The organism is Lactobacillus sp. PSON (assembly GCF_052615405.1).
On the sequence record NZ_JBQXFW010000002.1, the window covers coordinates 115,343 to 173,013 of the forward strand.

The 57,671-nt window shown below is 32.3% G+C and carries 61 protein-coding genes (2 of these 61 running past the window's edge); 16 read left to right on the top strand and 45 right to left on the bottom strand.

Annotated elements, in window-relative coordinates; genetic code table 11:
* From ACTHPI_RS01035 to argF, 4 genes are all read right to left on the bottom strand, one after another.
* Window positions 1-699: the start of a basic amino acid/polyamine antiporter gene (locus tag ACTHPI_RS01035; protein WP_445352324.1), read on the bottom strand. It extends 762 nt beyond the left edge of the window; 699 of the gene's 1,461 nt are visible here — the first part of the coding sequence; its start codon is at window positions 697-699; its stop codon lies off the left edge, out of view.
* 107 nt (window positions 700-806) lie between these two features.
* Window positions 807-2,033, bottom strand: coding sequence for an arginine deiminase (gene arcA, locus ACTHPI_RS01040; protein WP_445352325.1), 1,227 nt, complete (start codon window positions 2,031-2,033; stop codon window positions 807-809).
* 37 nt (window positions 2,034-2,070) lie between these two features.
* Window positions 2,071-3,000: a carbamate kinase gene (gene arcC / locus ACTHPI_RS01045; RefSeq protein WP_445352326.1), complete on the bottom strand. Its 930-nt coding sequence runs from the start codon at window positions 2,998-3,000 to the stop codon at window positions 2,071-2,073.
* An 11-nt stretch (window positions 3,001-3,011) separates the two neighbouring features.
* Window positions 3,012-4,019, bottom strand: a complete 1,008-nt coding sequence (gene argF / locus ACTHPI_RS01050; RefSeq protein WP_445352327.1) for an ornithine carbamoyltransferase — start codon at window positions 4,017-4,019, stop codon at window positions 3,012-3,014.
* A 354-nt stretch (window positions 4,020-4,373) separates the two neighbouring features.
* Between argF and ACTHPI_RS01055 the strand changes: the two genes are divergently transcribed.
* Both ACTHPI_RS01055 and ACTHPI_RS01060 read left to right on the top strand, forming a co-directional pair.
* Window positions 4,374-4,883 carry a response regulator gene (locus ACTHPI_RS01055; protein WP_445352328.1) on the top strand — a complete coding sequence of 170 codons (510 nt, stop codon included), beginning with the start codon at window positions 4,374-4,376 and terminating at the stop codon, window positions 4,881-4,883.
* A gap of 5 nt (window positions 4,884-4,888) precedes the next feature.
* Window positions 4,889-5,218: a DNA-binding domain-containing protein gene (locus ACTHPI_RS01060; protein ID WP_445352329.1), complete on the top strand. Its 330-nt coding sequence runs from the start codon at window positions 4,889-4,891 to the stop codon at window positions 5,216-5,218.
* A gap of 80 nt (window positions 5,219-5,298) precedes the next feature.
* Here the strand turns inward: ACTHPI_RS01060 and ACTHPI_RS01065 are convergent, their stop codons facing one another.
* Together ACTHPI_RS01065 and ACTHPI_RS01070 are read right to left on the bottom strand one after the other, a co-directional pair.
* Window positions 5,299-5,922: a TetR/AcrR family transcriptional regulator gene (locus tag ACTHPI_RS01065; protein WP_144355873.1), complete on the bottom strand. Its 624-nt coding sequence runs from the start codon at window positions 5,920-5,922 to the stop codon at window positions 5,299-5,301.
* A gap of 127 nt (window positions 5,923-6,049) precedes the next feature.
* Window positions 6,050-6,292 (bottom strand): hypothetical protein, encoded by a 243-nt coding sequence (locus ACTHPI_RS01070; protein WP_445352330.1) that lies wholly within the window; start codon window positions 6,290-6,292, stop codon window positions 6,050-6,052.
* A gap of 80 nt (window positions 6,293-6,372) precedes the next feature.
* Between ACTHPI_RS01070 and ACTHPI_RS01075 the strand changes: the two genes are divergently transcribed.
* A complete protein-coding gene (locus ACTHPI_RS01075; protein WP_445352331.1) occupies window positions 6,373-7,782 on the top strand; it encodes a C69 family dipeptidase in 1,410 nt (469 codons plus the stop codon).
* A gap of 56 nt (window positions 7,783-7,838) precedes the next feature.
* Here ACTHPI_RS01075 and ACTHPI_RS01080 read toward each other — a convergent pair whose 3' ends face one another.
* The 4 genes from ACTHPI_RS01080 to ACTHPI_RS01095 form a co-directional block, all read right to left on the bottom strand.
* Window positions 7,839-8,513 carry an ABC transporter ATP-binding protein gene (locus ACTHPI_RS01080; protein WP_445352332.1) on the bottom strand — a complete coding sequence of 225 codons (675 nt, stop codon included), beginning with the start codon at window positions 8,511-8,513 and terminating at the stop codon, window positions 7,839-7,841.
* 2 nt (window positions 8,514-8,515) lie between these two features.
* Window positions 8,516-9,577 (bottom strand): ABC transporter permease, encoded by a 1,062-nt coding sequence (locus tag ACTHPI_RS01085; RefSeq protein ID WP_445352333.1) that lies wholly within the window; start codon window positions 9,575-9,577, stop codon window positions 8,516-8,518.
* The gene (locus ACTHPI_RS01090; protein ID WP_445352334.1) at window positions 9,577-10,107 is read right to left on the bottom strand and encodes a TetR/AcrR family transcriptional regulator; all 531 of its coding nucleotides are present in this window, start codon (window positions 10,105-10,107) and stop codon (window positions 9,577-9,579) included. Before ACTHPI_RS01090 ends, ACTHPI_RS01085 begins: the two co-directional genes overlap by 1 nt.
* A gap of 111 nt (window positions 10,108-10,218) precedes the next feature.
* Entirely contained in the window at window positions 10,219-10,818 is a 600-nt protein-coding gene (locus ACTHPI_RS01095) for a histidine phosphatase family protein (protein ID WP_445352335.1), read from the bottom strand.
* 121 nt (window positions 10,819-10,939) lie between these two features.
* Here ACTHPI_RS01095 and ACTHPI_RS01100 point away from each other — a divergent pair, with 121 nt between their 5' ends.
* A complete protein-coding gene (locus tag ACTHPI_RS01100; RefSeq protein WP_445352336.1) occupies window positions 10,940-11,695 on the top strand; it encodes an alpha/beta hydrolase in 756 nt (251 codons plus the stop codon).
* On the opposite strand, the gene yaaA is transcribed toward ACTHPI_RS01100, so the two are convergent.
* A complete protein-coding gene (yaaA, locus tag ACTHPI_RS01105) occupies window positions 11,692-12,453 on the bottom strand; it encodes a peroxide stress protein YaaA (RefSeq protein ID WP_445352337.1) in 762 nt (253 codons plus the stop codon). The two genes, ACTHPI_RS01100 and yaaA, sit on opposite strands and share 4 nt — an antisense overlap.
* Before the next feature lie 63 nt (window positions 12,454-12,516).
* On the opposite strand from yaaA, the gene ACTHPI_RS01110 reads away from it, so the two are divergent.
* A complete protein-coding gene (locus ACTHPI_RS01110) occupies window positions 12,517-13,161 on the top strand; it encodes a hypothetical protein (RefSeq protein ID WP_445352338.1) in 645 nt (214 codons plus the stop codon).
* Window positions 13,162-13,223: 62 nt separating this feature from the next.
* Window positions 13,224-13,775 (top strand): signal peptidase I, encoded by a 552-nt coding sequence (gene lepB / locus ACTHPI_RS01115; protein WP_445352339.1) that lies wholly within the window; start codon window positions 13,224-13,226, stop codon window positions 13,773-13,775.
* Window positions 13,776-13,821: 46 nt separating this feature from the next.
* On the opposite strand, the gene ACTHPI_RS01120 is transcribed toward lepB, so the two are convergent.
* Both ACTHPI_RS01120 and ACTHPI_RS01125 read right to left on the bottom strand, forming a co-directional pair.
* The gene (locus tag ACTHPI_RS01120; protein WP_445352340.1) at window positions 13,822-14,004 is read right to left on the bottom strand and encodes a hypothetical protein; all 183 of its coding nucleotides are present in this window, start codon (window positions 14,002-14,004) and stop codon (window positions 13,822-13,824) included.
* Window positions 13,994-14,797 (bottom strand): DUF4931 domain-containing protein, encoded by an 804-nt coding sequence (locus ACTHPI_RS01125; protein WP_445352341.1) that lies wholly within the window; start codon window positions 14,795-14,797, stop codon window positions 13,994-13,996. Before ACTHPI_RS01125 ends, ACTHPI_RS01120 begins: the two co-directional genes overlap by 11 nt.
* A 153-nt stretch (window positions 14,798-14,950) precedes the next feature.
* On the opposite strand from ACTHPI_RS01125, the gene ACTHPI_RS01130 reads away from it, so the two are divergent.
* The gene (locus tag ACTHPI_RS01130) at window positions 14,951-16,153 is read left to right on the top strand and encodes a L,D-transpeptidase family protein (RefSeq protein ID WP_445352342.1); all 1,203 of its coding nucleotides are present in this window, start codon (window positions 14,951-14,953) and stop codon (window positions 16,151-16,153) included.
* Between the two features lie 160 nt (window positions 16,154-16,313).
* Here ACTHPI_RS01130 and ACTHPI_RS01135 read toward each other — a convergent pair whose 3' ends face one another.
* Together ACTHPI_RS01135 and ACTHPI_RS01140 are read right to left on the bottom strand one after the other, a co-directional pair.
* Window positions 16,314-17,810: a peptide MFS transporter gene (locus tag ACTHPI_RS01135; protein WP_445352343.1), complete on the bottom strand. Its 1,497-nt coding sequence runs from the start codon at window positions 17,808-17,810 to the stop codon at window positions 16,314-16,316.
* A gap of 158 nt (window positions 17,811-17,968) precedes the next feature.
* Window positions 17,969-20,500, bottom strand: a complete 2,532-nt coding sequence (locus ACTHPI_RS01140) for a M1 family metallopeptidase (protein ID WP_445352344.1) — start codon at window positions 20,498-20,500, stop codon at window positions 17,969-17,971.
* A 193-nt stretch (window positions 20,501-20,693) separates the two neighbouring features.
* Between ACTHPI_RS01140 and ACTHPI_RS01145 the strand changes: the two genes are divergently transcribed.
* Window positions 20,694-21,056 carry an aggregation promoting factor surface protein gene (locus ACTHPI_RS01145; RefSeq protein WP_445352345.1) on the top strand — a complete coding sequence of 121 codons (363 nt, stop codon included), beginning with the start codon at window positions 20,694-20,696 and terminating at the stop codon, window positions 21,054-21,056.
* A 67-nt stretch (window positions 21,057-21,123) separates the two neighbouring features.
* Here the strand turns inward: ACTHPI_RS01145 and ACTHPI_RS01150 are convergent, their stop codons facing one another.
* Entirely contained in the window at window positions 21,124-22,104 is a 981-nt protein-coding gene (locus ACTHPI_RS01150) for a cytochrome C5 (protein WP_445352346.1), read from the bottom strand.
* Between the two features lie 132 nt (window positions 22,105-22,236).
* Here ACTHPI_RS01150 and ACTHPI_RS01155 point away from each other — a divergent pair, with 132 nt between their 5' ends.
* Window positions 22,237-23,481 carry an MFS transporter gene (locus ACTHPI_RS01155; RefSeq protein WP_445352347.1) on the top strand — a complete coding sequence of 415 codons (1,245 nt, stop codon included), beginning with the start codon at window positions 22,237-22,239 and terminating at the stop codon, window positions 23,479-23,481.
* A gap of 117 nt (window positions 23,482-23,598) precedes the next feature.
* Here the strand turns inward: ACTHPI_RS01155 and ACTHPI_RS01160 are convergent, their stop codons facing one another.
* The 13 genes from ACTHPI_RS01160 to glpK form a co-directional block, all read right to left on the bottom strand.
* Window positions 23,599-24,741 (bottom strand): hypothetical protein, encoded by a 1,143-nt coding sequence (locus tag ACTHPI_RS01160; RefSeq protein WP_445352348.1) that lies wholly within the window; start codon window positions 24,739-24,741, stop codon window positions 23,599-23,601.
* Entirely contained in the window at window positions 24,728-25,351 is a 624-nt protein-coding gene (locus ACTHPI_RS01165; protein ID WP_445352349.1) for an ATP-binding cassette domain-containing protein, read from the bottom strand. Before ACTHPI_RS01165 ends, ACTHPI_RS01160 begins: the two co-directional genes overlap by 14 nt.
* Window positions 25,352-26,169: 818 nt before the next feature.
* Window positions 26,170-26,964, bottom strand: coding sequence for a helix-turn-helix domain-containing protein (locus ACTHPI_RS01170; protein ID WP_445352350.1), 795 nt, complete (start codon window positions 26,962-26,964; stop codon window positions 26,170-26,172).
* An 82-nt stretch (window positions 26,965-27,046) separates the two neighbouring features.
* A complete protein-coding gene (locus ACTHPI_RS01175; protein ID WP_445352351.1) occupies window positions 27,047-27,547 on the bottom strand; it encodes an O-acetyl-ADP-ribose deacetylase in 501 nt (166 codons plus the stop codon).
* A 126-nt stretch (window positions 27,548-27,673) separates the two neighbouring features.
* Entirely contained in the window at window positions 27,674-28,531 is an 858-nt protein-coding gene (locus ACTHPI_RS01180; protein ID WP_445352352.1) for a sugar ABC transporter permease, read from the bottom strand.
* Between the two features lie 5 nt (window positions 28,532-28,536).
* Window positions 28,537-29,895, bottom strand: a complete 1,359-nt coding sequence (locus ACTHPI_RS01185; protein ID WP_445352353.1) for a carbohydrate ABC transporter permease — start codon at window positions 29,893-29,895, stop codon at window positions 28,537-28,539.
* Between the two features lie 60 nt (window positions 29,896-29,955).
* Entirely contained in the window at window positions 29,956-31,179 is a 1,224-nt protein-coding gene (locus tag ACTHPI_RS01190) for an extracellular solute-binding protein (RefSeq protein WP_445352354.1), read from the bottom strand.
* A gap of 102 nt (window positions 31,180-31,281) precedes the next feature.
* The gene (locus ACTHPI_RS01195; protein WP_445352355.1) at window positions 31,282-32,388 is read right to left on the bottom strand and encodes an ABC transporter ATP-binding protein; all 1,107 of its coding nucleotides are present in this window, start codon (window positions 32,386-32,388) and stop codon (window positions 31,282-31,284) included.
* 237 nt (window positions 32,389-32,625) lie between these two features.
* Entirely contained in the window at window positions 32,626-34,353 is a 1,728-nt protein-coding gene (locus ACTHPI_RS01200) for a glycoside hydrolase family 13 protein (protein ID WP_445352356.1), read from the bottom strand.
* A 16-nt stretch (window positions 34,354-34,369) separates the two neighbouring features.
* Complete coding sequence (locus tag ACTHPI_RS01205; RefSeq protein WP_445352357.1) at window positions 34,370-36,025, bottom strand: alpha-glucosidase; 1,656 nt, start codon at window positions 36,023-36,025, stop codon at window positions 34,370-34,372.
* 106 nt (window positions 36,026-36,131) lie between these two features.
* Window positions 36,132-37,082: a LacI family DNA-binding transcriptional regulator gene (locus tag ACTHPI_RS01210; protein ID WP_445352358.1), complete on the bottom strand. Its 951-nt coding sequence runs from the start codon at window positions 37,080-37,082 to the stop codon at window positions 36,132-36,134.
* A gap of 11 nt (window positions 37,083-37,093) precedes the next feature.
* Window positions 37,094-37,864: a tyrosine-protein phosphatase gene (locus ACTHPI_RS01215; protein WP_445352359.1), complete on the bottom strand. Its 771-nt coding sequence runs from the start codon at window positions 37,862-37,864 to the stop codon at window positions 37,094-37,096.
* A 95-nt stretch (window positions 37,865-37,959) separates the two neighbouring features.
* Entirely contained in the window at window positions 37,960-39,462 is a 1,503-nt protein-coding gene (gene glpK / locus ACTHPI_RS01220) for a glycerol kinase GlpK (protein ID WP_445352360.1), read from the bottom strand.
* A gap of 140 nt (window positions 39,463-39,602) precedes the next feature.
* Here glpK and thiD point away from each other — a divergent pair, with 140 nt between their 5' ends.
* From thiD to ACTHPI_RS01240, 4 genes are all read left to right on the top strand, one after another.
* Entirely contained in the window at window positions 39,603-40,418 is an 816-nt protein-coding gene (gene thiD, locus ACTHPI_RS01225; RefSeq protein ID WP_445352361.1) for a bifunctional hydroxymethylpyrimidine kinase/phosphomethylpyrimidine kinase, read from the top strand.
* A gap of 98 nt (window positions 40,419-40,516) precedes the next feature.
* Window positions 40,517-40,864, top strand: a complete 348-nt coding sequence (locus tag ACTHPI_RS01230) for a hypothetical protein (RefSeq protein WP_445352362.1) — start codon at window positions 40,517-40,519, stop codon at window positions 40,862-40,864.
* A 154-nt stretch (window positions 40,865-41,018) separates the two neighbouring features.
* The gene (locus ACTHPI_RS01235) at window positions 41,019-41,939 is read left to right on the top strand and encodes a hypothetical protein (protein ID WP_445352363.1); all 921 of its coding nucleotides are present in this window, start codon (window positions 41,019-41,021) and stop codon (window positions 41,937-41,939) included.
* A gap of 333 nt (window positions 41,940-42,272) precedes the next feature.
* The gene (locus tag ACTHPI_RS01240) at window positions 42,273-42,644 is read left to right on the top strand and encodes a hypothetical protein (protein WP_445352364.1); all 372 of its coding nucleotides are present in this window, start codon (window positions 42,273-42,275) and stop codon (window positions 42,642-42,644) included.
* Window positions 42,645-42,747: 103 nt separating this feature from the next.
* Here the strand turns inward: ACTHPI_RS01240 and ACTHPI_RS01245 are convergent, their stop codons facing one another.
* The gene (locus ACTHPI_RS01245; protein WP_445352365.1) at window positions 42,748-42,918 is read right to left on the bottom strand and encodes a hypothetical protein; all 171 of its coding nucleotides are present in this window, start codon (window positions 42,916-42,918) and stop codon (window positions 42,748-42,750) included.
* A 160-nt stretch (window positions 42,919-43,078) separates the two neighbouring features.
* Entirely contained in the window at window positions 43,079-43,948 is an 870-nt protein-coding gene (locus ACTHPI_RS01250) for an Rgg family transcriptional regulator (RefSeq protein ID WP_445352496.1), read from the bottom strand.
* A 142-nt stretch (window positions 43,949-44,090) separates the two neighbouring features.
* Here ACTHPI_RS01250 and ACTHPI_RS01255 point away from each other — a divergent pair, with 142 nt between their 5' ends.
* On the top strand, window positions 44,091-44,777 hold the full coding sequence (locus ACTHPI_RS01255; RefSeq protein ID WP_445352366.1) for a type 1 glutamine amidotransferase: 687 nt from the start codon (window positions 44,091-44,093) through the stop codon (window positions 44,775-44,777).
* 34 nt (window positions 44,778-44,811) lie between these two features.
* On the opposite strand, the gene ACTHPI_RS01260 is transcribed toward ACTHPI_RS01255, so the two are convergent.
* The 9 genes from ACTHPI_RS01260 to ACTHPI_RS01300 all read right to left on the bottom strand — a co-directional run bounded on the left by ACTHPI_RS01260 (window position 44,812) and on the right by ACTHPI_RS01300 (window position 51,566).
* Window positions 44,812-45,735, bottom strand: a complete 924-nt coding sequence (locus ACTHPI_RS01260; protein ID WP_445352367.1) for an EamA family transporter — start codon at window positions 45,733-45,735, stop codon at window positions 44,812-44,814.
* Window positions 45,736-45,806: 71 nt separating this feature from the next.
* Window positions 45,807-46,739: an EamA family transporter gene (locus tag ACTHPI_RS01265; RefSeq protein WP_445352368.1), complete on the bottom strand. Its 933-nt coding sequence runs from the start codon at window positions 46,737-46,739 to the stop codon at window positions 45,807-45,809.
* Window positions 46,740-46,848: 109 nt separating this feature from the next.
* Window positions 46,849-47,271 carry a hypothetical protein gene (locus ACTHPI_RS01270; protein ID WP_445352369.1) on the bottom strand — a complete coding sequence of 141 codons (423 nt, stop codon included), beginning with the start codon at window positions 47,269-47,271 and terminating at the stop codon, window positions 46,849-46,851.
* A gap of 6 nt (window positions 47,272-47,277) precedes the next feature.
* Window positions 47,278-48,165, bottom strand: a complete 888-nt coding sequence (locus ACTHPI_RS01275; protein ID WP_445352370.1) for a hypothetical protein — start codon at window positions 48,163-48,165, stop codon at window positions 47,278-47,280.
* A 108-nt stretch (window positions 48,166-48,273) separates the two neighbouring features.
* Window positions 48,274-48,753, bottom strand: a complete 480-nt coding sequence (locus ACTHPI_RS01280; RefSeq protein ID WP_445352371.1) for a hypothetical protein — start codon at window positions 48,751-48,753, stop codon at window positions 48,274-48,276.
* Window positions 48,746-49,345 (bottom strand): ATP-binding cassette domain-containing protein, encoded by a 600-nt coding sequence (locus tag ACTHPI_RS01285; RefSeq protein ID WP_445352372.1) that lies wholly within the window; start codon window positions 49,343-49,345, stop codon window positions 48,746-48,748. The genes ACTHPI_RS01280 and ACTHPI_RS01285 overlap by 8 nt, the downstream gene beginning before the upstream one ends.
* A gap of 9 nt (window positions 49,346-49,354) precedes the next feature.
* Window positions 49,355-49,933, bottom strand: a complete 579-nt coding sequence (locus tag ACTHPI_RS01290; protein WP_445352373.1) for a hypothetical protein — start codon at window positions 49,931-49,933, stop codon at window positions 49,355-49,357.
* The gene (locus tag ACTHPI_RS01295; RefSeq protein WP_445352374.1) at window positions 49,933-50,754 is read right to left on the bottom strand and encodes a hypothetical protein; all 822 of its coding nucleotides are present in this window, start codon (window positions 50,752-50,754) and stop codon (window positions 49,933-49,935) included. Before ACTHPI_RS01295 ends, ACTHPI_RS01290 begins: the two co-directional genes overlap by 1 nt.
* Window positions 50,754-51,566 carry a hypothetical protein gene (locus tag ACTHPI_RS01300; protein WP_445352375.1) on the bottom strand — a complete coding sequence of 271 codons (813 nt, stop codon included), beginning with the start codon at window positions 51,564-51,566 and terminating at the stop codon, window positions 50,754-50,756. Before ACTHPI_RS01300 ends, ACTHPI_RS01295 begins: the two co-directional genes overlap by 1 nt.
* Before the next feature lie 262 nt (window positions 51,567-51,828).
* On the opposite strand from ACTHPI_RS01300, the gene ACTHPI_RS01305 reads away from it, so the two are divergent.
* Window positions 51,829-52,698, top strand: a complete 870-nt coding sequence (locus ACTHPI_RS01305; protein WP_445352376.1) for an Rgg family transcriptional regulator — start codon at window positions 51,829-51,831, stop codon at window positions 52,696-52,698.
* Window positions 52,699-52,800: 102 nt separating this feature from the next.
* Window positions 52,801-53,670 carry a helix-turn-helix domain-containing protein gene (locus ACTHPI_RS01310; protein ID WP_445352377.1) on the top strand — a complete coding sequence of 290 codons (870 nt, stop codon included), beginning with the start codon at window positions 52,801-52,803 and terminating at the stop codon, window positions 53,668-53,670.
* A gap of 89 nt (window positions 53,671-53,759) precedes the next feature.
* Here ACTHPI_RS01310 and ACTHPI_RS01315 read toward each other — a convergent pair whose 3' ends face one another.
* From ACTHPI_RS01315 to ACTHPI_RS01335, 5 genes are all read right to left on the bottom strand, one after another.
* A complete protein-coding gene (locus tag ACTHPI_RS01315) occupies window positions 53,760-54,080 on the bottom strand; it encodes a hypothetical protein (RefSeq protein ID WP_445352378.1) in 321 nt (106 codons plus the stop codon).
* 31 nt (window positions 54,081-54,111) lie between these two features.
* The gene (locus ACTHPI_RS01320) at window positions 54,112-54,474 is read right to left on the bottom strand and encodes a hypothetical protein (RefSeq protein ID WP_445352379.1); all 363 of its coding nucleotides are present in this window, start codon (window positions 54,472-54,474) and stop codon (window positions 54,112-54,114) included.
* A gap of 226 nt (window positions 54,475-54,700) precedes the next feature.
* Window positions 54,701-55,579 (bottom strand): SEC10/PgrA surface exclusion domain-containing protein, encoded by an 879-nt coding sequence (locus ACTHPI_RS01325; RefSeq protein ID WP_445352380.1) that lies wholly within the window; start codon window positions 55,577-55,579, stop codon window positions 54,701-54,703.
* A gap of 552 nt (window positions 55,580-56,131) precedes the next feature.
* Complete coding sequence (purB, locus tag ACTHPI_RS01330) at window positions 56,132-57,427, bottom strand: adenylosuccinate lyase (protein WP_445352381.1); 1,296 nt, start codon at window positions 57,425-57,427, stop codon at window positions 56,132-56,134.
* Between the two features lie 3 nt (window positions 57,428-57,430).
* Window positions 57,431-57,671 carry the final stretch of an adenylosuccinate synthase gene (locus ACTHPI_RS01335; RefSeq protein ID WP_445352382.1) on the bottom strand. Its footprint extends 1,049 nt past the window's final position, so the window shows 241 of its 1,290 coding nt (coding positions 1,050-1,290); its start codon lies off the right edge, out of view; it ends in the stop codon at window positions 57,431-57,433.

Consider the following 57,671-nt stretch of genomic DNA (forward strand, 5'->3'; position numbering starts at 1 on the left):
TACACCAATGAATACCCAAATCAAAGTCATCAAAGTTCCCTTAATTTGTTCTCCAAATGATCCAGTTACAGTTCCTTTCGAAGCATTATTTGCTACTCTACCCCAAAAATCTGCAGTAAAGAGACCAGCTTTAAAACTTACAAACATAATACAAATAAATATCAATAATGGTAAAACTTTGCAAATTGTCCCAATCATATTAATGAAAGAAGCACTTTCTACACCATTATTTACCAAAATCGTCAACAGCCAGCAAAAAATAGCTGCTACTATAATTGATGGTAAATTCTGACCACCCTTAAAAGTTGGAATGAACATTCCAAGAGCACTCATTAACATTGTGGCAAATGCAATATTGCCTAGCCATGCTGACAGCCAATAAGACCATCCAGAAATAAACTCACCCAAATGACCAAATCCAGCTCCAGCATAAGAAAAGATACCTGACTCTAAATCTGGTCTTTTTTCTGACAAATTATTAAGTGATAATACTAAAAATAAAAATCCTAATCCAACAAAGATCCAAGAAAGTATAGCTGGACCTGGAGCGGCTGCTTGAGCTACATCTTTGGTAATACCAAAGATTCCAGTTCCGATACATGAACTTACAATTAAAGCAATTAGTTCACCTTTACCAATACCCTTTTTATTTTTAACAGTGGGTTCTTCGTTAGATACAGCTTGTCCTGTTTCATCCATGATTGTATCCTTTCATAAATTGAATAAATCTTTTAAATAAAAAGGAGCAAATTTATCCGATAATATCTATTTGGATAAATTTGCTGCCATTTTATATATCTCCTAAATTAAATATCTTCACGAACTATTGGACATGACATACAACGAGGGCCGCCACGACCACGTGATAATTCACTTGAAGAAACTTCATTAACCGTAATTCCATGCTTACGCAATACTTCATTTGATACATAGTTACGATCATATGTAACTACGACTCCTGGAGCAATAGCCAAAGTATTCGAACCATCATTCCATTGCTCACGTGCAGCAATGACAGGGTCTCCACCACCAGTTGGAATAAGATCAATTTCAGATTTATTAAGAGCTTTCTTAAGAATATTTACTAAGTTGGTCTCATGTTCAATACTAATTTCACCATTTTCAGCAGGATGTAAAATATAAGCATCGATACTGCCATCATTCTTTAAGATTTCTGGGTGAACAGTAAATTGATCATAATTAATCATTGTAAATACTGTATCAAGGTGCATCATAGCGTGATTATGCGGAATATGAATTGCAATTACAGTATCATAATTTGATTTTTCAAATAAGCTGTGAGCTAATTCGGTAATTGCTTTTGCAGTAGTACGTTGTGAAATACCAATTGCTAATACGTGGTCATTAAGGACAAGTTCGTCGCCACCTTCAATATGGCCTTCTGGGTAACGATTACGCCATACTTCAACACTCTTATCAGCAAAACGTTCATTATGCTTAATAATATATTCTGTAAATAATGATTCACGCTGACGAGCTTTAAATGTCATACGGTTAATAGTAATACCATTACCAATACATGCTTGTTGGTCACGAGTAAAGTAAGCGTTTGGCATTGGATCCATGTAGAATGGATAGTCTTGATCTTCAGCTAATTCTGCTAAAGTCTTAAATTTAGTCTTAATCTTATCTTTACGAACACCAGCAATAATTTCATTGACCATTTCCTTAGTATTGAAGCTAAGTAGATATTCTTTTAGCCCATCACGAATTGGTCCATCAGCATAGCCAGATTCTGCGATAATCTTATCAAGAAATTCGCTCTTGATATTGTCATCTCTTAAAGCATCTGCTAATAAATCTTCAAGATATAAAACTTCTGCTCCATTCTTTTTAAGAGTTTGAGCAAATTCATCATGTTCTTTTTGAGCAATTGGCAAATATGGAATATCGTCAACTAACATTCTGTGCAAAATTTCAGGATAGACATTTTCAATTTCTCTACCTGGTCTATGCAACATAACTACTTTTAATTTTCCGATTTCAGATGTTACATGAATTGGATCAGTCATAAAACATACCTCCTTTTTATAATTTTTAATAATTTATCTAGTTAGAAATTACCGTGCCAACTTTACCTGCCAAAGCATCATCTAATCCATCAAGAGAAGTGATTAATGCTTCATGACCTGGATGATTTTTGACAAATGTTAAGCAAGCTTTAACTTTAGGTAACATACTACCTGCAGCAAATTGACCTTCTTCAATCAACTTTTCAGCTTCTTGAATATTCAATGTCTTTATGGCTTTTTGATCAGGCTTACCATAGTTAATAAATACATGATCAACAGCTGTTAAAATGATTAACTTATCAGCATTTAATTTATCTGCTAATAACGCACTAGCTTGATCCTTATCAATTACAGCAGGAACTCCTTGTAAACCTTCATCGGTCATTACAACAGGAACTCCTCCACCTCCACCTGCAATTACTAAGTTTCCAGCATTTACTAAAGTTTTAATACTTTCTAACTCCATAATTTTTTTAGGCATTGGAGATGGAACTACCTGTCGATAACCTCTACCAGCATCTTCGACAAAAGTATATCCTTTATCTTTAGCAATCTTTTCAGCCTCTTCTTTTGAATAGAATCTGCCTACTGGTTTTGAAGGTTTTTCAAAAGCTTGATCCTTTGGATCTACAGCAATTTGAGTAATAATAGTTGCAACATTTTTGTTAATCCATTGCTTGTGAAGTTCATTTTCAAGACTTTGTTGTAAATGATAACCAATGTAGCCCTGACTCATAGCTCCACATTCTGGAAATGGAAATTCAGCTGTCTTGCCGTGTTCAGCTGCATAATTCATACCTAAGTTGATTTCACCAACTTGTGGCCCATTTCCGTGACTTACAACAACTTGATTACCTTGAGCAATTAAACCAATTAAAGAAGATGCTGTATTTTTAACTAACTTCAATTGCTCTTGAGGAGATTTACCTAAAGCATTGCCACCTAAGGCAACAACAATCCTTTCCATTGGAAATCCTCCTAGCCTTGTTCACCAAGTGTTGCAACCATAACTGCCTTAATTGTGTGCATACGATTTTCAGCTTCACGGAACACTACAGAATGATTACTTTCAAATACTTCATCAGTTACTTCCATTTCCTTAATTCCAAATTTTTCATAAATTTGTTTGCCAACTTCTGTGTCTAAGTTATGGAATGCTGGTAAGCAGTGTTCAAAAATAACATTTGGATTTCCGGTAGCTTTTAAAACGTCCATAGTTACTTGATATGGTTTCAAGAGATTAATTCTCTTTTCCCAAATTTCATCAGGTTCACCCATTGAAACCCAAACGTCAGCGTAAATTACATCCATGCCTTTAACGCCTTCGTCAATATCATTAGTAACTACAATCTTTGCACCAGTTTTAGCTGCAATTGCATTAGCCTTATCCAAGGTTTCTTTTGATGGCTCTAATTCTTTAGGAGTTACTACATGGTATTCCATACCCATTACTGCTGCACCTAGCATTAAAGCGTTTGAAACGTTATCACGTCCATCACCAACAAAAGCAAATTTAATTTCTTGGTATGGTTTCTTTAACACTTCATGTGCTGTTAAGAAGTCTGCAAGAACTTGTGTTGGGTGATCTTCATCAGTTAAACCATTCCAAACTGGAACACCTGAATACTTAGCTAAAATTTCAACATTTTTTTGTGAAAATCCACGGTATTCAATACCATCAAACATTCCACCAAGTACACGTGCTGTATCCTTAACAGATTCCTTCTTACCAATATGAGAACCACTTGGTCCTAAGTAAGTTACATGGGCACCTTCATCTTTTGCACCTACTTCAAATGAACAACGAGTACGAGTTGAACTCTTTTCAAAAATTAAAGCAATATTCTTACCTTTAAGATTTTGTCGCTCAGTACCTGCATACTTAGCTTTCTTCAAGTCTTCTGCTAAGTTAAGCATGTATTCAACTTCTCTAGTATTGAAATCTGCTAAAGTTAAAAAACTCCGATTACGTAAATTAAAAGCCATCAGTTTTTTCCTCCTGAATAATATATTTTTTGTTGCAACTTTTATGTTGTTTATAAAGTTCTAAATATCAAAAGCTTTAGACAGCGCTTTCATTTCGCTGCAATACTAATAATAGATACTGTCTTCACTATTCCTCACTTATCATCAAGAAATTTCAAAAAATATAATATAGTAATTTATATTTATATAAATTGAGGTAAATTTTATTCATAATAATTAATCGTGAAAATAATGATATACTAACAAAGAAAGCGCATTATCCAATGTTAATAAATTGGAATTTTTTCGTAAAAATAAAAAAAGCTGCTTCAAAAAGCTTCAAACTTTTTCAAGCAACTTCAAAAGGGGTATAAAATGAATTTTTATATTGTTGGTAAACAACAAAGTACAATAAATTACTTACGTGACATTATTGAAAGAGATTTTAATAATACAATTGTTGGAACTACTTCTGATCCTCAAGAAGCATTTTATGATGTAATGCGATTGAGCGTTGATATTATGTTTATTGATCTTAATCTAAATCGTAAAAACGGAATTGAATTAATTCAACAAATCCAACAAAACCATCATTATCCGCATTTCATTTTGCTTTCTTCTCAACCTACTGATGAAGAAATTACAAAAGCATATGAGAATGGAATCGACTTTTTAATTCGTAAACCAATAAATAAGGCAGAGGCAAAATCTATTGTAAAAATGGCTGCTCAAAATATTAAAATGTCAAACCGAATTATAAAAGTTTTGGACTTAGTAAGTGGCGCAGAAACAAATGCAAATACTATTATTGTAAGTAACAAGACAAAAAAGAAAGAAAACTCTTACGCAATTCTGCGATTCCTAGGCATAAACGGGGGGGTATAGGATACATGGATATTATTTCCATAATTAATGCTCTCATTGAACGTGAAATTCCATATGAATCTTTGTGTATAGAAGACCTTTTTAGATGTAATAAACAAGAAAAAAAGATAATTTTGCAAAGAGTTCGACGAGAAATCAAGGAAAGTTTGACTAATCTTGCTTATATGTGTATTGATTATCCCGAAGATGACATTGTTTTAGAATACGCAAACAATATTTTTGGCTATAGCAATGTACATACTGAAATTCAATATTTACATAATAAAACTTCAAATCACGGGCAAGTATCATTAAGGCAATTTTTTAATGGAATTGTTTATCAAAACGTAAAGTAATTTCTAACAACACAAAAAAGCACTTCCCTAAATTAGGAAGTGCTTTTTCTTAGACTGAAAGCACAGTGATTCAGATTGACTTAGGCTAATTGATCCTTAAGTGATGCATCTTCGCCAGAAGCAAACATTGGGTTTTCTTGAGTTTCGCTGAGACGATCGTTAAGCATTGCATCGTGAATTTGTGCATTAAGTACATTAACAATTTGATTTTGGTTAAAAGTAGCAATCTTGTTAACTACTAAAGCAGCCATACCAGTAGTAGAAATCCAGTTAGCAATTACAATATCACGAACTCTTTCATCATCGTAATTAGTATTGCTGTATTGTTCTTTGAACTTTTCAGTTCCAAGTTCCATCAAAGTATCAGAAATAACTTTGCTACCAAACTTACCGTCTACAAACATTGCGCGGAATAAGTTTACATGCTTTTCTGCAAAATCAATGTATGATAAGTCTAAATCAATTAAAGCATCACCTGTAAACTTTTGTTGTAAAGTCTTAGTTTTCAAGTCATTTGAAATTCTTGCAAGTACTTGTTCACGCAAGTCATTCATATTACTAAATTCAAGATACAAAGGTTGGGTTGAAAAGTGTCCAGTCTTTGCGATGCTACGAGCAGTTAAACCTTCAATACCATCTTTAACTGCCATCTTATAAGCAACATCTAAAATTTTATCTCTACTAATTTCTTTCTTTCTTGCCATTTTAAACACCTCAATCAGAATTACTCAGCTGTGCTTTTCAGTTACAGTCGTTATTTTTCTCTTCACAACTATAATAACGCTATAAAATAACAAATGCAAGTGTTAAATGACAAATGTTTTTTTATTTTTATAATCTTGAAAACAGTGATGTGCTGGCACCACCAGTAAATTGGTCATAGTTAGAGTTAACCATTTCAATAACTTCTTGCTTATCTAATCCTTGAGATGCACAATAAGCAAAGAGCGCTGCAGACAGTATGTAACCGCGTTCACGAGAATCAGTAAGATTATCTGAAAACTTCATATTAATTGCTTGATCCTTATAATCTGTCTCGAGCTTAATTGACTTATTTTCAATTTCTTCATTCATAATAAAACCTCTATTTTTTCAAAAAATATTTTTCAAGTTATAATAATTATAATTCAAATTAGCAGAAAGTGTGAAAATCTATGGAAACAAAAGTTGGTCGTTCATCATGTACTTCAATTTTAATAGGTAAAAAAGCCTCTCTCTCTGGCAGTGTAATGATTGGACGTAATGAAGACGCTAAAACTGCATGGCCAAAACACTTGGCATTCAATAAACATGAAATAATTCAAGAAAATCATTTTAAGTCAAAAGATAACAAGTTTGAAATAAATCTTCCAAATGAAAAATTTGCTTATTCTTCAACTCCTGAATGGACTGATAAATACGGCGTATTTGAAGAAGATGGAATAAACGAGCATCATGTAGCAATGAGTGCAACTGAAAGTGCCTATGCAAATGACAGAGTTCAAGCTGCTGACCCCTTTGACACTGAAAAAGGAATTCTTGAAGAAGCCATGGTAACTGTAGTATTGCCTTACATAAAAACAGCTCGCGAAGGTGTGGCGCGTTTAGGCGATATTGTAGAAAAATATGGAGCTGCTGAAGCTGATGGAATTTTATTCGCTGATTCTAATGAAGCTTGGTATATGGAAATCGGCTCTGGTCACCATTGGGTAGCTGAGCGTATTCCTGATGATTCATATGCTGTAGTTGCAAATCAACTAGCAATCCAAGAAATTGACTTCGACAGTGATAATTTTATGTATTCTAAAGGTATTCGTGATTTTGTTTACAATAACAAATTATGGCCTGAAAATATTCCATTTAACTTCCGTGAAATTTTTGGTACTCACGATGATAGTGATTTACACTATAATACACCTCGGGTTTGGATTGGACAAAAATTACTTACTCCTTCAGTAGTACAAAATCCACAAAGTTTTGATTTGCCATTTACAAGAAAACCTGATCACCCGTTATCAGCTCAAGATGCGCAAAGTGTGTTAAGCAATCACTATCAAAATACTCCATATGATTTAACTAATCAAAAGAATAAAGATAATGCTACCTTTAGACCTATTTCAGTAGCTACTACTCAAGAGTCTCATTTACTTGAATTAAATGGTGAAAAAATGATTCACTGGCTAGCAATGGGAGTAGCTTCTCAAAGTGTCTACATTCCATTTTATCCACAAGGCACAAAAGTTCCTACAATGTATAAATATGGAAAAGAAACCTATAGTCAAAATTCAGCTTATTGGGTATTCAAACTTGCAAGTACTTTAGTTGATCGTGACTGGAGTAAATATGGAACTGACTTAGCCAATGCACAAAGTGAAGCTAATCAAAAAGTTAACAGAATCCGTTACGAATTCGATCAAAAATTAGCTAAAGAAACTGATGATAAACAAAGAATCAATTTAGTTAATGAAGCAAATAATAAAATGGCAAAAACTGCACTAGATATTTTCCGTGAATTAAATGCTAAATTAATTACAAAACAAACAGCAGATTCACCTCTTCGCTTCCAAATGGATCCTAATTTATAATAAACAAATAACCTACTTCGCAATTGAAGTAGGTTATTTTCATACACATGATACTATTATCTCTTCTTACTCATTTTACCATCCATCATTTCATAAATATGGTCGGCATATTTTTCAAGACGAGGGTCATGAGTAACAAGGATAATTGCTTTATTACGTTCTTTGGCTAACTTTTTAAATAATTTTCCAACTTCTTCTACGTTCTTCGTATCAAGAGACGCAGTTGGTTCATCTGCCAAGAGAATATCAGGGTTAGCATACAAAGCTCTAGCAATTGCGACACGTTGCTGCTGACCACCAGATAATTCATTAGGATATTTTTTAACCAATTTTTCTATACCTAAATCCTTAAACAATTTATCTAAGTCTTCTTTAGATAAGTTGTTTTGTTTTTTAACTTTATCAACTAAAACAAATTGTTCATGAACATTTAAAAATGGTACCAAGTTATAAGCTTGTAAGACAAAACCAATCTTATTCAATCGCAAATAATTACTTTGCTTAGCAGAAAACTTTGTAATATCTTTACCATCAATTAAAACTGCTCCAGAAGTAGGTTTTTGAAGTGAGCCAGCAATTGTTAAGAATGTACTTTTTCCAGCTCCACTTGGTCCCATGATTAAGACTACTTCACCTTTATTAGCTTGAAAGTTGACATCTTTTAACGCTTCTACGCGTGCAATTCCTTTTCCATAAAATTTATTAACATCTTTTAATTCAATGACTGCCATAATTATTCACCAATCGCTTTCGCAGGGTCTACTTTAAGAATTGATCTTACTGGAATCAAACTACCAATAATTCCCATCAAAAGCATCCCAATACTTCCAGCAAACATAATTGCAGGAGTAAATTTCATTGGAACACTTGCTGGTAAGAATAATGCTGTAATCCACATCATAATAAGAGCAATTACTACTCCTACCACTACTAAAATAATTGATTGACTAACTGTAGCTCCCACAAGAGTCTTAGATGGGATTCCTTGAGCACGCATTACTGCAAAATTGTGCATCTTTTGCATAGTCAAAATATACAAAAATACTGCAATAATAATTAATGAAATAACAAACAAAAATCCAATCATTAATTCAAAAGTCATATTTTGAGCAGTGTAGCCAGGTAATTTATCAATTACGGTTGCAACATTATAAGTTTTTGCATTTTTATGGTTAAACTTATAATTTGGATTTTGTGAAATAATCGCTGAAACTTTTACATTGTTCATTCCCTGACGAAGTGACTTCCAAGTAGATAAACTACCATAAACAATAGGAGCAATATTTATTTTGGCATTTTTTACAAAACCTACAATCTTAAATTTTTTATCAGAATCATTTAGTTTAATTTTATCGCCTAATTTGTACCCTTTATCTTGAAAAGCCTTATCTACTGTTACTTCATTACTATTTTTAGCTTTTCTTCCTGAAAGTAAACTTTGTCCTTTATAAATAAATTGGGACTTCTCAATTCCTAAAAATTGTGCTGAAATTGAAGCTTCATCTTTAGCCTTAACCACCACTGGTGTTAAGCCAAGATAAGCTTCTTTTTTACCCATTTTTGCTCCTTTTAAATCCTCTGAAGTTAAAATGGATTGAGACAAGCTTATGTTGGCATTTTTATTTAAAACAACTTGCTTTGTATCCCAAGAATTAATTGCTTGGGTATTTTCATCACCTAATCCAAGTGCTAATGAAGATAGCATAAAAATTAAGTAACTTATCAAAAATATCATTAAAATTATTAATCCATAACGTAGTTTTTCACGTTGGATTTCTTTAAATGCTAAAAACATTACTCTTTAGCCCCCTTATCTAATAAGTAAAGAGCTTCTTTATAGCGTTTTAAGTTTCGATCTTTATTATCAGGATCAGCAAACACAGAATTAATGACTTCATGACTTAATACCATTGCACTCCACATTTCTGGAGACATATGCAATAATTGCTCAGAGTTAGTCTTCATACTATCAGGAAGTGCTGCTTCATTTTGAAGCATATGCAATTTCATCATTGGTTCATACTTACTATGACGAGTATCATCAATAAATTTTAAAACTCTATCATAGAAAAAATCTGGATCAAATTTATCTCCAGGACTCATGTTGACATGAATATCCTGAATTGCAATTCGATAAAGATACATATAAGCATCTGTCAAATCATCAAAGTATTTATAAAAAGCTCCTCGCGCAATTCCTGCATCTTTAACAATTCTAGCCACTTGACTATCTGTAAGTGCATGATGACTAAATTCATTTAAAAGAGCCTCAGTCACGCGTTTTTTCTTAACTTCCGGTAAACGTGTAAAAGTTGCCTTGACCATAATTATCCTCTTTCCCTTTAGTGACATAACGTCATTTAATACACTTATATAATAGGAACTAATTGACACAATGTCAATAAAAAAGTATTAAAAAAAGACGATTTTTTCGTCTTATGCTAAAACTCGATTGTAATAAATTAAACGATTAATTCCTTGTCTAATAGAAAATTCTGCCAAACCGCAATTTTCCATAGTTTGAAAGGCATCTATATTGCCATTTGCAATCAAATGTGCAGCCATCATTCTAATTAAAGTTCCATGGGCTACTACTAATATCTTTTTATCTGGATATTTTTTAATCATTTCATCCAAAAAACTAGCACATCTTGCTTCAAGTTCACTCATGCTTTCGCCATTAGGAGCATACTTAACATAATTGCCATTAGCTTTACCCCAAGGGTCAATGGCATCAGGATACTTTTGTGCCATATCTGTTAACAAAGCACCATCCCATTCACCATAATCAAATTCAAGCAAACGTTTATCTAAAATAATGTCTTTTTTACCTTTAGTAAAAATTCTCGCAGTTTCAAATGCTCTTTTCATTGGACTAGCATATACAACATCAAATTGACTTTCATCAAACTTTTTAGCAGAATCCTCAGCCAATTTTCTTCCTACTTCATTTAATTCAGCGTCAATATTTGATCCTTGAATTTTCCCAGATTTATTTACATTTGTTTGTCCATGTCTAATAAATACAATTTCCATAATATCAACCTCACTTTAAAAAACATCTTACTATTTTATACAAATTCTTTCCATTTTCTTAACTTGTTTCACCATGAAAAGGATTAAAATATAAATATACAGTGTATTAAGGAGAAAATTTATGTCTCGTGTAACAATTCAAAGAGACGGTCTTACACTAGTTGGAGACCGCGAAGAACCATTTGGTGAAATTTATGATATGGCAATTATTATGCACGGTTTCACTGCTAATAGAAATACTGAGTTATTAAGACAAATTGCAAATAATTTGCGTGATGAAAATGTAGCAAGCGTCCGTTTTGACTTTAATGGTCATGGCGAAAGCGATGGCAAATTTGAAGATATGACTGTTCCAAATGAAATCGCAGATGCAAAAGCAATTTTAGCTTATGTAAGAACCGATCCCCATGTTAGAAATATCTTTTTAATTGGACATTCTCAAGGTGGTGTTGTTGCTTCAATGCTAGCTGGGCTTTATCCAGATATTATTAAAAAAGTTGTCCTCTTAGCTCCAGCCGCTTCTCTTAAAGATGATGCTTTAAAGGGTAACACACAAGGTGCAATTTATGATCCTCATCATGTACCTAATACAATTCCTCTAGTGGGAGAAAAAGCGGGGTTAAAACTTGGTGGCTTTTATGTTAGAACTGCTCAAGTTCTTCCAATTTATGAAATTTCTAGTCATTTCGACGGTCCCGTATCAATAATTGACGGTACAAATGATCAAGTAGTTGATCCAAAATATTCTAAAAAATATAATGATGTTTATTCAAATAGTGAACTTCATATGATTGAAGATGCGGATCATCGTTTTAGTGGAGAATATAAAGGAATTGCTGCAAAATTAGCTAGTGATTTTCTAAAGCCACTATTTTAATGCCGCTTAAAATCAAAATCTGTACGAAAAATATAATTAGTTTCCGTACTATTTTCTCTATCAAAAATGAAATCAAAATCATGAAAATCCTGCAATTCTGTAGGATTTTTTATTTGGTTTTCACAAATATATCGCGCCATTTCACCACGTGCCATTTTTGCATGGGTTCCAATCGTCTTCCATTTTCCATTGCGTTCTTCCAAAAAATCAATATCAATCATTTTTCGCTGTGAATCTGTATAAGGACGTATTGCACGAGAATATTCTTTAGAAGCTAAATTAATTACTATATCATTATCTTTATATAATTCTTTTGCAATTAAATCGCCCCAATAATGATACAAACTATAATCACGAAAACCTGTCATTTTTGCATTCATCTCTAATCGGTATGGCGTTACTCCATCAAAAGGACGCAAAATCCCATAGAATCCTGACAAAATTTTAAGATGGTCTTTTGCATAATCTAATCCTTTTTGAGAAAATATATCAGCTGCCATATATTGATACTGTATTCCATGATAAGCAACTAAAGCCGGAGTTAAATTATGATCTAAATCCATCACCTCAAGCTGCTTTAAACCCTCTTTAGTAATACGGTCACTAGATTTCCATAATTTTTGTAATTCATCTTGAGAGCGTGACTTTAAATATTTTTCCAAAATTCGGCTTTTATCTAAAAACTTCGGCATTGTCTCAACTTTAAAAGAATCTCTATCAACAAGCATTTTCTTAGCTGGAGAAATAATAATCTGCATTTTTTTGGCATCGCCTTTCTAATAAGTTACAATTAATAAGTATTAATTGAGAGGAGAAAAAATATGAATCCTGATTTTGCAATCGTCTTAAATTTTAACCTAAATAATGCTAAAAGTGTTGACTTTGACTCACTTGTAAAAAAGGCGCGTGATATTGGTGTACGTGCTATTAGTGCAAGTAATGATTTTCAAGAAGCTTGTGACAAATACACCATTAAGTTAATAGATGAACAAAATGGTGAAAATTTAACTACAGACAACGTCATTAATACAATTGTAGAAAATCGTAAAAATGGCGATAAAACTGTTATTAATATCAATTTAGAAGATGGAAAAATTTCTACTTCTGACGAAGAAATGCTTGAAAAAATCAATTCTTGGATGCATATGTTTGGACATGCGTTTAATGAAGGAATTCCAAGTGAATTAAGCGTTGATAAAGATGGCTTTGTTTTAGAAAATCGTCATGCAAATTATCAAAAGTATATCTTCTTAAAGAGTCCTATTCCTGAAAAAATTACAGTTGAAGGATTAAATGAAGAACCAAATCGAGTTGAATGGATTGAAAATCGTGTAGATTTAAAATTCAATTATAGGGATGAAAAGTTAGAAATTGAACTTGTAAAACCTGATGATGAATTTGACTGGGAAGTAATTCGCATTCAAGCACACCGTCCAGAAGATGACATTTTAGAAACTAAATTTTAATGAAATAAGCTGATTTAGACAGTTGAAAACTACTCACTTTAAAATAGATAATGAGGTAAATAATGAAAAACAAAAGCATATTTAAAGACATATTAGAAGTAATAATTCTGGTACTTATATTTATGGGAATTTATTATTCATTATTTAATTTCGTGTTTAGTAACGATACTGTGTCAGGGCCATCAATGCAACCTAATTTTGAATCTAATGATCGAGTTATTACAGTACGTCATAGTGACATACATCGTGGCGATATTGTAGTTATTAAAGCCCCAGATCAACCTAATGCTTTATATATCAAACGTGTAATTGGGATGCCAGGAGATACGATTAGTTTTAAGAATGACCAATTATACATAAATGGAAAAAAGCAAAATGAACCATACTTAGACTCAGGAAAGAAACTTTATTCAATGGGACAGATTTATACTAACAACTTTAGTTTGAAATCACGTGGTTTAGGAAATAAAGTTCCAAAAAATTCTTACTTTGTAATGGGAGATCATCGTAACGTATCTAATGACAGTCGAATGTTTGGTTATGTTAAACGTAGTGGCGTGATTGGTGTAGTAAAATTACGTTATTGGCCACTTAATAAAATTACTTGGTATTAGAAAACAAAAGCTGATACACCACTTAAAAAAGTAGATGTAGCAGCTTTTATTTTTCATTCTCAAATTTAACTGTCAAAGCATATCCTAAAGCAAGCAAAGTGACTAGTACAATAATTGAAATAATTTCATTAACATAAGCACTAACTTCTAGCCATAACTCAAAAGCAAAAAGCTCGTTAATCACAAATTGAATTGCAAAAATTATTTTAGACTTCCAATCATTTTTCATTTTTTAATTTTGACCTTTCATCAAAAAACTTTCTAAAACGATGAGCTTCTTTATCTAATGTTATCTCATCATTAACTTGTGATAATTTATACCCCACAAAATATGGTGGAGCATTAAAGCGAGTAATAAATTTTGCACAATAACCTCCTTGCTCACGTGGATAAAAGAAAAGATTATAAGAATCACATCTGCCATCATACATAACATTAAGCATATATTTAGCACCACTTCTAATCCAATCCGCCCATAAATCAAGATTGTTTTTATTCAAGGTATTAATATTAAGTTCAGTGTAGCCTTGAACTGGATGTTGAGCAATATTTACTTCTACATCCCCATTATCAAATAAAGTTTCACCTTCAAAATTATTCGGATGAATATACTTATAACCATCCTCATGCTCTAGCCCCACAATCTGCATATGCGGATGAATTAAGGAACCTCCAGAATTTGGTCCATAATTCTTGTACCAGACTACTGATTTAAATTTTTGACTATTATTCATCTTTTCAAAAACATGAAGTGCAAACTTGATAACTTTTCGATTATGTTCAATTGAATACGTTGAAATATCGCCATGGTGGTCACTTGATTCAATTAATACTGTCTGAAGAGTATCACGCAAAGTGGGGAATTTATTTTTAAGCCAAATAATCTCACCATCTTGTTCATAAATATCAGTTAAATTATCAATATCGCAAAATGGACATGTCTTTTTTTGCTTAGTCTTACGATAAGATTGCGGCTTCCCCTTAGCTTGCTCCATTTGAAATACGATTGGATCATTATTCATTCTCAACATCCCCCTTATAATTTCATTTTGTACTTTTTATTATAGTAGAAAAAGACTAAAATATTCTTATAAAGCTAATGCCTTTACCAAAAAGCAATTAGCTGATAAACTGTTAAGCAAACGCATATTCTCAATTAGTGGGTGTTAAACATAATGGATTCTAGGAAAAATTTAAGACAAAAAAATAAGCGTAATAATCTTTATTTGATTATTGGAGCAGTAGTATTAGTCATTGCTATTGCCGCTGGATTCATGATTCATAGTGAACATGTTAAGGGAGAAGCTAGAGCGCGCACATTTGCGACAACACACTTCAATCCTAATGTAAAAATTTATGGCATAGATGTTGGTAACTTGACTGTTGCAAAAGCTACCGAAAAAATTAATAAAAAAGCTACTAATGTCATTCATCTAAAAGATGATAAAGTAGTAGCAGAACGCGATCCTGAAATTACTACAATTAGTAAAGATCAAGTTCAAAAGTACTTTAACAAGCAACACACCGATATACCAAATAATAAAAAGTACAATTACACTTCCAAAGAATATGATGAAGCAAAAGAAAAGCTTACTAAAATTCATAACGCAAGTGTGACTTATAAGATTGACGGTAAAGAATACAACTTAAAGGCTAAGGATTTAATTACCGAAGCCAACTATAAAAATGGTAAGTATCAATTCATTGATGTGAAGAACTTAACTAAGAAACTTAACGATATTAACAAAGAAGTTTCTACCCTTCACAAGAGTTATAAAGTTCAAGTTCCATCTGGCAATAGTGTAAAGGGTAAGACCATCACTGTTAAAAATGAAAGCTATGGCTGGGGAGTTTACGTTAAAAAGGCCCAAGCAGCTGTAGAAAAAGCCTTTATGGATGGTGATAAGACTTTAGATGGTAGCAAATATCTTTACGGAGATGGCTTTAGCACTTATGAACATGGCTATGGCAAGAGCAACCATGGTCTTGGTGAAAACTATGCCGTTGTCTCTATTAAGAACCAAGAATTATGGGTTGTTAGAAAAGGTAAAGTTGCCGCTCATTTAAATGATGTCGTAACTGGAACCAACAGTGGCGATAATAAAACACCTGTTGGTGTCTGGTATGTAATGTACAAAGAATCACCAAGTACATTGCGCGGGTTTAATGATGATGGCTCAAGATATTCATCCCCAGTTCAATACTGGATGCCATTCACACTTAGTGGATGTGGCTTCCATGATGCAAGCTGGAGAACTAACTGGTCTAAGTCAGCTTACCTTGCTGGAGGATCACATGGATGTGTAAATATTCGTCCAAGCGAAATCCACAGCGTATGGAGCAACATTATTAAGGACGAACCAGTTATAATTTACTAATATAAAAAACAAACCTCTCAAAGCACTTCGCTTTGGGAGGTTTATTTTTGTGTAATTTTTTCATTGTCTCACTATTTTGTTAAACAAGTTTCCAAAATACCCATATATGGGATTTTTTTGCAAAAAAATAATGGCCAAGTTTGACCATTATTTTTATTATTTAATTTACTCCAGCCATAAGTGAGTGAATCTTTTTAGCAAAGAATAACATTACAATACCAAAGATTACACTAACAATACCAACAATCAAGAAGTAAGGTACTTCTGTAGCACTTGAGTAATATTTAACAATTTGGGCGTTAACAGCTTGTCCTGCAGCGTCTGCCAAGAACCACATACTCATCATCTGTGACTTAAATGCTTTTGGTGCAAGCTTAGTTGTTACAGAAAGTCCAATTGGTGAAATGAGCATTTCCGCAATTTCAACAATAAACCATGAACCAACAAGCCAGAATGGACTAACTCGACCACTAGTACCAAACAACCAACCCGGAATTGCCATCCACATATATGAAAGTCCAGCAAATACTAAACCTGCCGCAAACTTAGTAGGCGCACTTGGTTGATTTTTCCAATTTTCCCAAAGCCATACAAAGAATGGTGTCAAAATCATGATAAAGACAGGGTTTAAAGTTTGGAAGTTAGCAGCTGCAAAGTGCCAGTTTCCAATATGAAGTACTGTACGTTGTTCCGCAAAAAGTGCTAAAACAACAGAACCAGATTCTTCAATTCCCCAGAAAATTGCTGCAGCAATAAACAAAGGTACATAAGCCCATACACGTGATCGTTCAACTTTAGACACCTTTGGGCTGCGAAGCATAATTACAAAGTAGTAAACAGGAATTGCGATTGCCAAAATAGTTAGCAAGTTAATAATATTATCAATATTTAATTGTCCCATTACTGCCATTACTACTAAAAGAACAATTACAACTACAACACCAATAACTACTTTTTGAATAATCTTATTTAAATCTTTACGCTCAATTGGATCGTTTGGATACATACCTGCTTCTGGTAAGTATTTTTTACCATCGAAGTAGTATTGAACAAGTCCAATAAACATACCAATTGCTGCAAGTGAGAATCCAGCATGGAAGTTATAGTGATTACCAAAAGCATGGAAACCAAAGCCATTAGATGCCCATGGCACTAAGATAGGAGCAATTGCAGATCCTAAATTAATACCGAAAACAAACATACTGAACCCTGCATCACGGCGACGGTCATTTTCTGAATAAAGACTACCCACCATGTCAGATACGTTTGGCTTTAAAAGGCCAGTACCTACAACAATTAAGGCAATTGAGCTATATAATGCTGCTAATCCCCATGGAAAGGCTAAAACAATATGACCAAACATGATGAGGACACCACCAAAGAAAACAGTCCTTCTTGGTCCCCATACACGGTCCGAAAGCCAGCCTCCTACAACACTAGATAAATAAACAAGTGAACCATAAATCGACATTACACTAGCTGCCGTTGTCTGGCTCATTCCAAGTCCGCCTGCACTTACTGCATAATACATGTAGAAGAGCAGAATGGCTCTCATGCCGTAGTAACTAAATCTTTCCCACATTTCTGTGAAGAAGAGTGTAGAAAGACCTCTTGGTTGGCCAAAGAAAGCCGTATCAATATTCTTTTTATTACTCATTAACAAATTTCCCCCTTAATTAGGTAAGTGAGTATTATTGTTAATTATATTGGATAGATAGGGGTTTAGTCAATATATGCTATATGTGTATGCTTTTTATAAACAAAAATAGAAACTTACTTTTTCGTAAGTTCCTATTTTTAGAATATTAATTATTTTTAGTTGATTTCAACTTCAATTGCACCATTAACGGCATCTTTTTCTTTTTCAATCAAGTTGACCTTAGTTTCAATTACCTTAATATCCATTTTTATTTCGCGAGTTAAACCTGGAGTATTAATTTTTGGTTCAAAGAACTTCTTAAACTCTTCAAGTCTCTCTGGTGTATGGAATACATAAGCAGTAACAGTAATAAATGTAGCAAATTCCATATCGCCACCAACGGTCTTTTCAAGCCAATCCCAATCTTCACGAAGCCAGTTCCAAGCAGCTTGTTGACCATGTGAATTAGCAAGAACACCACGATACCAACCACGTAAATCTTGTGGCTTGATTACATTAGCATCTTCAAAATAACCAATAATCTTATTAATTTCAGCAACATCTACAGAACTAGTTGCTGCAAGACGGATATCAGCTTTATATGAAGCATCAGAAGTTTTTTGATAATCTTTAATTAGCATTGCCATTAAGTTATGACCACCAAAGTTTTTAACTTCACTAATCAAAACATATGGACGAATATCAGCATTAATCGCTTCTAAGTTATCTTCATTTTCAACAAAAATCTTATGAGCTTCTTTAATTGACTCAGGATTTCCTGCATAAATACTTGCACTAAGTTCAAGTGGACGAATTTGTGCATCTTCATCACTTTCACCCTTCTTTGGAATCCAGCCAAGACGCGCAACTTGTTCTACTGAAAGGTCATCATAGAACTTCTTCAAGTTCTTTTCATCACCTGAACCAGGTTCTACAAATTCACGTAATTTTGCAGCAGTAGCATAAAGAGCAGTAATTACTAAGCTAGACTTAGAATTTGCAAATTTAGCAAGAAGTGGAACAATCGTTGCATAAGAAATTTGTCCACCTTGTGCTAAAAGTCTCAAATCTTGTAAAATTTGAAGCTTGGCAATTGAATCAAGTTCATCAGTATCAGCCAAAATATCATCAAGCAAAGTTTTATCATATTCAACAATGAAATGAGAATTATTACCAACATTTAAGCGAAGAGGATGACCTGCTTTATTACGCAAGTCCTTATAATTACCCAAGTTAATTTCTTTATCCTTCATAATTGTTGGTGCTTCAAAATTAGCATTCAATGGAATTTGCCAAATTCTACCTTTGTCTTCACCTTGACCGATGAAGAATTGTTTTTGACTTAAAATAAGATCGCCATTGTCATCAATTTTAGCTGTAACAACTGGATAGCCTGGCTGTTCAAGCCAAGAATGCATAATTTCACCAATATTCAAATCAGTTGCAGTAGACAGAGCATTCCATAAGTCATCTCCTGTAGCGTTATCAAACTTATGGTGGTCAAAGTAGTATTTTAGTCCTTTTCTAAGAGCTTCATCACCTAAAAGTGAACGAACCATGACTAAAAGTCTTGAACCTTTAGCATAAACGATTGCTGGATCAAATAGGGCATCAATTTCAGCTGGATCATTAACTTCAACATGAACTGATTGAACACCATCTGTAGCATCTCTTTGAAGTGCTTGAGGTGCTTCACTTGTTTGGAACATTTCCCAAATATGCCAATTTGGCTCTAAATGATCTACTGAAAGATATTCCATCATATTAGCAAAACTTTCATTAAGCCATAAGTTATCCCACCACTTCATAGTTACCAAATCACCAAACCATTGGTGAGCTAATTCGTGAGTAATAACTGTTGCAACCAACTTTTTATTTTCAAGAGTAGTATTATCTGGATCTAAAAGAAGGTATGCTTCACGATAAGTGATGAGACCCCAGTTTTCCATAGCTCCTGCTGAAAAGTCAGGGAGTGCCAATTGCCATGAGTGTGGTAATGGATATGGAGTTTCATAAAATTCTTCATAAAAATCAATTGCTCGTTTTGCAATATCTAAAGCAAAATCAAGTTCTTTTGGTTTATGAGCTTTAGTGGCAAATACACCAACCTTAATACCATTTTTAGTTTCAGTGATTTTTGATTGAAGTTCACCAAAAGCAAATGCTACAAGATAAGTTGACATGCGAACAGTCTCTTCAAAATGGTGAACACCATCAACCACTTCAGTTTCTGGCATGTTAGCAAGTGCAATTTCGCCAGGTTTTTCATCCCATTTAAGAGATAAAGTGAAAGTAGCCTTTGCTTCAGGTTCATCAACTGAAGGAAATGCTTGTCTAGCAAATGTAGTTTCAAATTGCGTACCAATGATTTGCTTTTTTTCGCCATCAAGTTCGTAATATGAAGGATAAATTCCCATCATTGTGTCGGTAAGTGGAGCAGTATAGTCGATAGCAATTGTAGTCTTGCCAGTTCTACCTAAATTGATTTTAATTGCTTCATCTTTGTCACTAACTTCAAAAGTTACATCTTCTCCATCAGCACGAACTGCAGAAATTGTCATGTACTTTTGATTAATGAAAATTGTATCATCTTGCGCTTCACCAGTAATTGTTGAAGTACCGCTAATTAATTTTTTGCCCCGGTTGACATCAATGAAAAGATCATAATGTTCTGGGTGAAAAGTTTCGTAAAAACGTTTTACTGCCATTTTTTAACCTCCTATATACGGAACTATTTTTCTTAATTTTAGCAAAAAAATATCAATGTTACATTAAAAACGCTAAATACATAGTATTGTAAGCCTCTCGTGGTCGTTTTGTAACATTATTGTCATATTCACCATGTAATATATAAGCATAGTCATTAAGAAACAGTTAATTTACGGGGAATGAAATAAAATAATGAGAAATTTTAAATCTAATTTTGTTAAATTAATCGTAGCTATCGCTTTAGTCTTTACTGCAGTTGTAGCAGTTCAAACTATTAATGCTAATAATTCAACTACTGTTCAAGCTGCTACTAAGAAAAAGAAAATGTCAAAAGCTGAAAAAGCAGCTAAGCATTGGATTGCAATGCGTGAAAGTGGCGGTAGCTATACTGCAAGAAATGGTGTTTGTTACGGTCGTTACCAATTAAATATTGGTTACTTACACGGTGACTACTCAAAGAAGAACCAAGAAAGAGCTGCTGATAATTACGTTTATGGTCGTTATGGTTCATGGGTAAATGCTAAGAGATTTTGGCTTAGCCACCACTGGTATTAATACAATTTAGATTAATTCCCAGTAATAAAAAAATACAGCTTGATCAAGTTGATCAGGCTGTATTTTTTTATTCAAAATTATCTTTTTTAACAAAACGATAAGCAGAAATCGCTAAAACAACGAATGAACATGTAATTGCTACATAAGCCATTCCACCTATTTTAACGGCACTATTTGCAGCTTGTTGTCCCATATTATTTTCCATAGCATAAGCTATAACCCAATGACGCATTAAAAATGGTGTTAAGACGAAAGAAATAGCAGAAATGATAGAAGCAATAAGTGCAGAATTGCGTGAATATGGCTCTTTAAAAAATTGCGAAAGTACACAAAATGCTGGTGCAATCATTAAAAGCAAAATCCACATGATAATCCAACGCCCAGAAGGTGAACTCATCATCTGCGCGCTATTAGTTGCATACCGATATGAACTCCAGAGCTGTCCTCCTGTAAAAGTATTGAGCAGATTTAAAAAGTACGTCCCTTGTTGACCATAAGACCCACCACGATTAGATAAAAGTCCAGTAATCACTTGAAAGCTATCAGTTGAACCAGCTGAAGAAAAATCAACTGATACAACCTGCTTCATATAAGTTGCTAAAAACATCAAGATTGAGCCTCCAAATTGAATTGCCCGAAGCATACTTAACTTTCTTGAAGCCCTTATTTTAAATTCTAAACTCAAAACTTGATTAGGATGATGGCTATTACCTATCACACTGATTCCTATGATAACTATTCCAGCTAGAATTAAAAGTCCCCACCAGAGTTTTATCATAATCAAAATAATTGCCACTACTAAAACTGCTACCGCAACATATGGGCGATCAGCAAAAATATCCCAAAAATTTAAAGTATGACGCTTATCTTCTCGACTTGTAATATTTTGTGCAATATTAGCAGAGCTCATCTGAGTTTTTTGACGACTATTTCTAAATTCTTCCCTATTAACACTTTTATTTTTAGCAAAATTAGCTTTGGAACTATTTGTTCCTTGCGAATTTTTTGCGTTTTTCATTCTATATTCGCGACGCGACATATGTGCCATAAGCTAGCACTCCCTTCTAAGAAAATATGCTAGCATAGTTTATTTGCAATAGGTTAACAATTAAGTGAAATTTAGTAATTTTTAGTTGTGATACAATAAATAAAGCAAGATTTTAGAAAAGAAGATGAAACTGTGACTCAAACAAAGTCAAAATTACCAGCTGGATGGCATACGGCTTTTTATACTTTATGGCTAGGCTGCTTTATTACTGGAATGGGATACTCAATGACAATGCCCTTCATTTCATTATTTATCTCTGATTTAGGTAATTATTCTAAATTACAAATCAACCTTTATTCAGGATTGGCTTTTGCCATGACTTTTATTGCTCAAGCTATCGTTTCACCTTATTGGGGAAGCTTAGCTGACAGAAAAGGGCGAAAACTTATGTGTATGCGTGCAAGTGGTGTAATGGCTTTAACTATTACCTTAACTGGATTTGCACCGAATGCAGTATATATTGTTGTTATGCGTTTTATTCAGGGGTCTTTTTCCGGATATATTAATAATGCGACAGCATTAATGGCTGGTGAAACTCCCCACGAACGCAGTGGATGGGTAATGAGTCAAATGATGACTGCTGGAACTGCCGGCAACTTAGTTGGACCGCTTCTTGGGGGTGCCCTTTCAAGTTTCTTTGGTAATATGTTTGGTGGAGCTTGGGGTTACAGAATTCCATTTTTCATTACAGGTGTCTTAATGTTCTTAGTATTTCTAGGAACTACATTTTTTGTCCATGAAGACTTTACTCCTATTTCTCGTGAAAAGATGAAACCGATGGGCGAAATTATGAAAAGCTTACCAAGTGTAAAACTTATCATAATTATGTTCATAACTACTATGCTTGTTCAATCTTCTACTATGTCAATTGATCCAATTGTTTCATTATACGTAAAGTCCATGATGCCTAATAGTAGAGATGTTGCATTAGTTGCTGGTATTGTTGCAGCTACTCCTGGTCTTGGAACATTAATTGCAGCATCAAAGATTGGGCATAAAATGGACGAAGTAGGACCACTTAAAGTTCTCCGTATTGGGCTTGTCGTTGGATTTATTCTATTTGTTCCAATGGCAATAACTAATTCACCATGGGTGTTGGCTGGACTTAGATTTTTACTTGGAATTGCCAGTGCAGGGATGCTTCCAGCTGCACAAACTGTGCTAACTTTAAATACACCAAGTGAAAGTTTTGGACGTATTTTTTCTTATAATCAGTCATTCCAAGCTGTTGGGTCTGTTATGGGATCTCTGATGGGGTCAGCTATTTCAGGTTTTTCAAATTATGCAACTGTATTTTGGATTACGGGACTTACTTTACTCATTAACTTCATATTAATTTTAATTTTCGCCCACGGCATTTCTTATTCAAATAAATAAACAACAGAATCTGCAGAAAAACTATTTCAACTAAATTTAAATAAAAACAAAAAATAAAATCGTTAATATATCTAGGCTTATGGAACCAAGACTATTAACGATTTTTGTAGTTTTATATTATTTATTTTTTAAACTTAATAATTGTAGTAAAGCACTAGCTATTGCTATTCCAGCAATAAGACTGATTACTCCATTCGTGTAATTTACATTAAAATTACCAATTTGAAAGGCTAATTCTCCAGATACTGTCTTTATACTATTTAAGTAAGTAGTTGGTAAATAAGGAGCAATATTTTTTATAGGTACTATAAATGCAGTAGCCATATTAAAACCAACTAGTAATACTATTCCTATGAATAAAGTTGGTAATTGATCTTTTAATAATTTAGAAATTAATTGCATTATTACCACTATAAAGCAAATACTTAAAAAACTTAATATTATTGAAGGGATAAATATATTCCTTACTGGAGTATAGTAGCCCGCTGATTCACTAGTATAAATATAAAAAGGATAATCAATACTACCAGTTCCAAATAATATACTTGAACCTATGAATACTAATAAATTAACTAATATATAGATAAAACCTACTATCATGGCCCCAGACAAAGAATTATATAAAATTTTCTTATTACTTTTTAAAGGAATTAAGGATTCAATATCAACTTTATTTTTATAACTTGAAGTATATAATTGCGTAAGCATAAAAACTGCAATTACACTAAATATTATAGGTAAATATAGCTGATTTAAATTAGTTAAAAACATATAGCCTTCACTAGGCGGATCTGTTTGATATTGTAAAGGATGTTTTTTTAAATAGGCAAATAAAGCCAAATTTTTATTCAAGTAAAATTTTTCAGTTTGTGTAGCACTTTTATCCTGAAAAGTATATTTATCTGCCTTTAATAAGTTATTATATTTAATTCTATAAACTTTTTCCCAATTTTTATTTTTTAACTCTTTAATTAATGTATTAGTTTTTTCAAGCTCTGTCTCATTGCTAGCTAAATCTTCTTGAGCAACTTTATAACGCTCACTATTTTTAGGAAAATTTTTTAAATCAGCTTTACTTTCTTTAATATTCTTCTGTTGTAACGCTTGATTTCCATAGGCTTCACTTTCTAAGGACATTTGAGTAGCAGCGTTTTTATTTAAAATTAGTACTACAAAACTTAATACGATTAACAATCCTATAGTAATAATTATTAAGTTATTTTTTGTTACTTTTTTTATTTGAAATTTAAGATAATTCATCAATTTTTTGTTCCTTCATTGTTAGATTTTCTAAATTCAATCTAATTAGTGGAGTAACTTCAATTTTATCAGCATAATGAGAAGTATAAATAATACATTTGTATTGCAGTTTTTGTTTTAATTGATCGTAAAATTTTTGCCGACTTGATTGATCTAATCCATTGGTTATTTCATCCATTAAAAAATAATCAGCATCACTCAAAAAATACATTGCAATAATAAGTTTTTGTTTCATTCCTAAAGAATATTTTTTTATTGGAACATTCCAATATTTGTCTATTCCCCACAAATGGGCTTCCTTCTTAATAGAAAGCGATGAATTCCATTGAAATTTAATTAGTTGTAGATAATCTTTAGCTGTTAAATTAGGATTTAGCCACTCATTTGACTCAAAGAAAAATACTCTATTTTTCTTTTCTGCGAAAGATTCATCATCAATTGTTACTTGGCCATCATATGAGATTAAACTGGTTAATGCACGTAAAAAACTTGTCTTACCTGCACCATTTTCAGCAACTATATGATAAAATTTCTTCTTTTCAAAAGTATAGCTAAAATTATCTAAAATCTTTTCTCGAGTCTTTAAGGTCATCTCTTTTACTGAAATCATAGCTTTTCCTCTTAGTTCAATTTAAAAGGATAGAAAATTGTAATTTTCTATCCTTTTATTTTTATTGTTACTTTACTCATAAACTTCATTTTAATTTTCACCCACAGCATTTCTTATTCAAATAGATAATGAAAAATCATTTCCTAGGAAATAATCTTTTGGAAATGGTTTTATTTTTTCAATCTCTTTTGTATTTGAATGTCTAAATATAATCCAATTATTGTTAAACCAAACCAAATAACAGTAAATGGTACTCTTATAATGACAAGTGACCAATGCGTACTCCAATCTGTCGTAAACGGGAAGAATAGAAATATCCATGGTAAACTCAGCAATGTAACTATTACAAGTTTTCTGTATGGATTATAAACTTTAAAAATCACTTTTTTATTTATAATTTGATACACATTTATGGCTAGTGTAATAACAATCGCTGTAACAGCTATAAATATGAAAATACTAATCATGCTAAATACCTAATGAATCTTGAAGTGCCCAATTTATATATTAATAAATTTTACTTTTCTTATGCTTACAATTATAGTTAGCTAGTATATCAGCCAATGTCTCTGCTTAGCCACTGATTTATTTACATATAAATCCTATAGTTGCTAAAAGAACAGAGCCTACCATTATGTAACTTGTTTGACATAATGTTTTCTCACGAAACACATTATAATTAATTAATAAATTGAGAAATGACTGGTAATTGCCACCAATGCATTCTTAATCACTCCTTTTAAATCTAAAATTCTACATTTACAAGTTAACATACAGTCAATCGAATAACGTTAATCTGGGGTCTATTGACCACAAGCCTAGTTATTATATCCACATTCATCAAGCATTTTACGAATTCTTTCGCTTTTTTTAAAATTTTTTGTGAGTAGATTATAATCATATAATCCATATAAACGATAAATTAATAAATGCTTATCAGTAATACTATTTAAATAATTAAATGCAAACTCAATATTATCCGAGTTTATCTTTCTTTCTACACATGTTCTTAGATAATTGCTAAATACTTGTGCAAATCTTTCTTGTTCAAAACTACTCAGGTTTTTCTTTTTAAGTTTATTTATAATGATTTTTATATAATATTCAACTTGTTCCAAAGGAATAATGGGCAAAGAATTACTAAATAATTTAATCGCTTCACTGTTATCGACAATATTATCATGTTTCCCAAGCTCATTTTTTATTTTTAAAAGTAATGTCTTACTAGGATTTTTTTGCTTTTTTTCTAAGTAAAATATAAATACTTGTATTCTAAGCCAATATGAAGTTTCACCTTCTAGTTCACAGATCCTATCTGCACATTTATACAAGTTAGAAATATTTTTAGTTTTTATTGCTTCTTCAATTTCAAAATTTAAGTTACTTTTTTCTACACTTTTTCTAGAAGAATACGTAATTTTTACTTTATTAAAAAAATTATCAATATCAATTTCATGAGTAATTAATAATTTAATTAATGCTTCTGATCCAATATTTCTATTTTCTTCTTCAACTTTTCCATAAAATTTTCTATCAATAATACCTTCAGAAAATTTGTATTTTGATAATCCTAGTGCTTCTCTCTCTTCTTTTAACGCTTCTCCAATTTTCATATTCATCCTTCTCGTATTATAAAAGTATATAAAAATAGCAATGCATTTCGCATTGCTATAATATTTTACTCAAAAATGTTTTTTATGCAACTTCTTCAAATAAATTATACATTTTATTATCATAAGCACACATTGTTACATCTATATCATAATCACCATTATCTTTAAGCCAGCTGTTCACTGTGTCAAAGGCGATTTTAGTAGCATCTTTAGCAGGATAGCCATAAGCTCCTGTGGAAATTGCTGGAAAAATAATACTATGTAAATCTTTTTCTCTAGCTAAATTCAACGAATTAATATAACAAGACTTTAAAACTTTACTATCAATTTCTCTACCTGCATAAACTGGACCAACTGTATGAATAATATATTTTGCTGGTAATCTATAGCCCTTAGTAATTTTTGCATCCCCGCTACGACAACCATTTAAAGTCATACATTCTTCAATAAGTTTAGGACCAGCGGCTTTGTGAATTGCTCCATCCACTCCAGCACCACCAAGAAGAGAATTATTAGCCGCATTGACAATTGCGTCAGCTTTCATTTTAGTAATGTCACCTTGTACAATTTGAAATTTACTCATATTCATTGCTTCCTTTTGCTACTCTCCCAGTCCTCACTTTTATAATAACACTAAGTAGAAAAAATAGTTACAAATAAAAGAGTTTCTTAAAAAAATAAGAAACTCTTTTATTTTATTTATACTTATTTAACCCTTGTCAGCTCCTGCAGTAATACCATTTACATAGAATTTTTGCATGAAGATAAACAAGATTGTAATTGGGATAGCAATAATAACACATCCTGCAACAAATTGTGCAAAGTAGGCAGTTGCGTTACCTTTTGCTGTGTGAACCATGTTGTATAATCCATAAGCAATTGTATAATTCTTAGCATTTCCTGAAGTGGAGAGAATAATACCTGAGAAAATGAAGTCTGTCCATGGAGCAATAAAGGCAGTTAAAGCAGTATAAACAATCATTGGTTTTGAAAGTGGTAAACCAATATGTACAAATACTTGCCATTTAGTAGCACCGTCAATTTCTGCAGCTTCATCTATTGCTCTTGGAATTGTATCAAAGAATCCTTTAGCAACATAAAATCCAAGTCCGGCACCGCCAACATAAACAAGGAACAATCCAAAAAGATTCAACATGTTAAGTCCTTTTAAAATGTAGTAAAGAGCAATCATTGACATAAAGCCTGGGAACATTCCAAGAACTAATGCAATTTGCAAGAATGGTTTTCTAAACTTAAAGCGCAGACGTGATAATACATAAGCTACTGAAATCGTCAAAAATGTCGAAACAATCATTGAAGCGATTGAAACAAGCAATGTATTGAGAATCCAGTTTACAAATGGATACTGTGAATTAGTAAAGATACCAATATAATTCTGCAATGTAAACTTATCTGGCCAAAAAGTTGAAACAAATCCAGTATCATTATATGAAAAACTTGCCAAGACAATCCACACAATTGGCAATACCCAAATAATTGCTAACACAATTAAAAGAATATAACGAAAAATTAATGAGAGCCGTCTCTGGTTTTTATAAGACTTCATAATTATTAGCCCTCCTTATAAGCATTAGTATGACGATATGCAATTAGCGATACTACTGCACTAATAATAAAGATTAAGATACCCAATACAGCTGAAGCATTATAACGTTGCTCTTGACCAAAAGTTAAATTATATAGCCACGTTACCAAAAGGTCAGTTGAGCCAGCTCCGTTATATTTACTATTCATTGGAGCACCTCCTGTTAAAAGGAAGATAACGTTAAAGTTATTGATATTTCCAATAAATTGTTGAATAAGAGATGGGGCCATTACAAAGAGAATTTGAGGGAAAGTAATTGAACGAAAAATTTGTACTGCGTTTGCACCATCAATTTTGGCAGCTTCAATTTGATCTTGGGGTAAGTTTTGAATAATAGCTGTTGAAACAAGCATTGAAACAGGAATACCAATCCACATGTTAACAACGATAACTGTAATTCGTGCCACTAATGGTGAAGCTTGATTATCTATAAAGTGAATAGGATGAGAAATCATTCCAATATTCATCAAGATATTGTTAAGCGCACCTTGATAATCTAAAAATTGTGCCATCATTAAAAGTGATACGAATTGTGGAACAGCCCAAACAATTACAAAAACTGTTCTCCAAAATCCTTTATGCTTAATTCCTTTTGACTCAATTAATAATGCAAGCAAAACTCCGAAGAAGAAAGTAGTTGCAGTTGCAGCCACTGCCCAAATTAAAGTCCAACCAAGAACTGGGAAGAAGGTACCGGCTAAGTCACCACTTAAAACATTTCCAAAAGCTTGAAAACCAGTCCATGAAAATGCAATTGGGTGTTCTCTATCATAATTAGTAAATGCCATCGAAATCATAAAGACAGTTGGCAAAACGGTAAAGAACAAGATTCCTAGAAGTGGAATAACCATTAAAGTCGCATGAAGACGTGAATCAAACAAACTCTTGATTTCCTGGATATTAGTTGGAATATGTTCTCCATTTTGTTTCAAAATAAAATTATGACGTGTAGAACGTAAGTTAACAACGTATAAGTAAATAATTGCAATACAAAGAATAATTGCAAGTACACCAAATAACAAAATCAAAACAGAGTTTGATGGTTGTTGCGTAACATAAACACCTTGAGCAGCATCATAGACAACTTTCTTAGTTTTATTAGTACCTAGTGTAGCAAGCAAACTTAAAGCGGAAATTCCACTAAAGAAGAACCAAATAAGAAAAACAATTTCTGAAATTAACAATGAAAAACCTTTTGCCCATTGCCTATTTGCTAACGCATTTGATCCCATTATGAAAAACGAAAGCTTTGTAGCAAGGTCTCCTTTAGACCAAACTTCCTTATAAGATGCTTCAGGAGCTACATGCCTTTTCCTTCTAAACATAATTTCTCCCCCTCTAAACAAAAGGCTGACTGTAATAGCCAGCCAAATGTTTAAAAATTATTACTTCTTCTCAATTGCTTTTTCTAATTTTGCAAGTTGTGGTTTATATTGACTTGGCTTAATCTTGCCATCGTAAGCACCACTGATAAGTGGAGCTGAACCATTCCAGAATGCAGCCATTTGTGGAAGCATTGGTTGAAGGACAGAGTTACCAGGTTTAGCCATTTCAATTACAGCATCTGCAACTGGATCTTGCTTAACAGCACTTGAATTTACAGCAGCCTTTAATACTGGAATTTGACCAGCTTTATCATGAGCAATTAATTGTGCTTTCTTATTAGTAATGTAAGCAGCTAAATCTGAAGCAGCTTTAGCATTCTTAGTGTGTGAGTTTACAGCAAAACCTTCAATACCAAGAAATGCTTCCATTTGCTTAGTTTTACCGCCAACTTCAATAGTTGGATATTTCGCTACAGCAAAGTTATTACCCAAGATCTTCTTAATGTTAGCTGCATTCCATGGACCATCTAAGATAGCTTGAGCATTTCCCTTCTTTAATTGGTTTAAAGCATTTGAAGTTTGCATTACACCTTTGTTATTCTTTTGAGCTGCATACCACTTCAAACCATTAACACCATCTTGTGAATTGAAAGTTGAACCCTTAAGATCTTGTCCATTATCACCAAATAACTTGGTTCCAGCTGAAAACATTACTGGCCACATTACATAAGCATTTGTAAAATCAGTAGCTACTACACCTTTTGAAGTCATAGTCTTCCATGATTTAACATCATTTGCGGAAAGTTTACTCTTATTGTAGTAGATTGTTTGAGCTTGTTGGGCATATGGATATGCATAAATTTTATTCTTCCACGTTACACCCTTTGAAGCTACACTTACATAATTAGCTTTGATATCTTTGGTTGCAGATGGTGAAAGTGGATTAATATAACCAGCTTCTGCCATTTGACCTAATTGATCATTTGGAACTTCAAATACATCCGCAGCTTTGGTTGGATCTTTACCAACATCAGTTTTTGCATTAGCTGAACCATTTGGACTTTGAACAACACGAACTTTAATATTTTTATTCTTCTTAGTAAAGTCCTTGGTAATTTGCTTGTAATATGGAACTTGTTGAGTATCTACCCATAAAGTCAAATTAGCTTTTTTATTGCTATCATCATTTGAAGATGATGAATTATTTGAATTAGAACAAGCAGCTAAGCTTACACTAGCAAGTACTGCTGCACTTCCTAAAGCCATCTTTTTCCAAAATTTCATAACGTTTCCTCCGTCTAAAATTAAAAACATTTTTTAACAACTGCAGAATTAGCTGCGGATTGCTATCAATTTAAAATTCTTATACTGCGTTTTCAGCACAAGTTAGTTAACAATTGCCTTAGTAGTATCTTTATCAAAGAAGTGTGCCTTATTAACATCAAAGCCCATTCTTACTTTGTCGCCTGGTTCATGATAATCACGAGCATTAACAATAGCGACAAATTCGGTACCATCGACTTTTTGATATAACTGAATAGTTGCACCTAAAAGTTCTGAAACAACAACTTCTGATTCAACTACAGCATTTGGCCAAGTTTCCAAAAAGGCTTCTTCAGCGTGAATATCTTCTGGACGAATTCCAAAGACAATATCTTTATCTGCATAGCCTTTTTCTTCAAGAAGCTTAGCTTTTCCTTCAGGGATTTCAATATCAAGTCCCTTACCATCAGTAATACGCTGATTTTTATAATGAACATTGAAGAAGTTCATTTGAGGAGAGCCAATAAATCCAGCTACAAATTGATTTACTGGATGGTTGTAAACCTCAAGAGGAGTGCCAATCTGCTCTACTTTTCCAACTGACATAACTACAACTCTATCAGCCAAAGTCATAGCTTCTGTTTGATCGTGAGTTACATAAATAGTAGTTGTGCCAAGGCGTTGGTGAAGCTTAGCAATATTAGCACGCATTGATACACGTAATTTTGCATCAAGGTTCGAAAGTGGTTCATCCATTAAAAATATCGGAGCATCACGGACAATTGCACGTCCTAAGGCTACACGCTGACGTTGACCACCAGATAATTCTCCTGGTTTTTTATCAAGGTATTGTTTCAATCCCAAAATATCGGCAGCATGTTGGACACGCTTTTCAATTTCATCTTTTGAATAGTGACGCAACTTCAAGCTAAATGCCATATTGTCATAAATTGACATATGAGGATACAAGGCATAGTTTTGGAATACCATCGCAATGTGACGGTCTTTTGGAGCTACATCGTTCATTACTTTGTGGTCGATTTCTAATGTACCCTTGCTAATATCCTCAAGTCCGGCTACCATTCTTAAGGTAGTTGACTTACCACAACCAGATGGTCCAACGAAAACGATAAATTCCTTATCTTTAATATGTAAATCAAAGTCATTTACAGAATAGTAATCATTTCCCGGATATTTTTTATAGATATGGTTTAAATCAACTTCAACCATATTCTCCCCCCTACTTTCTATCTTTATCTATTTTCAAAAACTTATTTAGTTTCTGGATAAATCAAGACTTTCACTTTTTGTTTACGCTTTCATTATGAATGTTTTGAAAACGCTTTACAATAGCTTTTTCATTGTTACCGGTATCAGAATTAACAAAATAGTAAAAGAGCACAGTACATCTAACGCCATTTAGTTAAGCATTTTAGACTAGACATACTCTGCTCTTTGTTATTTATTCTAAATTTCACTGTTATAAACTACAAAGCCTTTAGGACTAAGGATGCCATTTTTATATCCTTGGCTAATATTATCATTGACTGTTATCTTTATATCTTTATTAGTTGTATTAAAATATGCAACAATTTCTTGATTACCAGTACGTTTAACTTTAATAAGTCCATCTTTTGTTACAGACAATAAAATCTGACCCTTACTTAAAGTTTCACTATTATCTAAACGATACTTAATAAGATTATGAACTCTCTTCCAAGTATCTTTATCTTTTTTGCTCCAATCCATTGGCTTACGGCAATCTGGATCATTTCCACCGTTCATTCCCATTTCTGTTCCATAATAAATACATGGACTACCCAGTTGCAAAAACATAAAAGTTAAAGCTTGCAGAGCTAATTCTTGGTCATCTTTAGCAACTGTCAAAATTCTGGCAGTATCGTGACTGTCAAGCATATTCATCATTACTTGGTTTGTCATATCACGATACATCATCAATTGATCTGTTAAATGCTCTACTAAGTTATTAGCACTTGTTTTCTTTTTAAAGAAATGATCTTCAATTTGTAAAGTGTAAGCATAATTCATAATACCGGAAAATTCATCCCCATTAAGCCATGGACGTGCAGAATGCCAAATTTCACCAACAATATAAAAATCAGGCTTAATCTTTACAAGTTCATCATGAAACTTTCTCCAAAAATGATGATCTACTTCATTCGCTACATCTAAACGCCAAGCATCAATGTCAAAATATTTAACCCAGTAAGTCGCGATTTCTAGCAAGTATTCTTGAACTTCGGGATTTGCAGTATTTAATTTTGGCATATGCTTTTCAAAAGCAAATGTATCATATGGAGCCTCACCTTCTCCTTTTGATGGATTCTTATAAGGCTCAACAGGAAAATAATTAATATGAAACCAATCTTTGAAACGTGACTTCTCACCATTTTTGACAACATCTTGCCATTGCATTGACTTGTCACCTAAATGATTGAAAACTGCATCCAGCATAATTTTCATTCCACGTTTATGAGCTTCATTTACTAATTTATTAAATAACTCTTTATCTCCAAAATCAGGATCAATATCAAAATAATCAATAGTATCATATTTATGATTGGATGGCGCTTTAAAAATCGGACACATATATAAGCCGGTTACGCCCAATTCTTGTAAATAATCCAAGTGATCAATTATCCCTTGTAAGTCTCCACCATAAAAATCATCTCGACCTGGGTGATCTTGAGGATTCCATGGTTTTACATTTTTAGGGTCATTACTTTTATCTCCATTAGCAAATCTCTCTGGAAAAATCTGATACCAAACAGTCTGCTTGACCCAATCTGGTGTTTTAGTCATATCAATTTCATGCAAATATGGTCTCTTAAAGTATGATCCATCTTCGTTAAGATTTTTCTTTGAAAATTCGCTAATCCCACGATCTCCTAAAATAACTTTTGTGCCGTCTTTACCAACAATTTCAAAAGTATATTTTAAGCGGTGATATGGTGCTTTTAAAGTTGCTGCCCAATAGTCACTAACTTGTCCACTGCCAATTTTTTTAAGTTCAATTTTTTTAACTGATTCAGTAGGCATATAATTATCAGTATAATATGCAAAAACCTGTCCTACATCATCTTTACCAGTATGCACACGAACACGAACATGTTTATTATCTAAAGCAAAACAATCTTCACTTTCAGTTCTATGTTTTAATGCTGCTAATTGCATAGATTTCTCCTTATCTTTATTTTTTCAATACAACTCCTGCATAAGGCATTAGTGTTAGCTTTCCATCATTTAAATGATATTGACCAGCCTTTAACAGCTCTTTATTAAAATTACTTGGTAGAGTTATTTGTACTTTTTCTGAACTTAAGGAAACAGCTACAATAGCTTCTTCATTAGCTAGTTTACGCTTATAAACATAACTATTTTCATCTGTAGCCAGCATATAATAGTTACCATCTTGAAAGAGAGCTTCCTTTTTTAGAGCAATCAATTTCTTATAAAAATTCAACACACTATCTAAATTATTTTCTTCTTCAGCTACACATGCTTTATCATGCTTCTCACCATTAAGCCATGGAGTTACGCTACTAAAGCCATAATTAGTTTCATTATTCCAAGGCATTGGACCACGAGCAGGTAATTTATGTGTTTTGCTTACCATATCAATAGCTTGCTTATAAGTTAAACCAGCATCTTCAGCCGCTTGAACAAAGTCTTTTACAGTTTCATCCTTAAACTGCTCAACCTTGTTAAATTTTAAATTCTGCAATCCCAACTCTTCACCATAATAAATAATTGGAATCCCGCGTTGCAAATACATCAATAACGCTAAACTTTCTGCTTCAACATTATTTTTAGCAACTCTTGTTCTCAAGCGCGCCATATCATGATTTCCCCAATATAATACTGGGTTTGAAATTTCAGCTAAAGTCTGCTGCCAAACGGCTTGATTCTGCTTAAATGCAGTCATGTCTAGCTGTTTAGGTTGATAATTTGCTGGAAAATCTTTATTAATGCCATCATCTTTTTCAGTAAAATATCTAAATGTAATTACACTATCCATCAAGTGATTTCGCTTAGTGGTATAATCTACTGCTAAGTTTACACTTGCACTAGCTGCTTCACCTAGTAATAAACAATTTGGATAATCTTGTTTAATTTTTTCACAAAATGGTCTAAGCCATTCTTGTACTTGAGGCAAATTAGCAAAAAATGGTTCTGCAACTACTGGTTCTGAACTATTATTTTTAGTTGGATAACTTTGTCTTAAGTCTGCTTTGGCAATATGGATAAATGCATCCAGCCTTAAACCATCAATCCCTTTTTTTAGCCAATATTCCGCAACTTCTAGCATTGCATGGCGTACTTCTGGATTTTGCCAATTTAAATCTGGCATACGTTTATCAAACAAGTGAAAGTAAAATTGACCAGTTTTTGCTGGATCAGCTTCCCATACACTTCCACCAAAAAAACTCCCCCAATTATTTGGTCGTTGGTTATTATGTCCGGCAAAAATATAATAATCACGATAAATACTATTAGGATCTTTAATTGCATCTTGAAACCATGGATGCTGATCAGAAGTATGGTTAAGTACAAAATCCATAATCACATGTATTCCAGCCTGATGAAGATCATGAATCAAGTTCTCCATGTCTTGCATAGTTCCCATATGAGAATCAATTGCAAAATAATTTGAAACATCATATCCGTTATCAACTTGTGGAGAAACGAAAACTGGGTTAAGCCATACTGCATTAATACCTAATTTTTTTAAATATGGGATTCTTTGCCTAATTCCATTTAAGTCACCAATTCCATCATTATTAGAATCTTGAAATGATTTAGGGTAAATTTGATAAATAATTGCGTGATCATACCAATGCTTCATAATTTTTTCCTCCAAATTCAGTCTACCCGAATTCAGAAACCGTTTTCAAGATTTTTATTTATGTTACCGTTATCAAAAAAGAGACAAAACTTTTAAAGTATTGTCTCTATCGTGTTGATCCTCTTCTAATTAACGTAGGATCTATTAAAATTTCTCCTTGAGGCGAACCTGATTGGTCAATTTTTTGAAGAAGCATATCTGCTAACAATTCACCCATTTTAAAAATTGATTGACGAATTGTAGTTAATTTAGGATTAGATACTTGATCCAAAAATACCCCATCATATCCAATTACACCAAAATCTTCCGGAACTCGTGCATTCATATCTTGCAGTTGCCGAACTACTCCAGTTGCAATTCTATCAGATGCACAAACAAAACAAGTATCTTTTTTTAATTCAGAAAAATGCTCCTTAATTAAACTTTGAGCTGAATGGCTATGATTTGAAATTCGATAAATTTTCGGTATTAATTTATTTTTTTGCAATGTATTAATATAACCAGCTTCACGTGAATATTCAAAAGCCTCTTTAACATCAATCCCAATAAAAATAATATATTTATAAAGTCGAGAAAGAGCATATTCTGTAGCCATGCGCGTTCCTGCTTGATTATCCGTATCAACAAAATCAAAACCACGGTGATTTTCACCGAATAAGACAAATGGTTTCTTCAATTGATCAAACAATTCATAATCCTTTGTTCTGGCCCCAGTAATTAAGTAACCATCTGCACGCCCTATTTCAATTTCATCGCAATTTGTTACTAATTGAAAAGCATAGTGCTTTTTAGTCAAGCCTCTAGCAAATCCAAACAGTAAATTCATATAATAAGGTTCTGTAGTATCAATGTCTTCTAAGGTAACAAACTTTACTACATTACTGCGATGATTAACCAATGCTTGTGCAATGGTATTTGGATGATAATCAAGTTTAGTCATTGCAGCCTCTACTAATGCTCGCAATTCTTCTGTAACTTGTTCCGGATGATTAATGACCCTTGAAACAGTCATTTTAGAAACGTTAGCCTCTTTAGCAACATCAGATAAAGTTACCATATATTTACCTCTTAAACTAAATACATTTCTCGCAATTTATCAATATCACTTTGGGTAAAGCCAAGCTCTTTTTTAAAAAAGTTATCGGGGCTTCCCCATCCACGACGAATTGTTTCAGTAATACCAATAATCGCTGTTCCTTCACCTTTGGTAATATTCATTTTGGCAACCATTTTTGAAATTTCATCATTTGAAGGTAATTGTTTAGAAACTGCAAAATCATATAATTGATTTGTTAATAAATAATCACGAGCAATAGTTTCATCATCTACACCAAATAAAGTTAAAATAAGTGCTGCTGTCATTCCTGTTCTATCTTTACCGGCACTACAGTGAAAAACAAGTGCCTCATCTTCTGGTAATTCTAATAAATATGCAAAAATTTTACTAAATTCTTCTTGACTATGAGAATTCAGTAAAACTCTTTGATAAATTTGTCCAATGTAATTATCTACATTCGGAATATGATGAATGAAACGGAACAACTTACTGTCACCCTTATTTTCTCGCGGATCTTCTGAATAAATATGGGCATCAATATATTTAACATTGGGCCAAAGAACATCTGGTGCAGAAATTTGCTCATATTTTGATCTCAAATCACAATCAACTGTCACTTTCATTCTTGTGAGTTTGATTTTATCATCAAATGATAGTGAACTAAGAGAATCCGAGCGATAAATTTTGTTCCATTTTACAGTTTGACCATTTTTATTCTTATACCCACCTAAATCACGAAAATTTAACGGACCATCTAAAGCAACAATTCTATCATGTGCCATCTTATTTTCCACCTTCTTTTTGAAACCGTTAACATACACAGATATTATACCATTTTAACTATTAATAAATATATCTTAAAATCCGGATTTATATACTATTCACTATGTGCAAAAACTCTAGTTGCTTTTACTGCTTTTTTCCAACCACTATAAAGATCTTTTCTTGTTTGAATATCCATCTCAGGATTAAAAGTCTGTCCTACGATAAAAATACTCTTTAATTCATCAATATCTTTCCAGTACTTAACTGCAAGTCCTGCTAAAAAAGCTACTCCCATGCCAGTTGTTTCTAATACTTTTGCACGTTCAATCTTTGTATTTAAAATATCTGACTGAAATTGCATCAAATAATTATTGTTTGAAGCACCACCATCAACACGCAAAGTAGGAATTGTAATACCTGAATCATTTTGCATAGTATCAACTACATCTCGAGTTTGATAAGCAAGAGATTGCAAAGTAGCTTTAATTAAATCATTATTAGTTGTTCCACGTGTAACACCAAAGATAGCTCCTCTTGCTTCTGAATCCCAATATGGGGCTCCCAGTCCAGTAAAAGCAGGAACAACATAAACTTCATTTTTAGATTTTGATTTTAAAGCTGCTTTTTCAGAATCCGGAGCTGACTTAATCATTTTCATTGAATCACGCAACCATTGGATTGCACTTCCTGCGACAAAAACTGATCCTTCTAATGCGTAAGTAATCTTGCCATTAATCCCATAAGCAATTGTAGTTAATAAATTATTATTTGATTCTGTTGGTTTTTCTCCTGTATTCATAACAATAAATGAACCAGTTCCGTAAGTATTCTTAACCATACCTGGCTTTAATGCAAGTTGACCAAAAAGTGCAGCCTGCTGATCACCTGCCATTGCAGCAATTGGTACTTCTCCACCAAAAAAAGTATAAGGCTTAGTGTAACCATAAATTTCAGAGTTAGACTTTACTTCTGGTAAAAGTGAGCGAGGAATATTAAAAATCTTTAAAATATCTTCATCCCAATCAAGACTATGAATATTGAATAACATCGTTCTAGATGCATTACTATAATCAGTCACATGAACTTGACCATCAGTTAATTTCCAAAGAAGCCAAGTATCAATCGTACCAAAAACTAACTCACCTTTTTCAGCACGCTCTTGTGCTCCTTCAACATGATCTAATATCCAACGAATTTTTGTTGCACTAAAATATGGATCAATAATTAAACCAGTTTTTTTACGAATTATTTCACTATAACCATCACGTTTTAATTTTTCTGCTAAATCAGTAGTTTGTCGAGATTGCCAAACTACCGCATCATAAATTGGCTTTCCTGTTTTTTTATCCCAAATTACTGTTGTTTCTCGTTGATTCGTAATACCAATAGCTTCTATTTGATCTGGACGAATTCCCGACTCAATAAAACAAGTCGCAATAGTTGTTTGAACTGCTGTCCATATTTCTTCTGCTTTATGTTCAACCCAACCAGGTTGAGGAAAGTATTGCGGAAATTCTTTTTGAGCCGATGTAACTTTCTTTCCTTTATGATCAATAATCATAGCTCTGGTTGAAGTGGTTCCTTCATCAATAGCCATTATGTATTTTTCTGACAAAATAATCCCTCCAAGAAAACGTTTTCTAATTAAGTTTAATAGAATTTATCATATAAAAAAAGTCTTTTCACTGTTTTTTCTACTATTATTAGTTATACTACTCTTATATAGATAGTAGAAATTAAAAACGGAGGGTAATTATGGAGCAAGAACCAATTGCAGTAACAATTGCAGGGAATGATAGTGATGGTAGTGCAGGGATGCCAGCCGATCTTCACTCTTTTTATGCAAGAAATGTTTATGGAATGGGATTACTTACTGCAGCTGTTGCAGGGAACACCACTGGAATTTACGCTCAAGAAGTAATGCCAGTTAACTTTATTCAAAAGCAATTTGATGTTTTAGCAGAAGATTTTAATATTAATGCCGCTAAAACTGGAATGGTTGCTGATTCTAAAATTATGAATTGCGTTGCTGACAACTTAGAAAAATATGACTTCGGTAAAATTGTCATTGATCCAGTAATTTCAACTAAGCACGGTAATACTTTGATGGATGATGACTCTTATAATACTTTCATTAAACGACTTGTTCCATTAGCAGATGTAATTACACCTAACTTCTATGAACAAAGAAAACTTACTGGCCTTGAGTTAAATACTATTGATGAAATAAAAAAGGGTGCCCGTCTACTACAAGATATGGGTGCTAAAAATGTCTTAATGAAAGGACGACATGACTTAGATAATCAAACAGAAGTAACGGATTTATTATTAACTGAAGATGGAAAGTTCCATACTTTTACTAAACCTTACTTTAAAACTGACCGCGTAAACGGAACTGGCGATACTCTTTCAGCAGTAATTGCGGCTGAACTTGCTAAAGGTAATTCTATTTTAAATAGTGTAAAAATTGCTAAAGACTTCACTTATGATGCAATTTCTCATCCGATTGAAGTCGGTTCTAAATGGGGACCAATTAACCATATGGCCGCACAAAAAGAAACTAAAGAATAAAAATAACTGCTTCCAAAAAAGGAAGCAGTTTTTGGTTCATTTTGTTTGATATTAAAGACATTTGGGTCCATAGTGAGAGTGAATAAGTAATTGAGAATATGGATGAAAAGAGGCGCATCACTATGAATCCAATCTTTGGTGCTATGTTATGGGCATTAATAGTTGTCTTTATTATTATGGGAAGTAGATGGCTCTACACTAGTAATAGAAACAGACCATTTTTTAAATTGATTAAGAATGATGTTGTCAAAAGAAAAAAAGAAATTCGTGGTCTATATATTTCAAGTTTATTAACAGTTTTTATTGGATTATTGATGATTTCAATGATTTATTATCAATTTAACATAGATTCTTTCGCTGAATATTTCTTTGGTTTCTGTTGCGTCTTTGTAGGATTAGCTACCACACTGATACTAATGGGAGAAACTAAGAATGATACCAATTAACCAATTCATTGCGAATTGGTTTTTTGTTTTGACTTTTTTGCAGAGGTGCAAGATTTCTTTAATTTAGTTTGAAGTGAATTATTTTTTGGAATATGATGCAATTAACCTAGGGGAATATTAGTGGATTCACTTTAATAATTGTGAGGAGAATTTTGTGAAAACTACAAATACACTTATTACTTTAGTTGCCAGCATAACTTTGGCATTAAGTTTTTCCAGTCAAGTATCCGCTGCTTCAGTCAACAATGATACAATTAGTCAAAAATCGGATAATGAAACAGATGAATTTATTAAAGCTTATGAAGCAGGACGCTCAAAAGGAATCTTAAATGATGAAAATATGAGTAAATCCAACTTTATTGAACTTTGTAAAAAATCAGTATTTCCAGCTTATCTTGAATATTCTAAAGATAATCCTACTGTATCATTTGCTCAATATATTGCTGATGATAATTACGAAGTTCCAAGACTTCAACCAGGAGATCATCCAACTACCGTAAGAGCCAATGATGAATCAGATAATGGAAAATATTCTGCATTATTTCCAAGTCTTATTGCAGCTCATAGCGGATATAGTATGAAAGCAGGAGATATTTTAATTTGTTACGGATCAGACTCAATGGGTAAATATGTTGGGCATGCAGCTATTGCAACATCTGCAAATTATATTTTAGAAATGCCTGGAACTCTAAATGGACGTAGATCTGCCAAGAATAATGCTCGCCATATATCTAAAAAAGATTTCTTTACTACTTATGCAAATGGATCTGGAAAATATGTTAGTGTTTACAGAATGAAGGATCATCCTATAATTTCTGACCATGCTTCTACTTATGCGTACAGATATATGTATAAAACTGGTAATCCTACTTATTCTTTGGTTGCACAAGCACAAGACTTATATACTAAATCACCAAGTTATTGTTCAAAATATGTATATTATGCATATTATCAAGAAGATCCTTCTACGGTATTCATGCCACCAACACCTATTTTATTAAGACCGCATAATCTTATGAACCAATTTATGCCTGCTTACAAAGTATCATATATTCATAAAATAACGAGATATTAATCATGCAAAAATTATTCAGAACTATCCTAGCTATAATCGGATTAATTCTATCATTTATTACTTTGTCTATTTTTATTCAAAGTAATACCGCAAATTTTTCCAAAAATGATTATTTATTTGGATTATATATTTTCTGTTTATTTATTTCTGCTATTTTAATTCTATTTAGAAAGTTATCACTAGGCTGCTTGATAATAAATATTTTAATTATGCTTATTACAATAACTTTTTGGCTTCAATTTCCTTCTATAGCAGTAATTTATACTTATTTTCTTGCATACAATGTACTATCGTCTTTAATTTGCATTTATTATTTGAAAAATAATACCCAAAATGAAAATAATTAAATATCTATTTCAAACAATCACTATATTTTTATTAATCTTCATTACTTCAATTACAGCGATAAATCTATCTGACTATATTAATTCCGCAAATATCATGGGAATTAAAGATTTTATCATTCCCATAATAGGTCATGTAATTGCTATATTAGTACTAATTTTTGAGTTAATTTTTACTTTTAAAAAGCAAAAATTTAATAAGGTAATTGTTATACTTCTTACATTAGTTGTTTTAACTGCAGTAGGATTAGGTTTACCAATTGGCTGGGGGCCAGGATTATTGAATTATAACTTTATTGTACTGGGGTTAATTTTAATTTTAAAAATTATTGAGAAAAAAATATGTCAATCAAAATCTTGAAATTTATAGTTTTAATGTTAGATATTGTTGTATTTGGAATTATTTCAGTTAATGTATTATTTTCATTAGGTTCTGGAATACATAGTAATGTTGACTTAATCCGTTATGTGTTTTTAGGACTAGTAGCAATATTATTACTAGCTTTGCCAATATTAAACTTCTGCAAAACCAAACTACGCACAAGTTTAAGTTTATTAATTATTGGAATCATCTCTGCAATAATTGCATGGAATTCGATAGTTTCTACTTTTGCAATAATTAATTTTGTACTCATTGGAATTATTGCTTATTACTCGAAAGGACTATCTAAATGAAAAAGAAGGTCTTTGCAGTTTTTACAACAATTGCACTAACTTCAGCATATGATGTTTTGAACCTAAATGTTGTAACCCACCTAATTTCAACGTTTATCCATTAACAAAAAGAAGCGCGAATTATTTCGGGCTTCTTTTCTTTTGTGCTACATCTTTAAATAATAGTGCTAGCTCATTTGCATATTCAGAATATCCTACTTCGCCCAGCAGCGAAGTAACTTTTTCCATTTCTTGAATTGCAAAATTATCCCCTAATTGATAATTAAGTAGATCATTTAGGAAAGACAATTTCACTTTTGCATACATTAAGTATCGCGGAATCTCTAAATTCTCTAATAGTATTTTTGCTTTTTTAGCTAAAACTATATTTTTCTTAATAAGTTTTGTATAAGCATTAAGTAAAGCTATAATCATGCAATTTTTTCTTTTTATATCCACATTTGAAATTTCATCTATAGCAATAACTATACTTTTCATATATTGAAAAATTCTCTCATTATCTATAACTTCTACTACATTTCCAAATGCTCTGCTATAGTATTCATTCCAACTTTGAACATTATCAAAAATCGAATATAATTCTGCTTTCAACTTATTAGAAAGAATGCTTTTATTAGTCAAATCTTTATACATGCAACAAATCGTTGCTACTAAAAACAAATCAAGTTCTTCTGTAGTATTATTATAATTTTTTAGCTGAGTTTGAGCTAATTCATACAGCCCTACACTATCTTTTTCTAAATATAGTTTCTTTAATTTCTCAAATATTGCATCCTTTTCATTATTACTTTTTTTAGCAATTATAATGAATTCGTCAGGATACATATTTATTTTCTTCAAAAGCTCAATTACATTACCAAAATACATGTCACCTTTGCCATTTTCCCAACGTGATAAGGTGGCTGCATCAACGATTCTGCTCGAAGCTTGGCTTAAGGTTAAACCATGTTTTTTGCGTAACTTTTTATAAGTATTTCCGTATATATCGATGTTATCTACTTCTTTTCTATAATTTCAAAAAATAATTAAAACATTCTTTTAATAATTATTCAAACCATTCTTTTCTTTGCCCAAGTTACTATCTTTAATGTACAATAAAAAGAGTTAATTATAGAAATCAAGGGATATAAAAATGAACGAAAAGCTAGTTAAAATTGCATATTTATACGAAGATTTAATGAACACCTATGGAGATTCTGGAGACGTTAAGATTTTAAGTTTTTTATTAAAAAAGCAAGGTTATGATACTCAAGTTGATAATATTTCACTTGGGGATAAATTTGATGCTTTTGATTATGACTTTGTCTTTTTCGGTGGTGGTCAAGACTTTGAACAGACTGTTGTTGCTAAAGACTTACCACGCCATAAAGTAACTTTAGACAAGTACGTTAACGATGGTAATCCAATGCTTTGTATTTGCGGTGGCTACCAATTGATGGGAAGCTACTACAAGACTAACTCTGGTGTAACTATTAAGGGACTTGGAATTTTACCACTCCATACTGTCTTCAAAGCTGATAAGCGTATGATTGGTGATACTAAGTATCGAACTGAATGGGGAGAAGTCACTGCCTTTGAAAATCATTCAGGTCAAACTTATTTTGACAATACTGATAAATTGCATCCCTTAGGCGAGATGATTGAGGGATATGGCAATAATCCTCAAGATAAGTGTGAAGGTTTACGCTATCGAAACTTCATCGGTTCATATTCACATGGTCCACTTCTTAAGAATGTTAACGTTGCAAATGCTATTGTTGAAATGATCTTAAAGCGCCATGATGAACGCATTAACAATGTTCAAGAAAAAGCAGAATAATACAAAAATCACGAAGCAATATGCTTCGTGATTTTTAATTCTTTTCAAGTTTAGATTTCTTTTTCTTCTTAGGAGTAATATTTAATGCCATTGCTGCTAAAACAACTAATATAGATCCAATCCAATCCATTGGCTTCATTACTAATCCAAAGCAAAGCACTGACCCAATTGTTGCAGAAAACGGTTCAAATGCATCAAGCAAACTTGCAGTTGAAGCTTTAATAAATCTAAGTGAATTAGTCATCAATTGAAATGGAATTAAAGTCCCAATCACAATTACACATCCTGTATAAAGCCATACTTGTGGAGTGTTGGGAATTTTTGGCCAAGATGGATGAACTATCATTAAACAAATTCCAGCAGAAAGCAAACCCCAACCAGTTACGACTAAACTAGAAACTCGCTTTAAAACATTGATTGGGATTAAAGTATTAGTTGCTACACCAACTGCAGAAAGCAAGCCCCAGAATAAGACTTCTGGAGTAATTGCAAAACTATTAAACTTCCCATGTGTTGCAAGAAGTACTACCCCAATAAATGCTGCAATTGCTGCAACTACATCAATGGTACGCATGACTTGTTTTTTTGTAACTGCTAAGTATGCCATCACAAAAAATGGACCTATAAATTGTAATATAGTCGCAATTGAAGCATTGGCTTTAGCAACCACAATGAAGTAGAACAATTGTACTGGTAATAATCCAAAAACTCCATATGCAATCAATATCCAAGCATCATGTTTATTCGTCATTGTTTTAAGTGGTTTTTGTTTAAAAAAACCTGCCACAATCAACAAAATAATTCCCGAAGTTACCATTCTAATCTGTGATAACCATATTGGTGTAATACTTGGACTAGTATTAAATAAAGCCTTCGCAAAAAGACCAGAAATCCCCCACATCACACAAGCTAAGGCTGCCATAAATGCCCAAAATTGCCTTTGTTTTCTTGAATCCATCTAATTTAATTCCTCCTCATTTTTCACAATATCCATCATAACATATAAGCTACCAATAATTGGTAGCTTGTTTATTCTTCTATTTCTTCAATTTTATTAACTTTAGATTTAGGTACAATATTCAATGCCATTGCCGCTAAAACAATAAGAACTGAACCAAACCAATCAATCGGCTTCATTATTAAGCCAAAACATAGTACTGATCCAATTGTTGCCGCAAGTGGTTCAAATGCGTCAAGTAAGCTCGCGGTTGAAGCTTGAATAAAACGAAGAGAATTAGTCATCAATTGAAAAGGAATTAATGTTCCAATCACAATTACTCCAGCAGTATATAACCATACTCGTGGTTCATTTGGAACATGGGGCCAAGATGGATGAATAATCATTAAACAGATTCCAGCAGAAAGTAGTCCCCAACCAGTTACGACTAAACTTGAAATTTTGCGTAATTTTAATACATGAATTGGAATTAAAGTATTAGTTGCTACTCCAATCGCTGATAAAAATCCCCAGAACAAAGTATCAGGTGTTAGTGCTAAATGAGTAAAATTGCCATGCGTTGCTAAGAGTACTACACCAACAAAGGCCGCAAGTGCTGCAATTGCATCAAGTCTTCTGATAACTTGTTGATGACGAAGTGCCAAATATGCCATCACAAAAAATGGTCCTATAAACTGTAAAATAGTAGCAATTGAAGCATTGGCTTTTTGTACAACAATAAAGTAAAAAAGCTGAAATGGAACTAAACCAAAAATACCATAAGCAACAATTTCTACAGCATCACGTTTATTAGTCATCGTTTTAAATGGCTTTTGCTTAAAAAATCCAGCCGCAATAATTAAGATAATACCCGATACTACCATTCTGACTTGCGTTAACCACATTGGAGTAATTGCCGGACTCAAATTGAACAAAGCCTTCGCAAAAAGACCTGATATTCCCCACATAACGCACGCTACTGCTGCTAGAAAAGCCCAAAGCTGACGCTGTTTTTTCGTAACCATTTTTTATCTCCCAAACTTAATTGAATACCTAATTTTAACATTTTAAGATTAAGAAAAAAGCTAAAAATAAAAAAGCCTGAGAAATTATTTTTCTCAAAGCTTTTTAAAACTATCTTACTGTATATACCTTTTCTTTTCCAAATGGTTCTTCTTTAATATAAACCTTCCATTTACCGGAAAATTTAGCAGCACTTATAGAATACTTATATGGACTATCTAATTCATCATATTTGCCTAGATGAATATTATTTTTTCGAAATAATATTTTATTCTTTTTCAAAGTTTTTTTAGTAGAAAATGAACTTTGATAATCATAAATAGTAATAAATTTTCCGTTAATTTTAACTGCATCAAAATCTATAGGTTCATATCCTTGTTGATTTGTAACTTTTTGCATTTGTTGTAATGCAATTGCCTTTTGATTCTCTAAATATATATCTTGACATGTATTAAAAATGCAAAATAATATAAATATCCAAAGAGGAGATGTTAACAAAATCAACAGTACTTTACGTGGTTTTATAGCTTTCATAGATATTTAGTATGTTGCAACCTTATATGGTGCATATGTGTTATTAAAAGTATTAATTAAAGCTTTAGGCATTACATATGTTAATCCAGCTGACCATGTTCCAATAACATTATAATTACCTGAACCATAATAAAATGATTGCCATACTAACTTAGAACAATAATTTGAATCAAAACTTCTTAAACTAGGAGTAATTTTATATGTTATATATCTATTTTTAGTTTTAGAGTGTGTACTACTCCAAAATTTATAATCAGCATAATTTGCAACTTTAGAACTCATAGTTTTATTTTTAGGACGCCAAATCTGAATTTTTGCTTTACCATGATTGCACCATTTATCTATCCATTGGCTTTTAGTTTTCTGACTATTATTATTAGGTATTCCTGTAACCAACCACTTTACAACATTATATCCACCTGGCATTTCTAAAATATAATTATCAGTTGTAGCTATTGCCGCATGTCCCACTGCTCCACCAACTAATAAAATATCTCCTTTTTTTACTTTACCCATAAATTTTGCTCTCCGCGATGTGGTATATAATGATAAAAACGGTGAATATATCTCTTCATCATTATCAGACTTATCATTTGCAAAAGGAGAAGAACCATCTGGCATAGCACCATAATTATTATCTTGGGCAAAGTATTCTTCAAAATCGATAGTATTATTATCAATATCTAGATACATATCTTTAGCTTGATCATAAGCTGTTAAAAAATCTGAATAATTATAAGTAGATTTTTGTATTTTACCGTCACGTATTCCCTGATTATATAGATTTAAAGCTTCTGAATTATCAGAACGAGGGGAAGCAAATACATTTCCACTACTAGTAATTAATATTATTATATTCAGTATTATGCTTGCTATTAATTTGTTTAATTTCATATATTTACTCCTTTGTAATTTATATCAATATAATACTTAGTTTACAAAAAATAAAGTGCTTTCATTGAATTTAAATAAAAAAGCCTGAGAAATTATTTTTCTCAAACCCTACATTAAAACTCTAAATATTCCTATCGCTACTGCCACTAATACATATCTTATCCAATTAGGCAATTTATACATTGGCAGTCCCACTAACACTATCCACATAATAATAAATCCAGCCAATATTTCCGAGGAAATAATCCAGTTTCTACTATTATAAAGAAACATATGAATTAAAATTACTGATATTAAATATCCCAAAAATTTTCTATCAAATGCTTGCCATCGTTTTTTAAAGTCTACTTTTCTAAAAAGCAAAAAATTCTCTATTGAATCAGCTTCACTTCTTGCAAAAATAATAGAAGCGTAATCAAAGAAAATAACATTTGCATTCAATAAAGCTACTCTTAAGGGCTTACTAATCAAGCCGAAATTAACCACTTGCATCTTATTCAGGGTCAATTCTGGTAAGTTTATCCTAGCTAAAAATAATATTAAAGCTGTAATAAACGCATAAATCCAAAACCTGCGCTTTCTACTCACCTTCCAAGACTCCATCTACTAACTTCAATTCTTTATCATACTTAAGATTTGGAATGTCATCATGATTAGCAATAATTACAGCCCGATTTTGCTTTTTCAATTCTTCTAATATTTCTACAAAAACTGCAATTCCTTCTTTATCAATTCCACGAGTTGGTTCATCTAACAAAACAATATTCTGCTTTTCCATGATTGCTTGAATAATGCCGAGTTTTTGACGCATTCCAATTGAATACTTGCTTACAGCCTGTGAATCATCTGGATCAAGTGATAAGCGTTTCATTAACTTGCGTACTTGAGCTTCATTATAATTATTATTAAGTTCGGCCAAGAATTTCATATTTTCAAGACCTGCTTCATATTCAAGAAAGCCTGGATTTTCAATAAGTGCACCAATTACATCTCCATCATCAACATTAACTGTGCCACTATTTTGCTTTAAAATTCCAGTAATAATCTTAAAAATCGTCGACTTACCAGAACCATTTTTTCCTATAATATGAAGTCGCTCTCCGGGTTGTAATTCAAAGGATACATCTTTTAGGACTTCTTTTTTGCCAAACTTTTTATTTAAATTCTCAACTTTTAACATACTTTCTCCTTAATAATAAATATGGTGGATTGCTTGATATAATGGATCAAAGATAATGCTATACTTAACCATTAATATTGGCCGTTCTAAGTTATAGTGATATAGCAGCGTTACAAGTAATGCAAAGACAAATGCCAAATATGGATATGGCATACTATAAGCAGCTATCATAATTAGCATTACGATAAGCATTAATAGCATATGCATTACTAATAGAAGTAATCCCAAGCGCCAATCTCCAACTTGAAATAACTTCGTCCGATGAATCAAACAATATGGAATTAATAGACAACTCCAAAAAATAAGCCAGTCTAACAATACTAATCTAAATAATTTTAAAATAGTTTCATTTGTTTTATTACGCACTTCAATCATATTTCTAATTGGACGAAGTCGTAGAATCTGAGTAAAAACAATCAAATAAACTGCAGTTTGAAAATATAACGATACTCCATGCCCATATAAAAATACATATGGAATATCAGCCATCTCATAATGGTGACTACTATAGAAAAAACTAGTAACTAAACCAATCCCAGCTATCCAAAGAAGCGTCTGTTTAAAATATCTTTCTGTCTTATCTTGCATTAGGCACCTCGCAATTGCTTCTTATACCATAATCTAATTAATAAAAATGAAACACTTGCATAAATTATGGCAATTATTATCCAAGTTAAAGGTAATCCTAATGGTGGATATTGACTGTTAAAACTAATCTGTCCGGGTGCAATCAAGTTAAATATTGAAAGTATATTAACCAAAAATATAGTAAATGAATTAATAGGAAGTAAAAAAACAAACATAATCAATGCTAGTCCTACAACAGCACTTAAAATTAGGTAAATAGCATTTTTCTTAATAAATAATCCTATTGCAAAAATTAGCACTGCAAATATTCCCCAACCAATGGAAGAGGATAAAATATACCAAATTGTCTGAACACCAAAATTATTAGAAAATGTTGCAGCAAATTCTCCAAACATTATTTTGCCGGAAAAGTTCAATGGAAAATAAAACCAATTTATTACTATCAATTCATATAAATATACAAATACTGTAAGTAAACTCGCAGTACAAAAAACATTAACTATGCTCTTTAGAAAGAACTTTTTATACCCTATTCTTTGAATAATATTATTAAACTGATTATTATTCTTCATAAAAATAATATAAAATGAACTTAATCCCGAAATAATTAATAGATTTATAACATCTTTTGTTAAAGAACTTTCTACCTCACTAAACTGAATATTAAAAAACATAGTAATTGCTGAAGTATTACTTAATCCTACTCCTTGTACATCCTTAATTGCAGCAAAAATACAATAAGTAACTACTATTAAATAAAATAATATCCCTATTACAATTATCTTTTTTGTTCTTTTTGTCATCCCTTTTTCCTCTTTCATTAAGCACCTCGTAATTGCTTCTTATACCATAATCTGATTAATAAGAACGAAACAGATGCATAAATTATGGCAATTATTATCCAAGTTAAAGGTAATCCTAATGGTGGGTATTGGCTATGTATAGAAACTTGACCTGGTGCTATCAAATTAAATATTGTAGTTATGTTAGCTACAAACACAGTAATTGAATTAATAGGAAATAAAGCAAAGAATAGCATTAACGCTAATCCTACAACAGCTCCTGAAATTAGGTAAATAGCATTTTTCTTAATAAATAATCCTATTGCAAAAATTAGCACTGCAAATATTCCCCAACCAACGGAAGAAGTAATCAAATATGCAATTAAATGAATCAAACTATTACTTGAAAAATGGGGTCGTTGACTTACTACTAGACTATTTGAAGTAAAAGCAAATGGAGGATAAAACCAATTAATTAACACTATTTCATAAAGCCGAACACCCAATGCAAAAACGCTAGCAAATGAAAAAACATGTAAAACTGATGTCTGTAAATACTTTTTGTAGCCAATTCTCTGAATTATGTTAGTTATACTATTATTGTTCTTAATGAAAATAATATAAAATGAACTGAATACTGGTATTAAAAGTAATGGCATCATACTTGTAATAAATCCGTCATCTGCAAACCCAAATGGCTGTACACCAAGAAACATATATATTCCATTATCCACATCAAACTTTAACCCAGGACGGAGTTCTTCTTTAATAGCAGCTAATACCATATAAGTCGTTAATGCAAAATATATTATTGCCCCTATTACAATTATCTTTTTTGTTCTTTTTGTCATCCCTTTTACCCTTTCAATTATTCACAAAAAGAGAGCTGACTAAGATCTCCCATTGTTTATTATTTGCAATCCGAACTATAAAGTGGAACTTTATATAGATAGAACTCCTCTTTTCAAAAGCATTATCAATATGAAAATTTTATCTTTAATTGATTAATTTAAATTATTAATGTAATATATAAAACTTAAGTTTAACTAGATAAGGTAGTAGTGCAATTACTCTCAAGTCCAACTATACAAATCCCCATGAAAGGATACCTCCATGAATAATAATTCTGCTGGTAAATTATTTAAAAAGTTAAGAACCAAACAAAACATTTCATTAAAAGAAGCTGTAAAAGATATAGATGAACTCTCTCCCTCTCGATTATCACATTGGGAAAGTGATTCATCTAATATTCCACTTTATAAACTAGACCAATTGCTTTATAACATCCATGTTCTTCCTACTGAATTTGCTGAACTTCTTGGTTTAAGATTCATCAACACAGTAACGCTTAAAACACAAGATGCATTTATTGCAAACGATGTAAATGAATTACACAATCTAGCAACTAATCAATTAAATAAATATCAAAAATTTCAAGATAATAATGAACTATATTTATCTGCTTTAACTTGTAATTTCTATTTTCAAAAGAGTGGTAAAAATATTTTCCCAGATAAATTAAAAGCAAAAATTACTGATCAACTTTCAAAAATTTCGTTATGGAGTCAATATTACATTACAGCTTTTGGTAATGTTCTTAACTTACTCAATCCAAAAGATATTTATAAAATTGCTCAGTCACTTGCATATAATTTTGATTTTACAAAGAATAGCGGGTTAGAAAATAATATTTATGCTTCCTTAGTTCTATTAAATGCAACGTTAATTTTATCAATAAAATCTCCTAATCTTGCACAAAAATTATTTATTCAAATAAAAGACTTAAAAACAAATAGTTTTGACGTGTATTCAAATTTCTATAAAAAATTTACTTTTTATATCTTAAACTATCAACTATTTAAAAAAGAAAAAGATTTAAAACTAGCAAAAAATTTAATTGAAATTTTTAATTTTATTGATAGGGCCGACATTGCTGAAGAACTAGAAGATATTCTTTCTAAAGTTCAAAACTCCTCCAAATAATTCACTCTTACAAGTATACAGAAACGTTTTTCTATATCTACCAAAGTTGCGCGAGACGCAACTTTTATTTTTATAAGTACCTAAATCGAAAGGACCTCCCCAATGATTAAAAATGAAATTGGTAAAAAATTTAGAGAACTTCGAGAACTACAAAACATAACCTTAATTAAAGCTACTCAAAATATTGATAATCTCTCTGTATCAAGAGTTTCACATTGGGAAACCGGTGATGGAGAAATACCATTATCAAAATTAAATCAGCTCTTATATAATATCCATATCTTACCTAGTGAATTTGAAAATTGGGCAAAATTACGTCCAGAGAATCAACTAATAAATAATCTTCAAAAAGCTTTTATTGAAAATGATTTAGATTTAATTTTGTCATTATCAAGATCACAGTTAGATATATACAAAAATACTAATAAAAATGAAGATTTATTTTTGGCTGCTACTGGCTACAATTTATACTTCCAAATAACACAAAAAAATTTGCTTTCTACAAATTACCAACAAAAGCTCTACATCGCTTTAAGTAATGTAGACTTCTGGAGCCAATATTACATAAGTATTTTCAGTAATACTCTTGATCTCTTGGATTCAAATTTTGTTTATAGACTTTCTTGCTCCATAACCAATAACTTTTCCACTATTCAAAAGTTAGGATTAGAAACTGAAATTTATGCTACTACTTCACTCTTAAATGCATTAAACATGCTAACCCTAAAAGAAACAACTTCAGCACAGAAACTATTAACTAAAATCAATAAACTACCATATTCTGCCTTTAACACTGATTCAAGTTTAAGGAAAAAATTTCTATCTCACATATTGTCCTATCAAACTAGCAATAATAAGAATGATTACAACATAGCTAACTCTATTTCTAATTTAGCTTCATTAATTGATCGAGATGATCTCGCAAAAGAGCTAAAGTTGACATTATCCAAAGTTCAAAACTCTTCTAAATAATTCACTCTTACAAGTATACAAAAACGTTTTTCTATATCTACCTAAGTTGCGTGAGACGCAACTTTTTTACACACAAAAAGACGCATCCCTTACGATGCGTCTTCTTCATTATCTTCTTTACACTGCTTCATCCAATACCAATTCATCCAAGCTTGTACCACTCCATAAACAAGATACATTAAATACAGTGGCCATGCTCCATGAAGTATTGCCCAGGAAATAATCGTCCCAATTAAGATAATTATATCTAAAACTAAAACCAACTTTTCTAAATTTTCAATTAATCCAACTATTCCTGACAAAATTATCACTGCACTAAATGTAAGCAGCCAATAATTGTTGCTATCAAGTCCTGTGCCAATTACCTGACTAAATAATAAAAGCGCGATAATCATGAAGAATACGCGCAACGATTTTTCTAATTCCTTCATTATAATAAATTTATTGTTCCTTACTTATTACAAATGGACTCAGCACACCACTTGCTAGTCCATAAACAAAATACCAAGTATAAATATTACCTTGGTCCGGATGACGAATCCATAATACAAATGCAATAATTGCTAAAAGCGCTCCTAAAAATAAAGTCGAAACCATATGCCTATTAGCTAAAAAGCTTATTGCTGTTCCAAGTGTAATTAAAAGCAAAAGTCCAAAAATGACAACTATAACGGGTCCCTTAGTCTCTACATTCATATCCAACATTGAAACGCCATTCATTAATTGCCAAACTAAGAACCCTGATAGTGCAATCCCTGCCAAAAATACTAGAATACGAATTACCATTGAAACAAACTTCTTCATATAGCTTCTCCTTCACATAGATATTATGACAACTATAACCGATTTTACTTACAGACTCAAGTGTTCACAAAAATTCTAATTTTTGTCAAAGTATCTTCTCAACTTTTTTGCATATTAAAAGAGAGGTCAGATGGGGACTAAACCATTCAACCTCTCGGATTAGGAAACTTTATTAAAATTTCGAACTACCGTCAGAATATATTTATATCTATATCACTTATTAAGATTACTTATTAAATTTCTTGTAGTTCTTGATGTAACGCTTTGCTACACCCATCATGTGAACACTGATCTTGCTTTCGTCATGCTTTAAACCACTAAAGCTTACACCGAAGTACTTAGTCTTAGCGTCAAAGCCGTTTGTTGAACGAAGACCTAACAAGTCACCTGCGTGTTCCCATTCAGTGTAACGAGAAGCATTGTTGTAATCACTTTCGTTACCGTAGAAACCGCCGAATACCATTTGCTTTACGTTAAAGTAAATTTGATTCTTAAGAGCGGCCATTGAACGAGTTTGACCATGCCAATCACTGCTGATAGGAAGACCAGCTTCGTCTTCATATACTTGACCTACAGAGGAATTAAGACCTGATTGCTTTGCAGCACGTTGAATACCTGCTACATAGTGGTCTGAATCCCAGCATGAACGGTTGTTGTTGTAGTATTGTGCAGCTGTACGGTCTGCAAACTTCAACGCACCCTTTCTGTAGGTCCAGCTCTTCTTACCCATTTGACGACGGGCAGAGTTGATTAAGTTCATAGTGAAGTGACTAAGTTCAACTTTATCACTCCATGATAAGTTAGTCACATTAACGATTTTGGTTCTGTCTGAAGCATCTGTGTCAACCCAGTTGTTACTCTTCATACCAGCCATTGAACCCTTAATTAACTTATTCTTATCGCTTTGAGAAAGGCGACCTTTATTAGCCTTTAAAACTCTAGATTTAGTATAACCAGCTTTCTTTGCACTTGACATACTAATAGTTGCTGCACTAACTTCTTGAGCTGAAGCATTAGTCCCTACTTCATTGCTCATCATTGTACTGCCACCAAATATAGCGGCTGCAATTCCAAATACTGCTAAAAATCTTACATTCTTTCTCATTTTCCTAATCCCCTAATCTACTAAATATAACCATTTGCTATGTTTTTTTGAATTGAATCCAAAGTAGTCAATTTCTTCATCAACTCAATTAGTCCTTTACGTCTCTTCATTTATAAGGATAGCAGGGTTTAAATAATTGTCTACCCGTGAATAGGTTAAATAACACCGCTATTTAATACATAACCAAGGTTATTTTCTATCCATGCAATAGATTAGGTTCCATAATACTTGTTATTAAACAAAAATTGGATAAATAATTTTATGTTTTTTTATTTTTCTAAAAATATATAAAAAAATATATTATTATAACCAAAGTTATAATATACAAAATCATATTTTTGAAGTAAAAACGCCTTTATGTAGGTGATTTCAGCCTTGTTTTGTGTTTATTTATGTATGTGTATATCATAAATAGGATTAGTTTTATTATTCATCATTGTTATCTTATTTATTTCTACAATATAACTTCTATCTTTTAATATGTTATCGTACCTTCATTTACCTATAATAGTAGAAAAAACAAAAAAGACCTTTTCAGGTCTTTTTATTAGCTTATTCTAAGCCAAGCTTTTTAAAAATGTCATCTACATGACGCAAGTGATAATGATAGTCAAACGCATCATCAATGTCACTTTCAGATAAGTAGTTCATAATTTCGCTATCTTCAACTAACTTTCTAAATGAAGTCTGCTCATTCCATGATTTAGCTGTTAACTTTTGTACCATATCATAAGCTTTTTCACGAGAAAGTCCAGCTTCATCAATAAGCTTTAATAATACACGTTGTGAGTAAATTAATCCATAAGTACGATCCATATTCTTAAGCATTGTTTCTGGGAATACATCCAAGTTAGTAAGAATACGGTTAAAGCGATTAAGCATGTAATCAATACCGATTGTAGCATCAGGCAAAATGACACGTTCAGCACTAGAGTGAGAAATATCACGCTCATGCCATAAAGTTACATCTTCATAAGCTGTTACAATTTCGCCTCGAAGAACTCGAGCCATCCCGCATAAATTCTCTGAACCAATTGGATTACGCTTATGAGGCATTGCAGAAGAACCTTTTTGACCAGCACGGAAATGTTCCTCAACTTCATGAATTTCGCTTCTTTGTAATCCACGAATTTCAGTGGCCCAATTTTCAATACTAGTTGCAATCAAAGCAATGGTAGCAATGTACTCTGCATGGAGATCACGTGGCAAAATTTGACTAGTGATTGGCTGTTGAGTAAGACCTAGTTGTTTCATTACACTAGTTTCAACTGCTGGCGGAACATTTGCAAAAGTTCCTACAGCTCCTGAAATTTTTCCACTTTCAACACCTTTTGCTGCATGCTCAAAACGTTCAATATCACGGTTGATTTCTGCATACCAACGAGCAAGTTTTAACCCAAAAGTAGTTGGTTCAGCTTGTACTCCATGAGTACGCCCCATTTCAACAGTATCTTTATATTTAAGAGCCTTTTCAGCAATAGTCTTTTTCAAAGCAGCTAAATCCTGGCGAATAATTTCATCGGCTTGCTTTAAGATATAGCCTTGTGCAGTATCTACTACATCAGTAGAAGTAAGACCAAAGTGGACCCACTTCTTTTCATCGCCTAAACTTTCTGAAACAGTTCTAGTAAAAGCTACCACATCGTGATGAGTAACTTCTTCAAGTTCTGCTACACGTTCAACTGTAAAACTTGCATTTTTTGCAATTTTTTCTGCATCTTCTGTTGGCACTTCACCAAGTTCTGCCCAAGCATTAGTTGCTGCAACTTCAACCTTAAGCCAAGCAGCATATTTATTTTTAAGTGACCAAATTTTGCCCATTTCTGGACGAGTATAACGTTCTAACATAAATTAAATTTCCCAAGGATTCTTCAAAACGATAGTTTGTTCACGATCTGGTCCAACTGAAACAGTTACCAATGGAACACCTACTAATTCTGATACACGGTTCAAGAACTTCTTAGCATTTTCTGGTAATTCTTCCCAAGTCTTTACACCAGTAATATCTTCTTCCCATGCAGGAAGTTCCTCGTATACTGGCTTACATCTATAAAGTTCTTTAAGACTTGCTGGGTAGTAATCAATCTTTTCA

Coding starts and splice junctions, on each gene's coding strand:
- arcA (WP_445352325.1), bottom strand. CDS start 2,033: ATGACTGATCCAATTCATGTAACATCTGAAATCGGAAAATTAAAAGTA.
- arcC (WP_445352326.1), bottom strand. CDS start 3,000: ATGGAAAGGATTGTTGTTGCCTTAGGTGGCAATGCTTTAGGTAAATCT.
- argF (WP_445352327.1), bottom strand. CDS start 4,019: ATGGCTTTTAATTTACGTAATCGGAGTTTTTTAACTTTAGCAGATTTC.
- ACTHPI_RS01055 (WP_445352328.1), top strand. CDS start 4,374: ATGAATTTTTATATTGTTGGTAAACAACAAAGTACAATAAATTACTTA.
- ACTHPI_RS01060 (WP_445352329.1), top strand. CDS start 4,889: ATGGATATTATTTCCATAATTAATGCTCTCATTGAACGTGAAATTCCA.
- ACTHPI_RS01065 (WP_144355873.1), bottom strand. CDS start 5,922: ATGGCAAGAAAGAAAGAAATTAGTAGAGATAAAATTTTAGATGTTGCT.
- ACTHPI_RS01070 (WP_445352330.1), bottom strand. CDS start 6,292: ATGAATGAAGAAATTGAAAATAAGTCAATTAAGCTCGAGACAGATTAT.
- ACTHPI_RS01075 (WP_445352331.1), top strand. CDS start 6,373: ATGGAAACAAAAGTTGGTCGTTCATCATGTACTTCAATTTTAATAGGT.
- ACTHPI_RS01080 (WP_445352332.1), bottom strand. CDS start 8,513: ATGGCAGTCATTGAATTAAAAGATGTTAATAAATTTTATGGAAAAGGA.
- ACTHPI_RS01085 (WP_445352333.1), bottom strand. CDS start 9,577: ATGTTTTTAGCATTTAAAGAAATCCAACGTGAAAAACTACGTTATGGA.
- ACTHPI_RS01090 (WP_445352334.1), bottom strand. CDS start 10,107: ATGGTCAAGGCAACTTTTACACGTTTACCGGAAGTTAAGAAAAAACGC.
- ACTHPI_RS01095 (WP_445352335.1), bottom strand. CDS start 10,818: ATGGAAATTGTATTTATTAGACATGGACAAACAAATGTAAATAAATCT.
- ACTHPI_RS01100 (WP_445352336.1), top strand. CDS start 10,940: ATGTCTCGTGTAACAATTCAAAGAGACGGTCTTACACTAGTTGGAGAC.
- yaaA (WP_445352337.1), bottom strand. CDS start 12,453: ATGCAGATTATTATTTCTCCAGCTAAGAAAATGCTTGTTGATAGAGAT.
- ACTHPI_RS01110 (WP_445352338.1), top strand. CDS start 12,517: ATGAATCCTGATTTTGCAATCGTCTTAAATTTTAACCTAAATAATGCT.
- lepB (WP_445352339.1), top strand. CDS start 13,224: ATGAAAAACAAAAGCATATTTAAAGACATATTAGAAGTAATAATTCTG.
- ACTHPI_RS01120 (WP_445352340.1), bottom strand. CDS start 14,004: ATGAAAAATGATTGGAAGTCTAAAATAATTTTTGCAATTCAATTTGTG.
- ACTHPI_RS01125 (WP_445352341.1), bottom strand. CDS start 14,797: ATGAATAATGATCCAATCGTATTTCAAATGGAGCAAGCTAAGGGGAAG.
- ACTHPI_RS01130 (WP_445352342.1), top strand. CDS start 14,951: ATGGATTCTAGGAAAAATTTAAGACAAAAAAATAAGCGTAATAATCTT.
- ACTHPI_RS01135 (WP_445352343.1), bottom strand. CDS start 17,810: ATGAGTAATAAAAAGAATATTGATACGGCTTTCTTTGGCCAACCAAGA.
- ACTHPI_RS01140 (WP_445352344.1), bottom strand. CDS start 20,500: ATGGCAGTAAAACGTTTTTACGAAACTTTTCACCCAGAACATTATGAT.
- ACTHPI_RS01145 (WP_445352345.1), top strand. CDS start 20,694: ATGAGAAATTTTAAATCTAATTTTGTTAAATTAATCGTAGCTATCGCT.
- ACTHPI_RS01150 (WP_445352346.1), bottom strand. CDS start 22,104: ATGGCACATATGTCGCGTCGCGAATATAGAATGAAAAACGCAAAAAAT.
- ACTHPI_RS01160 (WP_445352348.1), bottom strand. CDS start 24,741: ATGAATTATCTTAAATTTCAAATAAAAAAAGTAACAAAAAATAACTTA.
- ACTHPI_RS01165 (WP_445352349.1), bottom strand. CDS start 25,351: ATGATTTCAGTAAAAGAGATGACCTTAAAGACTCGAGAAAAGATTTTA.
- ACTHPI_RS01170 (WP_445352350.1), bottom strand. CDS start 26,964: ATGAAAATTGGAGAAGCGTTAAAAGAAGAGAGAGAAGCACTAGGATTA.
- ACTHPI_RS01175 (WP_445352351.1), bottom strand. CDS start 27,547: ATGAGTAAATTTCAAATTGTACAAGGTGACATTACTAAAATGAAAGCT.
- ACTHPI_RS01180 (WP_445352352.1), bottom strand. CDS start 28,531: ATGAAGTCTTATAAAAACCAGAGACGGCTCTCATTAATTTTTCGTTAT.
- ACTHPI_RS01185 (WP_445352353.1), bottom strand. CDS start 29,895: ATGTTTAGAAGGAAAAGGCATGTAGCTCCTGAAGCATCTTATAAGGAA.
- ACTHPI_RS01190 (WP_445352354.1), bottom strand. CDS start 31,179: ATGAAATTTTGGAAAAAGATGGCTTTAGGAAGTGCAGCAGTACTTGCT.
- ACTHPI_RS01195 (WP_445352355.1), bottom strand. CDS start 32,388: ATGGTTGAAGTTGATTTAAACCATATCTATAAAAAATATCCGGGAAAT.
- ACTHPI_RS01200 (WP_445352356.1), bottom strand. CDS start 34,353: ATGCAATTAGCAGCATTAAAACATAGAACTGAAAGTGAAGATTGTTTT.
- ACTHPI_RS01205 (WP_445352357.1), bottom strand. CDS start 36,025: ATGAAGCATTGGTATGATCACGCAATTATTTATCAAATTTACCCTAAA.
- ACTHPI_RS01210 (WP_445352358.1), bottom strand. CDS start 37,082: ATGGTAACTTTATCTGATGTTGCTAAAGAGGCTAACGTTTCTAAAATG.
- ACTHPI_RS01215 (WP_445352359.1), bottom strand. CDS start 37,864: ATGGCACATGATAGAATTGTTGCTTTAGATGGTCCGTTAAATTTTCGT.
- thiD (WP_445352361.1), top strand. CDS start 39,603: ATGGAGCAAGAACCAATTGCAGTAACAATTGCAGGGAATGATAGTGAT.
- ACTHPI_RS01230 (WP_445352362.1), top strand. CDS start 40,517: ATGGATGAAAAGAGGCGCATCACTATGAATCCAATCTTTGGTGCTATG.
- ACTHPI_RS01240 (WP_445352364.1), top strand. CDS start 42,273: ATGAAAATAATTAAATATCTATTTCAAACAATCACTATATTTTTATTA.
- ACTHPI_RS01245 (WP_445352365.1), bottom strand. CDS start 42,918: ATGAGTACAAAATTAATTATTGCAAAAGTAGAAACTATCGAATTCCAT.
- ACTHPI_RS01255 (WP_445352366.1), top strand. CDS start 44,091: ATGAACGAAAAGCTAGTTAAAATTGCATATTTATACGAAGATTTAATG.
- ACTHPI_RS01260 (WP_445352367.1), bottom strand. CDS start 45,735: ATGGATTCAAGAAAACAAAGGCAATTTTGGGCATTTATGGCAGCCTTA.
- ACTHPI_RS01265 (WP_445352368.1), bottom strand. CDS start 46,739: ATGGTTACGAAAAAACAGCGTCAGCTTTGGGCTTTTCTAGCAGCAGTA.
- ACTHPI_RS01270 (WP_445352369.1), bottom strand. CDS start 47,271: ATGAAAGCTATAAAACCACGTAAAGTACTGTTGATTTTGTTAACATCT.
- ACTHPI_RS01275 (WP_445352370.1), bottom strand. CDS start 48,165: ATGAAATTAAACAAATTAATAGCAAGCATAATACTGAATATAATAATA.
- ACTHPI_RS01285 (WP_445352372.1), bottom strand. CDS start 49,345: ATGTTAAAAGTTGAGAATTTAAATAAAAAGTTTGGCAAAAAAGAAGTC.
- ACTHPI_RS01290 (WP_445352373.1), bottom strand. CDS start 49,933: ATGCAAGATAAGACAGAAAGATATTTTAAACAGACGCTTCTTTGGATA.
- ACTHPI_RS01295 (WP_445352374.1), bottom strand. CDS start 50,754: ATGAAAGAGGAAAAAGGGATGACAAAAAGAACAAAAAAGATAATTGTA.
- ACTHPI_RS01300 (WP_445352375.1), bottom strand. CDS start 51,566: ATGACAAAAAGAACAAAAAAGATAATTGTAATAGGGGCAATAATATAT.
- ACTHPI_RS01305 (WP_445352376.1), top strand. CDS start 51,829: ATGAATAATAATTCTGCTGGTAAATTATTTAAAAAGTTAAGAACCAAA.
- ACTHPI_RS01310 (WP_445352377.1), top strand. CDS start 52,801: ATGATTAAAAATGAAATTGGTAAAAAATTTAGAGAACTTCGAGAACTA.
- ACTHPI_RS01320 (WP_445352379.1), bottom strand. CDS start 54,474: ATGAAGAAGTTTGTTTCAATGGTAATTCGTATTCTAGTATTTTTGGCA.
- ACTHPI_RS01325 (WP_445352380.1), bottom strand. CDS start 55,579: ATGAGAAAGAATGTAAGATTTTTAGCAGTATTTGGAATTGCAGCCGCT.
- purB (WP_445352381.1), bottom strand. CDS start 57,427: ATGTTAGAACGTTATACTCGTCCAGAAATGGGCAAAATTTGGTCACTT.